This window comes from Streptosporangium sp. NBC_01810, from assembly GCF_035917355.1.
Taxonomy (GTDB): domain Bacteria; phylum Actinomycetota; class Actinomycetes; order Streptosporangiales; family Streptosporangiaceae; genus Streptosporangium.
Genome location: NZ_CP109070.1, coordinates 6,781,688 through 6,839,358 on the forward strand (window position 1 = coordinate 6,781,688; position 57,671 = coordinate 6,839,358).

A 57,671-nucleotide genomic window follows, 5' to 3' on the forward strand; every position below is an offset into this window, starting at 1 on the left:
TTGCTCCCAGCTGTACCGTAAAAGTTCTCTAGAGGAATTCGGAGGATCTCAAGCTGAGAGCATTCACATCGGCCCCTTCCTCCTGGCTTGAGGCGATCATGATCAGGCTTTTGCCTGCCCGGCGACGGCGTCCCGGCCGCCTTCCCTCCCCTCGACCGTCTGCAGAGGTGTACCTGTGAGCACTGCCGTCCGCGTGACCTACGTGTCCGACCCCTCGGCGAAGGAGATGGTCCTGCTCAGCCTGGCCGGCGAGCTCGACTACGCCAATGCCGAGCGGTTCTATCACGACCTTCACCAGGCCATCGGCCAGGACAGGGTCGACCTTGTCGTAGACCTGACCGACCTGACCTTCTGCGACTCCATCGGAATCCAGCAATTCCTGAACACCCGCAAGACCGTCCTGAGCCGCGGAGGCAGCATCGTCCTGGTCAACCCGTACCCCCGCCTGGAACGAATCCTCCATCTGACCGGGCTCACCCATGCCTTCGGCATCCAGCCCACCGTCGCCGACGCCGTCAAGGTGCTGCGACCACGCCAGTCCTCCTAGCGGCTCCGGATATTCACGGCGAATGACCGTCGTAAGTTGGCAACGATCGGGCAGGTGTCTAGCATCGTGTAACTCATCTGCAACGCCCTGATTCTGGAGCAAGTCGGCTCGCCCCCCGGTGACTGCCAGACAAGGCGACGTCAAGGGGGTGTCGTGATCGGCGACCACGGCCGGCACTGGCCGATCGACGAGGATCTCAGTGCGTTGCGAGAACGTCTCCACCAGTACATCGATCAGGCCGGTATCCGGGGCGACCGCCTGAACGACCTCCTCCTCGCCACCAACGAGGCGGTCATCAACGTCCTGGAGCACGGCGGTGGCAAGGGCACGCTGGACATCTGGCAGGACGAGACCCACCTGACCATTGACGTCACCGACGCCTTGGGCCTCCTGGCCGCCGAGCACATCCCGGCGAAACGCCCCACGGGCACCGTGCGAGGTTTCGGCCTGTGGCTGATGACCCAGTTGTGCGACGAGTTCACCATCGAGCAGCTCGCCGGAGGCTCCCGGGTCCGACTGCGGATGGACCTGCGCTCTCCATCGACACGGACCGGGTCACTCGCCTCGGCAGGACCTCGGCAGGACGACCCCGGCCAGGAAGAGGTCCAGGCCTCGCGCTGAACCTCGATCGTCACGGGCCCCGAGTCCCGTCGCCCGCACCCGCCGAGGAATCGGAACTCACGGGTTCCAGAGGTCCTCGCCGAACCGGAGGGGACCACTCGTACGCAATCCTTGACCACCCGCTGACAGAAGGGCGACGTTCCAGCCCCATGTCCGCGATACGCTCGTTTAGCCAGTTCAGCGAGTTATCTAGCGAGATCACCCACTGTTTTCCGTGACCGCTTCCGGGGCGTTCTCCCCGTAACCGGGGCAGCCGCCGACAGCACGTGAGGACGCGCCGCGACGTCGCTCCGGGGCCGGGTTCGCGGTGGGTCCGGCCCGCCGGCAACCGTCCGCCACCGCCCCGGCTCCCCTCACGCCTTATTCGACCGTGCTCGGGCTCGGAAGGGATGGTCATCATGAGGGTTGTCGTCGACCTGGCGCGCTGCCAGGGGTATGCGCAGTGTGCCTTCCTGGCTCCGGACGCGTTCCGGATGCAGGGTGAGGAGGCACTCGCCTTCCACTCCAGCCCCGACGACGCGCAGCGGGACCAGGTCCTGCGTGCGGCCGCCGCCTGCCCGGTCCAGGCGATCCTCGTCGAGACACCGGAACCGTCATGAGCAGCGAGCGGAGCCTGGAGGCGTTCAGGCGCGACGGCCATATCGTGATCGTCGGCGCCTCTCTCGCGGGGCTGAGAGCCGCGGAGGCGCTGCGCGACGAGGGCTTCACCGGGTCACTGACCCTCATCGGAGACGAGGCATGCGAGCCCTACGACCGGCCTCCGCTCTCCAAGCAGGTCCTGACCGGCTGGGTACCCGCGGACGGCACCGCGCTGCCCCGGCGCCGCGAGATCGGCGCGGAGTGGCTGCTCGGCGTGGCCGCCTCGGGGCTGGACCTCGCCTGCAAGCGGGTGCGGCTCGCGGACGGACGGGAGGTTCCCTACGACAGGTTGCTGATCACCACCGGTGTACGTGCCAGGTCCTGGCCCGACGAGGCCGAGGCCGCACTGGACGGTGTGTTCGTGGTCCGCACCCGCGACGACTCCGGTCGCCTGCGGGAGCGGCTGGACGCCGGGCCCGGCCGGGTGCTCGTCATCGGGGCCGGATTCGCCGGTTCCGAGATCGCCTCCGTCTGCCGCGAGCGCGGCATACCGGTGACCGTCGCCGAGGTCGCCGAGGCCCCGCTGGTTGGAGCACTCGGCAGCATGATCGGCTCGATCGCCGCGGACCTTCAGCGTGCTCACGGCGTCGACCTGCGCTGCGGTGTCAGGGTCACCCGGTTGGAGGGCGACGGGCGGGTACGCCGCGCGCACTTCTCCGATGGAGAGACGATCGACGCCGACGTGGTGGTGGTCGCGCTCGGTGGTGTGCGCAACACCGAGTGGCTGGGGGACTCGGGGCTGGCCGCCGGCCGCTGGGGGGTGGCCTGCGACTCGGGGTGCCGGGCGTTCGACATCAACGGCCTGGTCACCGATGACGTCTTCGTCGCCGGGGACGTGGCACGCTGCCCGCACCCGGTCTACGAGTACCGGTTCCTGTCGCTGGAGCACTGGGCCAACGCGGTGGAGCAGGCCCAGGTCGCGGCGCACAACATGGTCAGCCCTCCGACCGACCGCTGGCCGCACCTGTCCATGCCGACGTTCTGGTCCATGCAGTTCGGCGTCAACATCAAGTCCGTCGGTGTTCCGATCATGGCAGACGAGATCACCGTCACCCAGGGGGCGGTGGAGGAGCGCCGGTTTGTCGCGGCCTACGGGTACCGCGGCAGGGTCATCGCGGCCGTCAGCTTCGACAACGCCAAATGGCTCGACCACTACCGGCAGCTGATCGAGACGGCGGCTCCCTTCCCGCCCTCCTGCCCCACCCCCGACCAGCCCGCCGACATGAAGCCGGTCCCCGCACGCTTCCCGGATCCCCTCATCATCACCCACGGAGCCACGGTCATGGTCACCGGCCACGAGCCGAGCGAGCGGCGCGTGGCGTTCGCACGGCCGGGCCGTTGAACCCGGGCAAACCTTAGTTGAACCCGGGCAAACCTTAGGAGAAGCGGTCATGACAGTCGCTCAGGCGCCCAGCACTCTCCAGCGGATCCTCGACTACTCCAGCCGGGCCGACCCGTACCCGCTCTACGCGGAGTTGCGCAGGACTCCGGTGGCCCGGCAGGAGGACGGCGACTACGTCGTCAGCACCTACCGGGAGATCAGCACGTTGCTGCACGACCCGCACCTCAGCTCCGACGCGCACAGCCTCGAAAACCCGGGGCCCGCACTCGCCGAGCGCGGAGACCCACCGGCGTTCATCGGCCTCGACCCGCCACGGCACGACCGGCTGCGCCGCATGGCGATGCGGCACTTCGGCCCCCCGCACTCGCCCACGCTGATAGACGACATGCGGCCCGACCTGACCGCCATCGTCACGGGCCTGATCGAGAACCTGGCGGGCAGGGACCAGATCGACATCGTGGACGACTTCGCCTATCCCTTCCCGGTCACCGTGATCTGCCACCTGCTCGGCGTGCCCCGCGAGGACGAGCCGCGATTCCACCGATGGGTCGAGGCGATCGTCGCGCTGCTCGACTTCAACCCCGCGACGGACCCTCAGGAACGCCTGGGGGAGGGCGTACAGGCCCGCAAGGACCTCAGGCACTATCTCGCCGAACTCCTGGAGAGCCGCCGCGGCCGGCCGCCGGGCGACGACCTGCTGTCGCGGCTGGCGGGCGACGAAGGCCCCGACGGGCGCATGACGGACGAGGAGATCATCAGCACCGCCAACCTGCTGCTCATCGCGGGTCACGAGACGACGGTCAACCTGATCACCAACGGCGTGCTGACCCTGCTGCGCCACCCCGATGTGCTGGAGCGCCTGCGCCGCGAGCCCGAAATGATCGTCCGGACGGTCGAGGAGTTGCTGCGCTACGAACCTCCGGTGCACATCATCCCCTGGCGGGCCGCCTACAGCGATCTCACCGTCGCGGGCGTCACCATTCCGAAGGGCTCGCAGATCACGCTCATGCTCGCCTCCGGCAACCGCGACCCCGCGTACTTCCGCGATCCCGACCGGTTCGACCCCGACCGGCAGGACAACCGGCACCTCGGTTTCGGCAGCGGTATCCACCTGTGCTTCGGCGCCCCCCTGGCCCGGCTGGAGGCGCAGATCGCGCTGAACGGGCTCGTACGCCACCTGAGGAATCCCCGGCTCGTCGCCGACCCGCCCCCGTACCGGCAGAGCGCGGTCCTGCGTGGCCCGCGCCACCTTCTCGTCAGGCAGGGGTGACGCGTGGTCACCGGCTCCACATCCCGATCCTCACCGGCCCCCCTGATGAGGCGTGCAGTACGGGGGCGGCGTCCGGAACGGCGAGATTCCCTGGCCAGGTCGTCGTCGCCCGTCATGTGCTGATCTTCCCTGTCAGGACCCGCGCATGCGGTACGCGACCGAGGCGGGCTCACGGCGGGTGGGTTCCTCCGCCCCGGCATCCGCTCGCCTATCTTGACCATGGCGCCGCACACCTGCCCCACGCCATGCCCGCGGGCGAGGAACACTCGTCTCGATTCTCAACAGGGGACAACTCATGATCTTCATCGCCGTCAAGTTCACAGTCCGCCCCGAGCGGGCCGAGGAGTGGCTCTCGCTCGTCGACGACTTCACCCAGGCCACCCGCAGGGAGCCGGGGAACGTCTTCTTCGAATGGTCCAGGAGTGTCGAGGTGCCCGGCCAGTTCGTCCTGCTGGAGGCCTTCGCCTCGCCCGCCGCGGGTGAGGCGCACGTGAGTTCGGAGCACTTCAGAACCGCCATGGCCTGGATGCCCGGATTGATCACGAAGACACCGGAGATCATCAACGTCGAGGTGCCCGGCGAGGGCTGGTCGCGGATGGCGGAACTGTCACCGGCCTAGAACCGGCCCGCCCGGACTGTCACCGGCCTAGAACCGGCCCGCCCGGTCGGTACGCCTAGTCCGGCAGGCGCCTGCTCCGTCCGCGCCGCCGGGAGAATCGCCACCCGGTGAAGGTGAGGCCGACGCCCGTCACGGCCACCCCCGCGTAGATCCAGATCGGGATCGGCCGGCCGCCACCGCTGCCGGAGGCGTCCGGTGAAGAAGTGGCGACGGCCGTCGGAGTCGGGGCCGCCGGGGGTGGGGTCGCCGTACCGAGAGCGGTGATGAGTTCCGCGGTGAGCGGCTCCCCGCCCGGCAGGCCGTCCCCGGCGCGCAGCGCGGCATCACCTGGGCTGACCAGCAGGTTCCCGGCGCAGAGCGAGGTGTTCAGTGCCACGCCCGGATCGACCGTGAGCAGGCCCGACTTACCCGTGGCGGCGAACACCAGGTACCGCGACCCGGTGACGAAGTTGTATCCGCACGCGGCGCTGTCGGCGTTGGTGGCCACCTCGAACTCGGCGCTTGCCTGTTCACCGACGACCGGCTGGAGAACGTCGAGGCCGCTCGGAAGCCGGGGATGACGGCCGTTCACTTCCGGGGCCCCGACGATCTCCATGAGGCTCTTCCCCGCTGCTCGACGGCGGCCACAGGTCGGTCTCCCCGTCGTAGTCGAGCGCCGGCTATGGCTACGTCAGCGCCTCGGTGGGCGACAGACGGGAGGCGCGGATCGCCGGGTACAGGCCGGCCAGCGCGCCGATGGCCAGCGTGGCGCCCATCCCGCCGAGCACCGCCCACGCCGGGATCACCACGGGCCACGACACCGAGGTGACGTACCCCGCCGTGACCGCCACGCCCAGCAGCGCGCCCGCGATCCCGCCCAGTGCCGACAGCAGCAGTGACTCGGCGAGGAACTGAGTGCGGATCTGCCCCTTGGTCGCCCCCAGGGAACGGCGCAGGCCGATCTCGCCGCGCCGTTCCAGCACCGAGATGACCATGGTGTTGGCCACCCCGACCCCGCCGACCAGCAGCGCCACACCACCCACGCCGAGCAGCAGCCCGGTGAAGGCCGCGTCGGCGGCCTGCTTGGCGGCCAGCGCGTCGGAGGGGCGCGACACGTCGACCTCGTTGGGGGCCTCCGGGTTGGCGGTGGCGCCGAGCACCTGAGCCACCGCCTCCACCTGCGCGTCCCGCGAGCGGGTGTAGACGACGGTCGGGCGGCTGTCGAAGCCCAGCCTGGCCTCGGCCACCGGCCAGCCGACCAGCGCCGCGGTGTCCAGGCTTTCGAACGCGGGGGCACCGGGACCTTCCCGCCCAGGTACAGCTCGGTGTAGGCGCGGTCGAGCAGCCTGCCACCTTGCAACGCGAGTGCGAAGCGAACCAGGTCCGGCGCCGTGGAGAACCCGCCTCCGCCCCCGGAGCCGATGAACGCGCGCCCGAGCAACTGCGGGCCGAGATGCAGCAGTGGGTGGAGGAGACGTCGGCGGTGGCCGAGTGGGTGCGGACCTTCGCCCCCGTGATGCCGAGCACATTCGCCTCCGCCCCGGGATCGTATTCGGCCGAGTTCTCTGGTTACCTGCCGGCGTGAAGGCGGCGGGCGCTCCCATCTCCAGGTCAGGGCACTGCAGAACCTGGGGTGGTTCACCAGACGTGCGGGAGATCTTTAGAGTTACCAGAGTGAGGTCTGCGACGGCGACAAACTTCCCCGCCATTTTATTCCCCTCGAATCCACAAGGAGGACAGCCGGGAATCTTTACCTGATAAATCACCCTTACAGGGCGAGGAATCCGCATTTTTTGCCATTTAATGACTCCTATATCGTCAAGAGCACCTCAAATTCCATGGCAACCTGAGCGGCATGCATAGCAACGGGAAAATCCGCCTTACGGTCGGTGCCGCCCTGTTGGCCATGGCAACAGGATTCGCGGTACCGGCCTATGCCCAGCCGGCGCGCCAGCAGGTAGTCCCCGCCCACACCAACCCCTCCGATGTCGCGCCGGCGGTGCTTGGACGCGCGGCCTACCTGGTCGACGCCTCGACGGGCAAGGTTCACCTCAGCAAACAGGCCGCCCAGCGCATGCCGGTGGCCAGCCTGACCAAGGTGATGACCGCCTACATCGTGCTCAAGAAAGCAAAGCCGACCGACACGGTCGAGATCACATCGGACGACGTGCGCTACGCGCAGGACGGCGGCGGCACCAGCGCGTACCTGCGCGCCGGCGACCGGCTCACCGTCGAGGACCTGCTGTACGGTCTCATGCTTCCCTCGGGCGCGGATGCCGCCCACGCGCTGGCCCGCACCTACGGCCCCGGGATCACCGGGTTCACGGCAGAGATGAACGCGACCGCGCGCGAGCTCGGGATGCGCGACACCATGTACCTCAACGCCGACGGGCTGCCCACGCCGAACGGCGAAGGCTACTCCACCGCGCAGGACCAGGCGCGGCTTGCCAAGGCGGCACTGCGTAACCCGATGTTGAAGACCGTCACCTCCAGTCAGAGCCACGTCGTCGCCGAGACGGCGGACCACGGCGCCTACACCTGGAGCAACACCAACAAGCTGCTCGGCACGCCGGGCGTGCTCGGCATGAAGACCGGTTATACACGCGCCGCGGGCTACTCCCTGACCTTTGCCGCTGACCGCAACGGTCACCAGCTGGTCGGCGTGATCCTCGGCGAAGCCGTCTCCAGCCGGAGGTTCGAGACCGCCGGGAGACTGCTGGACTGGGCAAGCGTGAACACGTAGCAGCCGGCGGCTCCTACGCGGCGTTCCAGCGTTAAATACCAGAACTGTCCTAGCCTACGGCGGAGGCCGGACGCATCCCGCTCACACCCGATCGGAACGCGTCGGGGGACGTACCCCAGCCAGGGTCACCATGACGAGCCGTCGAACTGCGTCCGGTCCGTCCTCGTCCCGCTGGCCCTTACTTCGTTGCTAACGGGGCTTGTCCAGTCCCTTGGCACTACCTGGGGCTTGTTCCGGCACTATTGGGTGCTGGTAAAACTCCTGGTAACCGTTCTCGCCACCGTCGTGTTGTTGCTGTACACGCAGACGCTTGGCCGCCTGGCAGGCGTAGCAGCAGAGACGACATCCTCCACTGCCGATCTCGGCGTACTGCGCACCCCATCCGTCGTGCTCCATGCCGGTGCCGCCCTGCTGCTGTTACTCGTGGCCACAGTGCTGGCGGTGTACAAGCCGCGGGGCATGACCCGGTACGGGCAGCGTAAGTTGCACGAGCGGCGCACGGTATCGCAGCCGTAGACGCAGCGATCCTGCTCGGGCCTCGACCGAGCGAACCCGGTCAGTGGTGAAACTCCCCGCGTGACGGACGAGACCCGTACCCACGGACGTTCAAAGACAGCCGTCCGGCTGCGGTTCTCCCCTGCTACGGCCTGTTGACCGCTGGAAAGACGTCCGGGCTCCGCGTATCGAACATCTTCTCGCGCCGGTTCCCGTTCGCGCGCGGCCCGATCGAGGAGACCGGAGTGGGTCCGGCATCGTTGTGACCGGCGTCAGGGGCGGACGGCGCCGAGGAGGCGGCCCCACCAGTAGTCGTCGAGATCGACCACTTTGATGATGTCGCCGGTCCTCGGGGCGTGCACCATCTTGCCGTTGCCCGCGTACATGCCCATGTGGCCCAGGCCCTTGCTGAAAAGCAGGTCACCGGGCTGCAACTGGTTCAAATCGAGTGGCACTCGCCTGCCGGCCCCCCAGCTCCACTGTTCCCACGTGGTGCGGGGGATGCTGACTCCGGCGTTGCGCCAGGCGGTTTGCGTCAGACCGGAACAGTCGTACGATCCCGGCCCCTCCCCGCCCCACTGGTACGGCTTGCCGATCTGCGCGTAGGCGAACTGCAGAGCGGTCCTCGCGTTTCCGGAGGCCGAGCCGTTGTACGTGACACCGGTGCTGTTGGGGTCGCCGGCCCGGAAGGCGCCGAGCCTGCGCAGCAGTTTCGTCTGCTCGGCGATCAGGCGCTTGGTCTTGGTCTTTTCCTTGGCCAGCGTGTCTCGTGCCTTGTCCGCCTCGGTCAGCGCGTCCTTGGCTTTGCCGTGCTGCAGTTTGAGGGTTTGGGCGGCGGTGTCGAATGCACGGAGCGACTCCGCGTGCCCGGCCGATATCTGGTCGACCGCGGCCATACCACTCAGGAGCGCCCGAGGGTCGGCGCTGGAGATGAGCCCCGCTCCGCCGCTCAGCCCGCCGGCCTGGTAGGTGCTGACGGCCACTGTGACGAGGTTGCGGCGCAGGGCATCAACTGACTCCCGCTGCCGGTCGTAGACCTTGTTCAGCTCGTCGTAGTGCTTCTTGGCCTTCTTCCAGCGCTCGTTGGCCAGGTTGTAGCGGTCGACGACCTTGCCGGCCTGGTCATTGAGCTTCGCGAGTTTCGCCCTGGCCTGGGGGATGGTGGGCCGTGGCTCTGCGACCGCTCCGTCGAGAGGCGACAGCAGGACGGCGATCACGAGTCCCGCCGCCACAGGTATCCGTCCGACTCGCACCGGCATGCCTGCAACGGCCACTGTGTGACGCCTTCCCTTGTCCAGATGTCGGGCGAAATGCTACAGAAGTAGCACAGGCTATTCACCCTTTACTCCGTATTTCCATGCTTAGACAGGGCAGCAGACAGTGGCGCCCAGCCGGGGAGGCGGAACCATCTGTAGCGATCTCCACAGTGAATCGGCCGCTAAGAGCCTGCTCTCGGGCCTCGCGTGAGGCGCGCCCAGCTGCCCGGGTACGCGATACCTTCAGGAGGATGACTATAACTACGAAGAGTAGTAGAAAGGCCTTTTCTGCGGCCCCGTTTTCGTGGAGTCGACGCGAGGGCTCCACGCGCCTTGGCATCTCGGAAGAGAGGACGGACCGCCGGACACCCTGGCGCTGTCCGTGGCGTTCGACGGCCCCGGCACCGGGGCTCACCTGGATGACCCGGTGATCTGCGCGCACCACGCCTTCAGCCAGTCTGTCATTCGGCATGGCGAGCGGATCAGCCCGGTGCAACGCGAAACCGCCGATGTCCCCTCCGATGGCAATGGCCATGCGACTCATGAGGTGGATCCAGTTGGCCTTGGGGTCAGGTGTTGCGACTACCTTTAGCAGCCAAGCCGCCCAAATGTGGCCGTTTCAAGTCGTCATAACCACTGCCGCGAGCTGCTCGCCACGCTGGGCTGAGCGAACACACCGGAAACACGTCGTCTCCGCCAGCTCCTTACGGAGTTCCTTGGCGGTGGGCTTGGGCTCGGTATGGCCTGCCGAGGCCACGCCCACACACATGATCACAACGATGAACATCGAGACCAGAGCTCGAAATACGCTAGGACGCCGAATCCCACGGGACGCAGCCGTCACGCTTCTCCTCATCGGTGCGCGAGCCTTCTGCTTCCGGGCTGCCGTCCCCCCAGGAGAGGCGGTGTCGACCTTGGTCGTGGTCGTTCTTCTCGGCTCGGTAACCCTTTTTGCGGTCGCCTGCCTCCTGAGCCAGGTAGGCGCGGGCCGCAGGGTTGAACGCCGCAGGGTTGGACAGGGCGCCGGCGAAGCCGGTGAGCGCGGAGGCGATGATCAGTGCCGGTAGCGACTCGACCAGGCCGAGCAATGCGAAGAGTGCGAGGATCCGCCGCCGTCCGGGCCCGGACGGCGGCGTCGGCGGTCAGCGGGGTGGGGCCTGTCCGCCACTAATTACTATAGCTAATAGTAAATGCTTGTGCAGTGATTCATCAGCTTTCGATCTGACGGCCGGGCGGCCGTTCTACCCTGCGAGCCTTGACCATGCGATTCCTTCGCAGCACCCCTATCGTTCACGTCCTGGTCAAGATGCCAAGACCACTGCGTCACGTCGGCCGCTCATGCCCATGGCCGGGCAGGATTGCGAGCTCACGTCGCGCGCCTCGTGGCTGTTCGCTCCCACGGGGGCTTCCTGCCCCATGTTCACGCCGACTGTTCTACGATTATAGATCGTAGGAAGATTGGAAGGTCAGACCGCAAGCGTGAGGGGGCGGACGATGGACGGCTCAGCCCGCCGGTCCACGTTGCGGGTGCCGTGCCGCTTTCTTCTGATCGCTCTGATTCTGGGCGTCGCCGGGATGCACACCCTGGGGCACCTAGACCACCGGCGGGAGCATGACGGCACGCCTGCCGCCTTCGGACATACCTTTACCGCTGATCATGGAGTGCCGAAAGCACACACCGTGCTCCGTCCCACCCTGATGCCCCAGGCCGGGCAACTGATCTCAGGGCGTGATGACACTCCTCCGACCCTTGATCCGAGCTCCGTCTGCCTGGCCGTACTCACCTCGTTTCTCCTTCTCCTCATCGGTATGGCGTCCCTGTGGACGCGGCGGATCTCGCAGGCCCGATCGGCCGACGCCTCTCCGACGCTGCTCGTCGCCCGCCCGCCCCCGCGGAGGACGGCCCTACGTCTGGCGCGTCTCTCGGTTCTGCGCGTATAGGCCGATCGCCTCCGCGGACGGCATCAAAGATCCGCCCGCAGACGATCGGCACGCAGATACGACCGACTGGAAAGAGACCATGGAGATGTTCGCCAACCGATCCGCCCTTCGCAGGCTCGCACTGACCGCCACGGCTGGAGCCGGTGCTCTCGCGCTGCTCATCGCCTGCGGAGGCGGTGACGACACGATGACCGGCCACACCGGCATGACCAGCAGTGCCCCCGCTCCCGCCACTACCGCAAGCCAGGAGCCGGAAGCCTCCTTCAACGACATCGACGTCACCTTCGCGCAGATGATGATCCCGCATCACGAGCAGGCCGTGGAGATGGCCAAACTGGCCGAGACGCGGGCCTCCGACCCGGAGGTGAAGGAACTGGCGGCGAAGATCAAGGCCGCGCAGGGGCCGGAGATCGCCACCATGACCGACTGGTTGTCCACCTGGAAGGCTCCCGCCCCGGAGGGGGGCCACGGCGAGCATGTCATGCCCGGCATGATGACCGAGGAGGACATGGTCAAGCTCCAGGCGGCAAAGGGCGCGCAGTTCGACCGGATGTTCGCCGAGCTCATGATCGCCCATCACAAGGGGGCGATCATGATGGCCAAGACCGAACAGACCGACGGGGCCGATCCCAAGGCCAAAGAGCTCGCCAGGACCATCGAGACCGCTCAGCAGGCTGAGATCAAGCAGATGCAGGAGCTTCTCGACCGACTGTAGGCCATGAGTCGGTCGGCGGTGTCCAGATATGATCTACATCTGGACACCGCCGGCTTTCCGCGTTGTGGTTCATTCGCCACGTTTACCAGAAGTAGTGCTCAAAGAGATTCCTTTGCTCGTCCCGCTGTGCTGCGGACGGGCCCGGACAGTTCCCTCCTGGTGGAGACATTGCGCACAGCCGTTGTAGTTTCACCAGCCGTCGATGCCTGCTCAGGTGAGTGCGGGGCAGGTAGCCAGGAAGACGATCAGGGAGGGCAGGACGAGCACAACCGCAGGACCAGCCAGCAGCCCGCCGACGCCGAGAGCGCCGAGTATTTTCTCGCGCCTGCACAGCACCGGTGATGCGGGTGACAGCAGCCGCCTGATACGGATCAGGGCGGTCTCGCCGCCCGCTCCCATGGCTGCGATCGGTGTCGACGCCCCGGCCACGGCGATCAGGACCGCTGCGATGACGGTCCGCGGATGCTCGCGAGCGGCCACATCGTCGGCCAGTAACTCCACATGGCGGGGAACCTCCCTGCTGGCGCGAGCAAAGAGAGGTATCCAGGGGAAGGCGTGAACCAGTGCTTGGGCGCAGGCCAGCAGCAGATGATGGCGACCGGCGAGGTGTGCCCGTTCGTGGGCGAGTACGGCTGCCACGTGCCGGCGCCCCAGCGCCGCCAGAGTACCGCTGGTGATCACAATCAGACCGCCACGACCGGGTACGCAGTAGGCGGCGGGTTCGTCGTGCCTGACGACAAGCACACCCAGCTCGCGATCCTGGCGGCCGACGAGCAGAACAGCACTCCTATGCTGCGCACGGCCGCGCCAGCCGAGAAACAGCACGCTTGCTGTGCAGTACCCGACCCGGACGAAGATCAGACCGGCCGCGAGCAGACCTCCGAGAGCGATCAGGGGCCGTGGTGTCGCCGCTGCGGAATGGCCGGCGAGCAATTCGGAGCATGCTGTCAGTAGATGGCTAATGGGTTGCCAAGAGAAGCCTATGCACGCAGGCGAAACGCCGGTCGATGGAGGCCGTGGCAGCACCCCGCCTTCAATCTACTACTTACCATCGTAGATTATTGGTGGCTAGAACAGTGAGATGCCGTGGCAGTGGTGGGCCAGGAACGAGCGCGCCCCGGGAATCACGGCCACGGTCGCGGGGCCGACGAGGAGGAAGGCGACCGCGGCGAGGCCCGCGACACGTTCCCGGAGCCTGAGCGGGGCCGCCGGGCTGAGCATGCGCCGGACCCGGGTGAGGGCGGTCTCGCCGCCCGCGCCCAGCGCGAACGCGGGTGTCCGTCCCGTGGCGATCCGGACCAGTGCGGCGGCGATGTGGATGCGCGGGTGGCGGCGGGCCGCGATGTCGTCGGCGAGAAGCTCGATCAGCCGCGCGATCTCACTGCGGGCTCGGGCGAACAGCGGCAGACGGGGGAAGGCCCTGCAGAAGGCTTCGGCGGCGGCCAGGGCGAGGTGGTGGCGCCCGCGCAGGTGCGCCTGCTCGTGGGCGAGAACGGCGGCGACCTGTTCGGGAGCCAGGGATCGCAGGGCCGCGGTGGTTATGACGGCCTTGCCGTCGCGCCCGGGCAGGCAGTAGGCGGCGGCCTCGTCGTGGTCGAGCACGACCGCGTCCAGCACGCCGTCATGGTGTCCGAGGATGTTCAGCATCTCGGCGTGCCGCCGTCGTTCCCTTCGTGCTCTGACCAGGATGGCCGCCCCGCAGTAGGTGATCCTGGCCGCGATCAGCCCGGCACCGAGCAGGGCGACGCGAGCGCCCGGGGAGGTGAGGGACGCGCCGTCGGAGAGCATGTCCGCGCATGCCTCGAAGAACTCGGCCAGGCCATGGCCGATCACGCCGGCCGGGATCGCGGCGGCCGACGCCGAGAAGATCGCGGAGGCGACCGCGGAGGCACAGGCGGCCAGCCAGACGGAGATCGCCAGGCGGGGTGCGCGATCAGCCCATTCACCCCGGCCCAGCAGGTAGGGCAGCGCGACCACCGCGACCACGGCGTACAGAGCCAGGACGGCGGCGGCCATCATGCGCGGCGCCCCGGCGGATACACCTTCAGCGCGGCCTCCAGCGCGGTCGACTCCTCGGGGGTCAGCCGCTCCAGGAAGTGCACCAGCGTGGCCGCCTGGTTGCCACTGGAGGCGAGACTGCTGCGCATCAGCTCGGCGGTGTAGGCCTCCTTGCTGGCCACCGTCTCATAGACATACGCCCGGCCGACCGGCTTCCTGCGGAGCAGGCCCTTCTTGTGCAGCTTGTCCATCACCGTCATGACGGTCGTGTAGGCGATGTCCCGGTCACGACGGAGATCTTCGAGCACCTCCCTGACCGACGCCGGCCGGTGATACGACCAAAGGCGCTCCATGATCGTGGACTCCAGCTCTCCCAGACCACGCATCAGGTGCGACTCCCGTCTACCGGCGAATCATTCAATGCTACCGGCCGTCGTAGATGCCTTGCCATGCGTCACTTCTGCCGTCGGCCCGCGAATCGCCGGGCTCGCGATCCGGGCGGGCCCGATGCCCGGAACCTCCTGGCGAAAAAGGCGTTGTCCATATACCCCCACCCGTATACTGACAAGTCGCGCGACCGCCGGGAGGCCGCGCCGCCGCCCGCCTCCTCGGCCTCAGCCGCAACACCGCCTACCGCCTGGTCAAGCGCGGGGAACCCCCCTGCCGAGTCATCCAAGCCGACTCCACAGCACTCGGGGCACATCAAAGTCTCCACCGAAACCGGGGCGATTCAGCCGCTACCACGTGGCGTTTCTTGGGGTGGATGTCCAGCCGCACGGCGATGGGTTCAAGGTTCGGCTCGGCGCCAGGCGGGGCGACGACCAGATCATAGGCGGGGTGAGACTGAAGATGAACCAGGAGGAGTTCGCACGGTTTCGTGATTTTATCGCCTTGGCCATCGCGGCACGCGACCGGTGAGCCCTCTGAACGAGTCCACCTCGCCCTGAACCATAGCGGCTTCGATTCACCCCGAGTTCGTAAGGGCTGCCCCCGCTCATGGTGCCGGAGGTGATTCCGTCCTGCCAGGGCCTTGAAGAAGGAGAGCGGGTGACGGGAATCGACCCCACGCTGTCAGCCTGGGAATCGGCTACTGATCTTGCCGTGCTGAAACGGCGAGAGCCGCCAGGACGCCCTCAGACGAGTGAACGGCCTGTTCGAGTGAGGCCGTTGCAGTACCCGTTGCAGCAAAACGCCCCGGAGCATGATCGCTACGGGGCGTTTTCGCTGGTGGGGCTACCAGGACTTGAACCTGGGACCTCTTCCTTATCAGGGAAGCGCTCTAACCGTCTGAGCTATAGCCCCTCAGCACATACAAACGGCCTCGCACCCGCTTCGCGGAGGCGAACCCGTCCGTTCGAACTGGGAAAAGCTTACCCTGCTTCGGCACCTACTTGCGCCATGTCCCCGACCGTGGAAGAGCGAGGACATGGCTCAAGATCGGCTATTCGGCCTCACTGAAAGTGACCTCCACACCGCCGACCAGGTCGGAGGCGACGTTGTAGATCACCGCGCCAAGGGTGGAGAGTGCGGTGATCAGCACGACGTTCACCGCGCCGATCAGGGCGGTGTAGCCCAGGATGCGGACCGGCTCGAACCAGGAGGCGACGTCGACGCCGCTGGTGGCCTTGCCGTCGGCGGTCGTCAGCTGGTTGACCGTCTGGATGATGTTGTCGAACACTCCCAGCCCTGACAGCACCATGTAGAGCACCGCGACCGCGATGAACAGCACCACGAAGCAGACCAGTGACACCACGAAGCTGAACTTCATGGCCGACCACGGCTCGACCCTGCGCAACACCAGGTGTGCCTTGCGGGGCGACCTGGGAGCGGGGATGTCCGAGGGCTTCCTGCCAGACGTGTCCAGCGGTGTCTGGGGCGACGACAGGCTGCCGGGCGACCACGGCTGCTGTCCCGCCGGTGGACGGTTCTGCTGTCCCGCCGGCGGAGGCGGTGGGGATGACTGTAACGGTGGCGTGGACGGAGGTGGGGATCCCGGACGGATCCGCACCGTGGTCTCGGCCTGCTTGCCATCCTCTGTGGTCGTCACTTTTTTCCTGCCCTTGGGGTCGTCGGCTACCGATTCATCGGTTTCCGGCGCGGGCGCGCTACCGTTAACCGGTGACGAGGCCGCCTCGACGTCTTTCGTTTCAGCGGTCTTGTCTATTTTCTCCGTCACCTGGTCACGCATCGACGAGGAGGCGGGGCGCGAGCCTGGCTCGCCCTGAGAACTCACGGGTTATTCCCTTCCCCGTTCCCCTCGGTCTCCACCGGCACCTCGGTGTTTTCCTCGGTCTCCAACGCCTCCGCGTTGCGGGCCAGAGCCACGACGCTGTCCCCCTCTGCGAGATTCATCAGTCGAACCCCCATCGTCTGGCGGCCGGACTGCTTGATCTCCCCGGCGCTCGTCCGGATAACCCCTCCGGCGGACGTGATCGCGAAAACCTCGTCCTCGGGCCTGACCATGACCGCGCCAACCAGCTTGCCACGGGCGCTGACGATCTTGGCGGTCAGGACGCCCTTGCCGCCCCTTCCCTGGATCGGGTACTGATCCACGGGGGTGCGCTTGGCGTATCCGCCCTCGGTCGCGATGAGCACGTTGTCGCCGTCGGCGATCCGGTTCATCGCCAGGAGCTCGTCGCCCTCCAGGAAGCGCATGCCGATCACACCGCTGGTCGCCCTGCCCATCGGGCGCATGGCCTCGTCGGAGGCCGTGAAGCGGATGGACTGGGCGCCGCGTGAGACGAGAAGGAGGTCGTCCTCCTCCGACACGAGCCTGGCAGCGATCACCTCGTCATCTTCGCGCAGGTTGATGGCAATGAGGCCACCCGTGCGCGGCGAGTCGTACTCGGACAGGCGCGTCTTCTTCACCAGGCCGCTGCGGGTGGCCAGCACGAGGTACGGGGCGACCTCGTAGTCACGCAGGTCCAGCACCTCCATGACGACCTCGTCAGGCTGCATGGCCAGCAGGTTCGCCAGGTGCTGCCCGCGAGCGTCGCGGCCGGAGTCGGGGAGCTCGTACGCCTTGACCCGGTAGACGCGGCCCTTGTTCGTGAAGAACAGCAGCCAGTGGTGCGTCGTGGTGACAAAGAAGTGATCGACGATGTCGTCCTGGCGCAGCTGCGCACCCCGCACACCCTTGCCACCGCGCTTCTGCGCCCGGTAAAGATCTGTGTTGGTTCGCTTGGCGTAGCCGCCGCGGGTGATCGTGACGACCATGTCCTCCTCGGCGAGGAGGTCCTCGATGGACATGTCGCCCTCGTAGGCGATGATCTCGGTCCTGCGCTCGTCGCCGTACCGCGCCGTGAGCTCGGAGAGCTCGTCCTGGACGATCGTGCGCTGCCGCTCGGGCGAGGCGAGGATCGCCTGGTACTCGGTGATCTGCACCATCAGCGCGTCGTGCTCGTCGGTGATCTGCTGGCGCTCCAGAGCGGCCAGCTTGCGCAGCTGCATGTCGAGGATGGCCTGCGCCTGGATCTCGTCGATCTCCAGGAGCGCCATCAGACCGCCCTGGGCCGCGGACGCCGAGGGCGACCGCCGGATCAGGGCGATGACCTCGTCCATCCGGTCGAGTGCCTTGAGCAGCGCGCGCAGGATGTGCGCCCGCTCCTCGGCCTTGCGCAGCAGGTAACGGGTCCGGCGGACCACGACCTCGATCTGGTGGGCCACGTAGTGGCGGACGAACTGGTCGAGCCTGAGCGTGCGCGGCACGCCGTCGACCAGGGCCAGCATGTTGGCGCCGAAGGTGGTCTGCAGCTGGGTGTGCTTGTAGAGGTTGTTCAGCACGACCTTGGCGACCGCGTCGCGCTTGAGCACGATCACCAGGCGCTGGCCGACGCGCGAGGAACTCTCGTCTCGGACGTCGGCGATGCCGGTGATCCGGCCGTCCTTCACCGACTCGGCGATGGTCAGCGCGAGGTTGTCCGGGTTGACCTGGTAGGGCAGCTCGGTGACGACCAGGCACTGGCGCCCCTTGGCGTCCTCCTCGACCTCGACGATCGCCCGCATGGTGATCGAACCGCGGCCGGTCCGGTACGCGTCGTCGATGCCGCGACGGCCGACGATCAGCGCGCCGGTGGGGAAGTCGGGCCCCTTGACCCGGGCGATCAGCGCTTCGAGGAGTTCCTCGTCCGTCGCCTCGGGGTTCTGCAGGGACCAGACGATGCCCGAGGCCACCTCCCGCAGGTTGTGCGGCGGGATGTTGGTGGCCATGCCGACCGCGATGCCCGCCGCCCCGTTGACCAGCAGGTTGGGGAAGCGCGAGGGCAGGACCGTCGGCTCCTGGGAGCGCCCGTCGTAGTTGGGGATGAGATCGACGGTGTCCTTGTCGATGTCGCGCAGCATCTCCATCGCGATGGGCGCGAGCTTGCACTCGGTGTAGCGCATCGCCGCGGGCGGGTCGTTGCCCGGCGAGCCGAAGTTGCCCTGCCCGTCGACCAGCGTGTAGCGCAGCGCCCAGTGCTGGGCCATCCGCACGACGGTGGCATAGATCGACGAGTCGCCGTGCGGGTGGTAGGAGCCCATGACGTCGCCGACGACGCGGGAGCACTTGAAGTAGCCGCGGTCGGGGCGGTAGCCGCCGTCGTACATGGCGTAAAGCACCCGGCGATGCACCGGCTTCATGCCGTCGCGGACGTCCGGCAGCGCGCGCGAGACGATGACCGACATCGCGTAGTCCATGTAGCTGCGCTGCATCTCGGACTGGATGTCGACCGGTTCGACGCGGTCTACCGGAGGGCCGGGCGGAGTGTTGACTTCCGTCACAGGTCAAGATCCTTTTCTGGTACGGCTACCGCTACACGTCGAGGAAACGGACGTCCCGGGCGTTCCTGATGATGAAGGAGCGGCGCGCCTCGACGTCCTCACCCATGAGCACGCTGAACAGCTCGTCGGCCTGGGCCGCGTCGTCGAGGGTGACCTGCAGGAGCAGGCGGGTGTCGGGGTTCATGGTCGTATCCCAGAGCTGGGCGGCGTTCATCTCGCCCAGCCCCTTGAATCGCTGCACGTTGTCACGGGGCCGGGGGTCCGGCTTGCCCGCGGCGATACCGGCCTTGATGACCTCGTCGCGCTCGCGGTCGGAGTAGGCGTAGGAGGCGTCGTCGCCCCTCCTGTCCCATTTGATCTTGTAGAGCGGTGGCTGGGAGAGGTAGACGTGCCCCGCTTCGATCAGCGGCCGCATGAAGCGGAACAGCAGGGTCAGCAGCAGGGTCGTGATGTGCTGGCCGTCCACGTCGGCGTCCGCCATCAGGATGAGCTTGTGGTAGCGGAGCTTGGTGATGTCGAACTCGTCGTGCACGCCCGTGCCCATGGCGGTGATCAGCGCCTGGACCTCGGCGTTCTGCAGGACCTTGTCGATCCGGGCCTTCTCCACGTTGAGGATCTTGCCGCGGAGCGGGAGGATCGCCTGGAACTTGGAGTCGCGGCCGCCCTTGGCCGAGCCGCCCGCCGAGTCACCCTCGACGATGTACAACTCGCACTTCTCCGGATCGCTCCACTGGCAGTCGGCCAGCTTGCCCGGCAGTCCGGAGCCCGACTCCAGCAGCGACTTGCGCCGGGTCAGGTCACGGGCCTGGCGGGCCGCGAGGCGGGCGCGTGAGGCCTGCAGGGACTTCGTGATGATGTCCTTGGCCTCACCGGGGTTGCGCTCGAACCAGTCGCGCAGGTGGTCGTTGCAGGCCTTCTGGACGAACGACTTGGCCTCGGTGTTGCCCAGCTTGGTCTTGGTCTGACCCTCGAACTGCGGGTCGGCCAGCTTCACCGAGATGATCGCGGTGAGACCCTCGCGGATGTCCTCACCGGCGAGGTTGTCGTCCTTGCCCTCCTTGAGGAACTTCTGCTCGCGCGCGTAGCGGTTGACGATGGACGTCAGCGCCGCGCGGAAGCCCTCCTCGTGGGTGCCGCCCTCCGCGGTGTTGATCGTGTTGGCGAAGGTGTAGACCGACTCGCTGTACGAGTTGTTCCACTGCATCGCGATCTCGACCGCGATGCCCTCTCCGTGCTCCTCGAAGTCGATCACCGAGATGTGGGCGGGTTCCTTCTTGGAGTTGAGGTGCTTGACGAAGTCGGACAGACCACCCTCGTAGTGGTAGGTGACCTCTTTGGGGTCGTCGTCGATGAACTCGGGGCGCTCGTCCCTGATGGAGATCGTCAGGCCCTTGTTGAGGAAGGCCATCTCCTGGAAGCGGCGCGCGAGAGTCTCGAAGTGCCAGGTCGTGGTCTCGAAGATGGTCTCGTCGGCCCAGAAGGTGATCGAGGTGCCGGTCTCGTCGGTCTCCTCGCCCTTGACCAGAGGAGCGGTGGGCCGGGTGCCGACGTAGGTCTGCCGCCAGTGGTGACCGTCGCGGCGGATCTCCACCTCGAGCCTGCTGGACAGCGCGTTGACGACGGAGACGCCCACCCCGTGCAGTCCTCCGGAGACCGCGTACGACTTGTCGTCGAACTTGCCGCCCGCATGCAGCACGGTCAGCACGACCTCGACCGCGGGACGGTTCTCGCCGGGAACGTTGCCGACCGGGATGCCACGGCCGTTGTCGACGACCCGCACGCCGTTGTCGGCGAGCAGGGTGACCTCGATCCGGTCGGCGTGCCCGGCCAAGGCCTCGTCGACGGAGTTGTCGACGACCTCGTAGACGAGGTGATGGAGACCGCGCTCGCCGGTGGAGCCGATGTACATACCGGGGCGCTTACGGACCGCCTCAAGTCCTTCGAGAACGGTGATTGAGCTAGCGTCGTAGGACAAGTGCGAAATCCTCCTGCCGCGGACACGCGGCAGGGAGACAAACGTGTAGCCCCGCCGTGCCCGTCACCGTCGTGAATGCCCCGATGCGTCCACCCAGGGGAGCCGGCACACACGCCGGGGGTGACACGCAAACGGACGTGTCCGGAATTCGATTTCATTCTAGCGGCTCAGAGCACATCGTGTGGCATTGACGGCCCCTGAAATGGCCTGTCGCGTGACGATCATCGTCTTGAACATCCCCCTACGGGGGCGGGGTTCATCGCGCCAGAAAGGCTGCTGATCCGTTTTTGATCGTCGGATCAGCCGTATGTGTCGCCCGGACCGCGGCTTCCGGTGACTCGTAGGCCGCCGCTGGATCGAGGGCCGTTCTGCGGTCCGCGAACCTTGACCCGTTGCACCGTTCCGTCCCCGAGCTCCTCATTCAACCTTCTTACGAGGGTCCTTGCCAGCAGACGCACCTGGGTGGCCCAGGCGGTGGAGTCCGCGATGACCACGACCTCGCCCTCCGCGAAGGTCTCCGGCCTGGTGTGGGCCGCCATGTCCGGGCCGACGATCTCGTGCCAGCGGCCGAAGACCCCGCCGATCGCGGCGGGCTGCTCCCAGCCCCGGTCGGCGAGCAGGTCGGCGATGGCCCTGCCGAAGAGCTGGGGATCACCCGCGTCCCTGCGCGGCCCGGACGCCCTGCGGCGCGGCTCCCTGCGGGGAAGCTGCCCTCGCCTGGCGGCGTCCGACTTGGCCTGGGCCAGCTTCTCCCTGGCCATCGCCGCCCCCTTGGCGGCCGCACTCCTCGCCGCTCTGGGGGCCGCGGCGTCCGCCCCGGCACCACCGGATCCCGGCTCTGCGTCATCGGGCACGGGCCACACCTCCCTCCGTCACGTCGAAACGGCCTCCGGCCAACTCCTTCGGCACGTCGTCGGGGACCGCGGCGGTGATCAGCACCTGCTCGGCGGGGGCGACCATCTCGGCCAGGCGGCGTCGGCGCCTGCTGTCCAGCTCGGCGAAGACGTCGTCCAGGATCAGGACCGGGTCGCCGCCGTCGGCCCTGAGCAGGTCGTAGGCGGCCAGCCTGAGCGCCAGCGCGTACGACCACGACTCACCGTGGCTGGCGTAGCCGCGCGCAGGCAGCTCTCCCAGACCGAGGAACAGGTCGTCGCGGTGCGGGCCGACGAGGGTGACGCCGCGTTCGAGCTCGGCGGCGCGAACCTCCAGCAGACCGGCCCGCAGCCGCTCCGCGAGCTCGACGCGATCGACGCGATCGACGCGATCGACGCGATCGACGCGATCGACGTGGCCGGTGCCGGCGTCCGCGGACAGGGTGCCGCGGTATTCCAGCCTCGCGGGGGCGGAGTCGGGCGCGAGAGCGGCGTACGAGGCGGCGACCAGGGGGCGCAGTGTCTCGACCAGCTCCAGCCTGGCCGCGAGCAGCTCGGCACCGTGTGTGGCCAGGTGGGCGTCCCAGACATCAAGGGTGCTCAGCGGGTCTCCCGCCCCGGCCTCGGCGAACGCCGTGTCGCTCTCGGCCCGCCGGGCGCTCCGGCCGCGCCCCCGCCGGGCCTGCGCGGCCGTGCGCAGCAGCGCGCCACGCTGTTTGAGCACCCGGTCGTAGTCTGCGCGCACCCCCGCGAACCTGGGCGTCCTGGCCACCAGGAGATCGTCGAGGAACCGGCGCCGCTCGGAGGGATCGCCCTTGACCATGGAGAGGTCTTCCGGAGCGAACAGAACGGTGCGCAGCAGGCCGACGACGTCACGCGTGCGGGAGACGGGCGAGCGGTTCAGCCTGGCCCTGTTGGCCCTGCCCGGGTTGATCTCCAGCTCGATCAGCGCCCGCCGGTCGTCGCGCACCACCACCGAGCGTACGATCGCCCGCGCCGCGCCCTGCCGGACCAGCGGCCCGTCGTTGGCGACCCGGTGGCTGGCCTGCGTCGCCACGTAACCCAGCGCCTCGACCAGGTTGGTCTTTCCCGTGCCGTTGTGCCCGACGAAGGCCGTGACCCCCGGCTCCATGCCGAGATCGACGGTTTCGTAGGACCGGAAGTCGGTCAGGGAGAGATGGGCGACATGCACCCCAGGAAGATTAGTCGGCCCCGTCCGTCACCGTGGCCTCCGGCGCCCGCACGGCTCGCGCCCTGTGGAAAAGGTATGACGCGAGCCGTGCGCCGCGGGAACCGGCACTTCGTTCCGCAACGGAGGTCGCGAACGTGCGGCCGAGGCTGCCGGGGCGGCCTTCACGATGCCCGGAGCCCGGGTGGATCCGCGCTTCCGATGAGGAACGCCGTACTAGCCGGCCGCCTCGACCGGGGGGGTGACGTCGGCGCCCGGGGAGTCGGCGCCCTTGGTCGCCGAACCCGCCCTGGAGGTGACCGCGTGGCCGCCGAACTGGTTGCGCAGGGCCGCGACGACCTTCATGGCCGGCGAGTCGTCCTGGCGGGAGGCGAACCTGGCGTACAGGGCGGCGGTGATGACAGGCAGCGGGACCGCGAGGTCGACGGCCGCCTGGACCGTCCAGCGGCCCTCGCCCGAGTCCTGCGCGTAGCCCTCGAGCTGCTCCAGGGCGGGGTCCTCCTCAAGTGCGCGGACCATCAGGTCGAGCAGCCAGGAGCGGATGACCGTGCCCTGCCGCCAGCTCTTGAAGGCGCCGGGCACGTTGGTCACGATGTCGGAGGCCTCCAGCAACTCCCAGCCCTCGGCGAAGGCCTGCATCATGCCGTACTCGATGCCGTTGTGGACCATCTTGGCGAAGTGACCGGCACCGATCCTGCCGGCGTGGACGAAGCCGTCCTCGCCCTCGGGCTTGAGGGTCTCGAAGATCGGCATCATCCGCTCGACGTCGGCGCCGTCGCCGCCGACCATGAGCGCGTAACCGTTCTCCAGCCCCCAGACGCCGCCGCTCACGCCGCAGTCGACGAACCCGATGCCCTTGGTGGCCAGAGCGGCGCCGTGCTTCTGGTCGTCGACGTAGTGCGAGTTGCCTCCGTCGACGAGAAGGTCGCCGGGGGACAGCACGTCACCGAGCGCCTCGATCGTCGCCCGGGTCGGGTCGCCGGAGGGCACCATGACCCACACCGCGCGCGACGGCCGGAGCCGCTCCGCGAGCTCCTCCAGGCTGGAGACGTCGCTGACCGCGGGATCGCGGTCGTAGCCGACGACCTCGTGGCCGCCGCGGCGCAGGCGCTCGGCCATCCTGCCGCCCATCTTGCCCAGCCCGACCATGCCGATCTGCATACGAGAACCCCCTTCAGGGTTTCAATCATCCACCTACGTCAGCCGTGCCCGCGCAAGCCCTACCAGCACGGGGTTCCCGCCTACCGGATCACCCGTGGGGCCGTGGAGGACGTCCTCCAGGCCGATGCGCGTGACCGGCCCCGGCCGCCCCGTCTCGACCAGCAGAATCCAGGTCGGCTCCTCCTCCCCCCGGCCCGGCCGCGGACGGCCGCGCGCCGCGCGTCCACATCCCCGCCGGTTATCCACAGCCCCGTGCTCACCCCCACGGGGAGCCCGGGGCACGCCGCGCGCACCGCGCGCACCGCCGCCCCGATGTGGACGGCGCTGAGCGACTCGCTGCCCGCCTCGTCGCGCGGATGCATGTGAACAGCGCCCGCACCCGCCTCACGGGCCTCACGGGCCGCCTCAGCGAGCTGTGGAGGGGTCACGGGGAGGGCCGGCTGGTCTCCTGGCCTCCTGGCGCCGTTCAGGCACGCCTTGAGCCACGGCCCCTCTTCACCTGCCTCGGGCCGCGGTGCGTCCGACCGTGGCACCCCCACCATCAGCTGGAGAGCCGGATGGGCATGATCAGGTAGCGGTAGTCGGGAACTCCTCCGTCGTCCACAGGCTTGCCGCCGGTGAGGATGGCGGGCTTGGTGGACGTGGTCATCTGCAGTCGGGCCACGTCGGAGTCGATCGCGCCGAGGCCCTCCAGCAGGAACTGGTGGTTGAAGGCGATGTTGATGTCCTCGCCCTCGAACTCGACGGGAAGCACCTCGACGGCCTGCGCCTCGTCGCCGCTGCCCGCCTCCAGGACGACCTCGTCGCCGCGGAAGGCGAGCCGTACCGGCGTGTTGCGCTCGGCGACCAGGGCCACCCGCTTGACGGCCTCGACGAAGGCGGCCGTCGGCAGCTGCGCGCAGGCGGAGAACTCGGTGGGCAGCAGCGAGCGGTACTTGGGGAACTCGGGGTCGAGCAGCCGGGTGGTGGTGCGGCGTCCCGCGCTGGAGAAGCCGATCATGCCTTCACCGGTGCCCCCCGCGGAGCTCATCGCGATCTCGACCTCGGCACCGGTGCCCCCCAGGGCCTTGGCGGTGTCCGCGAGGGTCCGGCCGGGGATCATCGCGATCGCCGAGAAGTCGGGCTGGTCCGGCTGCCAGTTCAGCTCCCTTACGGCGAGGCGGTAGCGGTCGGTCGCCGCGAGGGTGACCGTGGCGCCCTCGATCTCCACGCGCACGCCGGTGAGCATCGGCAGGGTGTCGTCCTTGCCCGCGGCCACGGCGACCTGGCCGACTGCGGAGGCGAACACGTCGCTGCCCACCCTCCCCGCGGCCGGTGGCATGGTCGGCAGGGAGGGATAGTCCTCCACAGGCATGGTCAGGAGTGTGAACCGGGCGCTGCCACAGGTGACGACCGCCTTGGCTCCCTCCACGACGAAATCCACGGGCTGCGCGGGGAGCGCCCTGGTGATCTCGGCGAGGAGCCTGCCTGAGACGAGCACCACGCCCGCCTCACCCGTCTGCAGTTCGAGGGTCACCTCGGCGGAGACCTCGTAGTCGAAGGCCGAGAGTTTGAGCTGCCCGTTCTCAGTGACCTCAAGACGCATGCCGGCCAGCACCGGCACGGAGGGACGCGCCGGCAGGCTGCGCGCCGTCCATGCGACCGCCTCAGCGAGCACGTCTCGGTCGACCCGGAACATCACGTGGATCTGCCTCCTGTGTATCGAGCGCCGTCTGCTCGGTGCTTGGGGTTCAAGTGTTCACTGTCTTGCACCTGCGCTCCCCCGGAACCCCTCTTATGGCTCTTGGGGTTTCTAGTAGAGATACAAGTGGCCATCGTATTAGGGGGTGTGGATACTGTGGAAAGCCATTGTTTCCGCAGGTCAAGTGCGGTTTTTTCATCCACTGGGGCTGTGGGCGACCACTGTGGACAACTCTTGAGGCTGGGGAGAACCGCAGAGTACCCACAGGCCGTCCCCAGATTCGGTGCCCTCTGTCCACCGGTTATCCACGAGGTTTCCCCAGGTTATCCACCGGGTATGAGGTCGTTTTGTCCTTGTGGAAAACTCTCTACACAGGGCGTCCCCAGGTTGTCCACAGGTTGTCCCCAGGTTGTCCACAACTTCTCCCCAGAGTTGTCCACAGTCTCCGAACAGCGTTCGGACCGGCTTGTTTGCAGATGATCATGGGTGGACGCCTCGGAGCCTTCCTCGTCCCCGCGAGTCGTTGATCCACAAGGTTTTCCACAGCCTGTGCATCATGGGGTGAAAAACCTCACCCATTGCGCGACTGCTGCTTGATCCTGGTGGTGAGTTCGTTGACCTGGTTGTAGATCGAGCGGCGCTCGGCCATCAGGGAGCGGATCTTCCGGTCGGCGTGCATGACCGTGGTGTGGTCGCGGCCGCCGAACTGCTGGCCGATCTTCGGCAGCGACATGTCGGTCAGCTCCCGGCACAGGTACATGGCGATTTGGCGGGCGGTGACCAGGACCCGCGAGCGCGACCCGCCGCACAGGTCGTCGATCGACAGGCCGAAGTAGGCGGCGGTGGAGGCCATGATCGTGGCGACCGTTATCTCCGACCCGGCGTCCTCGGTGATCAGGTCCTTGAGCACGACCTCGGTGAGCTGCAGATCGACCGACTGCCGGTTGAGGCTGGCGAACGCGGTCACCCTTATCAGGGCGCCCTCCAGCTCGCGAATGTTGGTGGAGATGCGGCTGGCGATGTACTCCAGCACCTCGGGCGGCGCGGCCAGGCCCTCCTGGATCGCCTTCTTGCGCAGGATCGCGATCCGGGTCTCCAGCTCGGGCGGCTGGACGTCGGTGATCAGGCCCCACTCGAACCGGTTGCGCAGCCGGTCCTCCAGCGTGACCAGCTGTTTCGGCGCCCGGTCGCTGGAGATGACGATCTGCTTGTTGGAGTTGTGCAGGGTGTTGAAGGTGTGGAAGAACTCCTCCTGCGTCTGCTCCTTGCCCTCCAGGAACTGGATGTCGTCCACCAGCAGGATGTCCACGGCCCGATAGCGACCCCGGAAGTTGTCGGCCTTGTGGTCGCGGATGGAGTTGATGAAGTCGTTGGTGAACTCCTCGGAGCTCACGTACCGCACCCGCGCGCCGTCGTACAGGCTCTGGGCGTAGTGGCCGATCGCGTGCAGCAGGTGGGTCTTGCCCAGACCCGAGTCGCCGTAGATGAACAGCGGGTTGTACGCCTTGGCAGGCGCCTCGGCCACCGCGACCGCGGCCGCGTGGGCGAAACGGTTGCTGGAGCCGATGACGAAGGTCTCGAAGGTGTACTTCGGGTTCAGCCGGGCCGGCTCGCCCTGTGTCCGGCTCCCGCGGCTGTCCCACCTGTTCTGCACACCGCCCGCGCCGGGCACCGCGGGCGCGCCGCGGTCGAAGGAGTCGGGCTCGGGACGCGGCGAGGGCGCGGTGTAGCCGCCGCGGGTGTATCCGGGGCTCTGGTCCCCCGATGAGGGAGCCTGGGACGGCTCTGTGAGGCGGTACGGCTGGGGGGATTCCTCGGCCTGCTGGTACGGGTAGGAGAACGGCTGAGCCTGTGGATATTCGGTGGACGGCTGGGCGGCCGGGTTACCTCCCTGGTAGGGAGGATGAGGCCCGGAACCCCCGTGGTGCTGGGGGTTTGCCGGTTGCGTATAACCCTGCTGGGCCCCGCCGGCCTGTGTATAACCCTGCGGCTGTGCCTGGGGATAAGGGTCCTGGCGAGAGGCGAGTCCGGGCTCGGGACCCGCCGCGCTGGGATCGACCATGACCGCCACCCGCATCGGGCGGCCGAATTCCTGGGAGAGCGCGTGACTGATAAGCGGACGAAGCTTGTTCTCCAGGACGTCTCTGGCGAAATCCGTGGGTGCGGCGAGCACCACCGTGTCGTTCATGAGGCCGAAGGGCCGGGTCATGCTGAGCCAGACCCGCTGCTGAGACGGGACGTTCTCGTTCAGGGAGTTCTCCAGCGCCCTCGCCCAGACCGCGCTGAGGTCCGTTCCGTCCATGGGTCGGCTCCGCTCCTCCCGACGCGGCCCCCGCTGGCCTACCGCGATCTGTTTATCCACATCGATGGCCGCCGGAAGCACCGGATCTCGCCGTTGTCCACAGGCCGGGCGTCCGGTGGCACCTTCGTGGGCACCGTTCGATATCCACACCGAATCCACAGGCTGTGCACAGTCTGTTACCCGCGGTCCGACGCGTCCTCGCAGTGGAGAGAGGGTTCGGAGGAGCCGACGGTAGTCCTGTCCACAGCTGTGCACAAGACGTTGTCCACAGCCTAGTGGCAGTACGGGGGGGACAGAGTGCACATCCTGTGGACGGCGGGGCGCCGGTGGAAAACGTGCCTGTGGAAAGGTGGATAACCTGTACTCGCGCGCTCTGGGACGTTCTCCGGTTTGACCTGGGGCGCGCCTGCCCCGTAACGTACGACGGTCGGCTTGCCACGCGGCGGCTATTTCGCATGCCCCGCATCTGGCAGGCCAGCCACTGTCGAGCGTCCCCATGTGCTGGGGATGCGTCTTGAGCCTGGAGCCCACTCGTGAGCAAGCGTACTTTCCAGCCGAACAACCGCCGTCGTGCGAAGACCCACGGCTTCCGGCTCCGCATGCGCACCCGCGCCGGCCGCGCCATTCTCGCCGCTCGTCGTCGTAAGGGCCGCGCCGAGCTCTCCGCCTGACGCATCCGTTGAGCCCGGTTCGCCGGGCCAAGGCAGCAGAGCCCGTCGCCCGTCGGCAGCGATGCCGACGGGCGACGGGCGTACCTGCCCAGGGTCACCAAGGTCTCTTGTGTTGCCGTCCGGGTCCCGCATGCGCCGGGGCGACGATTTCGCCGACGCGATCAAAAGGGGAAGCCGAGCAGGCCGCCCCACCCTGGTCGCGCATTTCGGCATGCGCGTCGACAGCGACGACCCTCCCCTGGTCGGATTCGTGGTGAGCCGCGCCGTGGGAGGCGCGGTGATCAGAAACCGGGTCAAACGTCAGCTGAGACACCTCATGCGAGACCGTCTCGACCGGCTTCCACGAGGTAGCCTGCTTGTTGTACGCGCCAATCCACCGGCCGCGTCCGCGCGAAGCGAGCGCATTGCCGCCGAACTCGACGTCGCGCTGAATCGTTTACTCAGGCGGCTGGAGCCCCCCGGGGCTCGCATGGATGGGCGATGATGACGGCGCAGCAGACCGCCGGGATTTCTCCGGCTGCCAGGATCCTGATGGCTCCGATCCGGTTCTACCGGGCCTTCGTGAGCCCTCTGCTGGGTCCCCGTTGCCGTTTCCACCCCTCGTGCAGTGCCTACGGTCTCGAAGCCGTGGCCGTTCACGGCGCGCTGCGCGGTACATGGTTGACGATCCGGAGAATCGGGCGTTGCCACCCATTCCATCCCGGAGGCTTTGACCCGGTGCCCCCGCGCCCGGGCCGGTCCGACGAAACGCAAGGGAGCTAGCTCGGTGGAGCTGTCCTGGCTGAACTGGCTTTACACGGCCGTGGCCCAAGTGATCACCTGGATCCACGAGGGCTACAGCACCTTCATTCCGAGGAACAGCGGGCTCAACTGGGCGCTGACCATCATCACGCTCACCGTGCTGATGCGGCTGTTGATCTTCCCGCTCTTCCTCAAGCAGATGCGCTCGTCGAAGAAGATGCAGGAACTGGCGCCCAAGGTCCAGGAGATCCGCAAGCGCTACAAGAACGACAAGCAGCGGATGAACCAGGAGGTCATGGCGCTGTACCAGGGGCAGGGGGCCAACCCGCTGGGTGGTTGCCTGCCGATCGTGGCACAGTTCCCGATCTTCATCTCGATGTTCACCGTGCTCCAGGCCATGGCCAACAGCCCGGTGCCCAAGTTCGGCATGACCCAGCAGATGATGGACAGCGCCAGGGCGGCCCACATCTTCGGCGCGCCGGTCCCGGCGACCTTCTTCACCAGTTCGAGCGACATCATCAAGCTGGGCGCCGACCCGATCATAACCAAGGTCGTGCTCGCCATCTTCGTGGCGATCAGCTCGCTGACCACCTTCCTCACCGTCCGGCAGAGCGTGACCCGCTCGATGGCCCAGATGCCGGACAACCCGATGGCACAGCAGCAGAAGATCCTGATGTACGTCTCGCCGCTGTTCGCCATCTTCTCGCTGAACTTCCCCCTCGGCCTGATCCTCTACTGGGTCACCACGAACCTCTGGACCCTCGGCCAGCAGCACTGGTTCTACAGCCGAAACCCCTCTCCGGTGGTCGACGCGAAGGGCAACGTCACGACCCCCGAGCCCAAGCCGAGCCTGCTGAGCAAGGTCAAGAAGACCGCGCCCGAGCCTGAGGTGCCGTCTGTGCCGGAGCCCAAGGTGGTCCGCCAGCAGCCCACCCGCCAGCCCCGCAGCAAGCGGGCCGGTAGCAAGAAGTCCTGACGTCTCATCCCGACAGCACGAAGGAGTGGCCGGACGTGACCGAGGCCGAGGCCGAGAGGGAGCCCGTGAAGGCGGCTCCCGATCTCGCCGCCCTGGAGCAGGAAGGCGAGATCGCGGCGGACTACGTCGAGGGTCTGCTCGACATCGCCGACATCGACGGTGACATCGACATGGATGTCGAAGGTGATCGCGCGGTGGTGTCGGTGGTCGATATCAAGGGCGGCGATCTGGTCGGCCCCAACGGTGAGGTGCTGGAGGCCATCCAGGAGCTGACCCGCCTCGCGGTCCACCGCCAGACAGGTGAGCGGTCGCGCCTGATGCTCGACATCGGCGGCTACCGTGACCGCCGCCGGAGCGAGCTGCGCGAGCTTGGCACCAAGGTCGCGGCGGACGTCAAGCGGATCGGCGCGCCCAAGTCGCTGCAGCCGATGACCCCGTTCGAGCGGAAGATCGTGCATGACGCCGTCGCGGCGGCGGGCCTGCGGAGCGAGTCCGAGGGCGAGGAGCCCCGCCGTTTCGTGGTGGTCCTCCCCGTCTGACGACGGCGCGGACAAGCAGAGGCCGCCGCTCCTGGTTCTCCAGGGGCGGCGGCCTTTTTCGTGGCCTGTTCCATACGATGTCGGCGGCGGCGTACGAGTTCGGGGCCCGCGCCGTACGGTGCCGTCGAGGCGGGCCGTTAGCCTTAAGACCGGCCTGACCCCGACATTTCCGAGGGAAGAGTGAGCGTCGAGTGAGTGACCAGATCCCTGAGCCGCCCGAGGTCGCGCGCGAGGTGTTCGCCGGTGACGCCTGGGCCAGGGCGGAGGCGTTCGCGGAACTGCTGGCCGGCCCCGGGGTGGTGCGCGGGCTGCTCGGCCCGCGGGAGGTGCCGCGCATCTGGGACCGCCACCTGCTCAATTGCGCGGTGATCGCCGAGGCCGTGCCCGCCGACGCGCGCCTGGTCGACATCGGCTCCGGCGCCGGACTGCCGGGACTGGTCCTGGCGATCGTACGGCCCGACATCACCGTCACCCTCCTGGAGCCGCTTCTTCGCAGGACGGTCTTTCTGGAGGAGTGTGTGGAGTCGCTGAAGCTCGGCAACGTCGAGGTGCTGCGCGGCCGTGCGGAGGAGTTCGCGGGCAGGCGGGAGTTCGACGTCGCCTCCGCCCGTGCGGTGGCGCCGCTCGACCGCCTGCTGAAGTGGGCGCTCCCCCTCTTGCGCGAGGGTGGCGAGCTGCTGGCCATGAAGGGCGAGCGTGCCGCGGAGGAATTGGCGGACGCCGAGCGGCAATTGCGGTCGAGTGGGGTTCAAACCGCTGAGCTCACATCGGTTGGGCACGGTAAGGTCGAGCCGCCCGCAACTCTCATCCGGGTGGTCGCCGGTCGAGCTCCCGAAGGAGCGCGGAAGGCCGCTCGCCGGAAGGATCGCGCCTCGCGAGGCAGGTAACGCGAGGCCAGTAGATAAACCGAGCAAAGCGAGTACGAGGCCAGTGAACGACCGTACAGGTGCGATTGCCAGCGCGACGAGCGGTCTGGGCTGGCCCGAGGATTCGGCCGCTTTGCCACAAGGAAGCCTTTCCGGTCTGGGCTGGCCGGCACCGGCTCCCGGTGCCGCAGTCAGGCCGGTTGAAAGGACGACGACCGTGACCCAGACCCCCCTTAATCCCGGCGACTCGCCGCTGGTACGAGAGGCACTCAGCTCAGTGGTTTCACGTGAAACATCGACCCGGAAGACCAGCGCCGCTCCCAGAGGTTCCACCGGGGTCCGAGATGGAGATTGGCCCCGCCCTCCCAAAACCCGGATCTTCACCGTCGCCAACCAGAAGGGCGGCGTCGGGAAGACGACCACGTCGGTCAACCTGGCGGCGGCGCTGTCCATGCACGGCCAGCGGGTGCTCGTGGTCGACCTCGACCCCCAGGGCAACGCCTCGACGGCCCTGGCCGTCGAGCACCGCGGCGACGTACCGGACATGTACAAGGTGCTCGTGGAGGATATGCCGCTCGCGGAGGTGGTGAAGGAGGTCCCGGACATGCCGGGTCTCTACTGCGCTCCCGCCACGATCGACCTGGCCGGTGCCGAGATCGAGTTGGTCTCCATGGTCGCCCGTGAGGCTCGCCTGCAGCGCGCGCTGACCGCTTACGACGCCGTTGAGTTCGACTACATCCTCATTGACTGCCCTCCCTCGCTCGGCCTGCTGACCGTCAACGCGCTGATGGCCGCGAACGAGTTGCTGATCCCCATCCAGTGCGAGTACTACGCGCTGGAGGGTCTCGGGCAGCTGCTGAGGAACGTGGATCTGGTCCGTGCCCATCTGAACCCCACGCTTGACCTTTCCACCATCCTCATGACGATGTACGACGGACGCACCCGCCTGGCCTCCCAGGTCGCCGACGAGGTCCGCTCCCACTTCGGCGCGACGGTGTTGAGCACGTTGATCCCCCGAAGCGTGCGCGTCTCCGAGGCCCCGAGCTACGGTCAGTCGGTCATGACGTACGACCCGGGCTCCAGCGGCGCGATGGCCTACATGGACGCCGCTCGTGAGATCGCTTATCGAGGTGTGGCCGTATGAGCACCGCGAACCCCGTGGCCGTGGCCGCGGACATGCCAGTGAGGGCGACACCTTGAGCCTCGGGAGGGGCAGTGAGTAAGCAGCCGAGAGGGCTGGGCAGGGGACTGGGGGCCCTCATCCCGACGGGCCCGGCCGTCGTCGCCGAGACACCCGCGTCGATGACCGTGACGATGGTCGCCCCGGAGCCGGTGGTACCGGAGCAGCCGGGCCCCAAGCCCGTCGCGGGGGCCTACTTCCTGGAGATCCCGGTCGAGGACATCGCGCCCAACCCGCGCCAGCCTCGCGACGTCTTCGACGAGGAGACCCTGAGGGAGCTGGCCACCTCGATCGGTGAGGTCGGCCTGCTCCAGCCGGTCGTGGTGCGCGCGACGGGCGATGGAGGCTACGAGCTGGTCATGGGCGAGCGTCGTTGGCGCGCTTCCAAGCTCGCCGGGCTCTCCAAGATCCCCGCGATCGTGCGGAGCACCCAGGAGGACAAGCTCCTGCTCGACGCGCTCATCGAGAATCTCCAGCGCGAGCAGCTCAACGCCCTGGAGGAGGCGGCGGCCTACCGGCAACTGCTCGACGACTTCGGCGCGACCCACGAGCAGCTGGCCACCCGCGTCGGCCGTTCCCGTTCACACGTGACCAACACGCTGCGCCTGCTGAACCTGCCGGCCGGAGTACAGCTCAAGGTCGCGGCGGGAACGATCAGCGCGGGCCACGCGCGGGCTCTGCTCGGCCTGAACGACCCCGCCGCCCAGGAGCATCTCGCCCACCGGATCACGGCCGAGCTGCTGTCGGTCCGCGCGGTCGAGGAGATCGTGGCCGTGGGCGACGCCAAGGCCGCCCCGGCTCCGACTCCGAGAGCTCCCCGGGCCAAGCCCGCCGAGGAGCCCGCCCTCCGGCACCTGGCAGACCGTCTCTCCGACCGCTTCGAGACCCGGGTGAAGGTCGACTTCGGCCGACGTAAGGGACGCATCGTGGTGGAGTTCGCGACCATCGACGACCTGGAGCGCATCATCGACACGATGGCTCCGGGATCGCTGAAGGTGGCGGAAGGATGATTTCTCGCCGACCTGGGAGGGCTCGTGCACGCGGGCCCATGGCGCACCCGTTGTGAGCCGGTGAATCCCCGGATGGCTCTTCGCTCGAACGGCCTCCCTGTTTCACGTGAAACAGGGAGGCCGTTCTCGTACTCCCGGACACTCCCCCCGTTCCCCGCCCGACGCCCCCTTGGCCGTCGTACGCCACCTCGATGACCGAGTGAAGCCCCCCGAGTCGGCGCGCTTCACCGTGCACGCACGTGAAGCCTCAGGGCCGTGTGGCCGCCAAGCGCTCCGGCCTCGACATCGGCGCACCGAGGTCGGCCGGGGGCGATGCGGCCGTGACCCTCGCTGTCGCCCCGACGGAGACGCTGCCGTTTCACGTGAAACATCGAGCGCCGATCGGCGCGGGCGGGTCGTCCGCCGTACGGAAACGCCGAGGTTCACATTCGGAGGATGACGGACCCGCGCGGCGGCGGGCCGTGTTTACAGACCCGCGCGGCGGCGGGCCGTGTTTCACGTGAAACGGCCGCCACTCAGGAGCCGGCCGCTCCCTGGACGGCGAGACGGATGTCGGCGAGGAAGGCGTCGACCTGCTCGGGGGTGGTGTCAAAGGAGGTCACCCAGCGGACCACGCTCTCGGCCGCGTCCCAGACATGGAAGAGATAGCGCTGCTGCAGCTCCGCGACGACCTTCTCCGGGAGGGCGGGGAAGACGGCGTTGGACTGCACCGGGTAGCGCAGGGAGACGCCGGGTAGGTCGGCGACGCCCGCTGCCAGGCGGTGGGCCATGGCGTTCGCGTGCGCGGCGTTCTCGCGCCAGAGGTCATCGGTGAGGAGTGCGGTCAGCTGGGCGGAGACGAAGCGCATCTTGGAAGCGAGCTGCATTCCCTGCTTGCGCAGGAACGGTGTCGGGGCGTCCAGTTCCGGGCGGAGGACCACGAGCGCCTCGGCGCCCATGGCGCCGTTCTTGGTGCCGCCGAAGCTGAGCAGGTCCACCCCCGCGTCCGTGCTGAGAGAGCGGAGCGAGCAGCCAAGTTCGGCCGCCGCGTTGGCCAGCCGGGCGCCGTCCATGTGCAGGAAGAGGCCGTGCGCGTGCGCGAACTCCGCGAGCTCGGTGATCTCGTCGGCGGTGTAGCAGGTGCCGCACTCGGTCACCTGGGAGATGGAGACGACCCTGGGCTGGGAGTGGTGCGCATCCCCCAGCACGGGCAGCAGGCCCCGGACGTCGTCCACGGAGATCTTGCCGTCATCGGTGGGGACGGTGACCAGCTTGACGCCGAGCACGCGTTCGGCCGCGCCGCACTCATTGGTGTTGATGTGGGCGGTGACCGGGCAGATCACCGCGTCGTACGGCCGTAGCGCGAGCCCCAGTCCCACAACGTTGGCTCCGGTGCCGTTGAACATCGGGTAGGTGGTCGCCTGGGTGCCGAACTCGGCGCGGAAGGCGTCCTCCATCGCGGTGGTCCAGACGTCCTCGCCGTAAGCGGGGGCATCTCCGGTGTTCGCTTCGATGACGGCGGTGAGGACCGCAGGATGCACGCCCGCGTGGTTGTCGCTGGCGAAGCTCTTGGGGAATGAGGTGGAGGTCAGCACACGGCCAGCGTAGGGGGCGGCCCGCTCGTCGGTACGGCCCCCGTCCGAACCGTCGCGGACCGCCGGCTGGTTTCCCGCCGGCCTTGGGGCCGGCCCTCCAGCGGGCCGTCGCGGACCTCTGGTCGGCTTCCCGCCGACCTGGGTCCAGCCCTTCGGCGGGCCGTTGCGGACCGCCGACCGGCTTCTCATCGGGTCTTGGGGCCCCGGCCCTCCAGCGGGCCGCCGACCGGCTTCCCGCCCTCGGCCTTCGTGCCCTCACCGGCCCTCGATCGGCTGATGATCGGGCCGGTTCTCCTGGCCGGACGGTCCCGTCAGGGCCGCTCCCGTCAGGGCCGCTCCAGGCCCCGCCCGGACCCTGTCGCGCTTCGGACTCCCGGGGAGCGAGCAGAGGTCAGGCGCCGCGGGCGGCGGCCTGTTCGAGGAGGATCCGGCAGAGGGTGCCGAGGTCGTCGCCGGCGGCCTCCGCGGCCATGGGGAGGAGGGACGTCTCGGTCATGCCGGGGGCGACGTTGACTTCGAGGAAGTGGGGCAGACCGTCCGCGTCGACGATCAGGTCGGTGCGGGAGATGTCCCGGAGACCGAGGGCGGTGTGCGCGGTCACGGCCATCTCGGCGCAGGCCGCGGAGACCTCGGGTGAGAGGCGGGCAGGGGCGAAGAACTCGGTGTGCCCGGCGGTGTAGCGGGCCGCGTAGTCGTACACGCCCTCGTTCGGGACGATCTCCACGGGAGGCAGGGCCACCGGCCCGTTCCCGAGGTCGACCACGGAGACGGCGACCTCGACACCGTCGACGCAGCGTTCGATCAGCGCGGTGTCGCCGTAGGCGAAGCACCCGACCATGGCGGCGGGAAGTTCCTCCGCACTGCGGACTATCGACGCGCCGAGCGCGGAGCCGCCGCGGGACGGCTTGACGAACAGGGGCAGGCCGAGGCGCTCCACGATGCGGGCCAGCACCGCGGAGGCGCCGAGGTCGTGAAAGGTCTCCTTGGGCAGCGTCACCGATTCGGGGGTGCGCAGGCCGAAGGAGCGGACGACTGTCTTGGCGGTTGGCTTGTCGTAGGCGACCCGGCAGGCGTCGGGGCCGGCGCCGACGTAGGGGACGGAGAGGAGTTCGAGCACCGTACGGATGGCGCCGTCCTCGCCCGCGCCGCCGTGAAGGGTGACGAAGACCGCGTCCGGCGGGTCCGCGAGCACGGAGGGAACCAGTGACGCGTCGGTGTCGCGGGTCTCCACGGAGATGCCCGCTCCGCGCAGCACCTCGCTCACCCGCCGGCCGGAACGCAGCGAGACCTCCCGCTCGTAGGAGAGTCCGCCCGCCAGGACGAGCACATGGCCCAGGTCACTCATCCGATATACCTCTCATCAAGGCCCGCTCCGGGCCTGTCCTGTCGCTCTCGTCGCGCGCGGCCCGGGACCGGCTGGATCACCGCGCACCGGCACAGGAAGTCACCGTACGGCACCGGTAGGGGAGAACTCATCCCGGCGGGTGTCCCGTTTCGCGGGACACCCGCCGGGTGGTGGGTTACGCGAGGTCCGGGCCCGGAGTGTCGACTCCGATGCGGTCCGGGGACGAGCCGGTTCCGAACGTGTCGCGGACGCGGAGCTCCTGCTCGATCACCCCGGCCAGGCGGCGGACGCCCTCGCGGATGCGGTCGGGCTCCGGATAGCAGTAGGAGAGCCGCATGTTCCGCGCTCCGCCGCCGTCGGCGAAGAAACCTGTGCCCGGCACGAAGGCCACCCGCTCGGCGACCGCGCGGGGCAGGAGCGCCTTGGAGTCGAGCCCCTCGGGGAGGGTGGCCCAGACGAAGAACCCGCCGGCGGGGCGGGTCCAGGTGACGCCGGGGGGCATCAGGGCCTCCAGCGAGGTGAGCATGGTGTCGCGGCGCTCGCGGTAGAGCTCTATGAACGACTTGATCTGCTCACGCCAGGGCTGGGTGGCGAGATACTGGCCGACGGCCAGCTGGGTGAAGGAGGAGTGCGACAGAACCGCGGACTCCATCGCCAGCACCAGCTTCTCGCGGACGGCGTGCGGGGCGAGCGCCCAGCCGACCCGGAAACCGGGGGCCAGGGTCTTGGAGAAGGAGCCGAGGTAGACCACGCCGTCGGCGTTGTCGGCGCGCAGCGTCCGCATGGGCTCGCCGTCGAAGCCGAGCATGCCGTACGGGTTGTCCTCGACGATCAGCACGTCGGCCCGCTGACAGATCTCCAGGACCTGCTGTCTGCGCGCGGCGTTGAGCGTCACCCCGGCGGGGTTCTGGAACGTGGGGATCGTGTAGAGGAACTTGATCCGGTTGCCCGCGCTCTGCAGGGCGTAGATGGTCTGGGCCAGCGATTCGGGGACGATTCCCTCGCTGTCCATCGCGATGTGGATGACGTTGGCCTGGTATGCGGAGAACGTGCCCAGGGCTCCGACGTAGGAGGGGCCCTCGGCGAGCACGACGTCACCCGGGTCGATGAAGATCCGGGTGATCAGGTCGAGGGCCTGCTGGGAGCCGACCGTCACGACGACGTCGTCGGCGTTGGCCTCGATCCCCTCCATCCGCATGACGTCGCAGATCTGCTCGCGCAGGTGCGGGTCGCCCTGGCCGGAGCCGTACTGGAGCGCGACGGGACCGCGCTTGGCGACCAGGTCGGCGACCAGCTCCCCCACCACGTCCAGGGGCAGGGCGGTGACGTACGGCATCCCGCCGGCGAGCGAGACCACCTCGGGCCTCGACGCGACGGAGAAAAGAGCTCGAACCTCGGAGGCGACCATCCCGGTTGCTCGTGCCGCGTACCGGTCGACATAGGCGTCGATGCGCGATCCCTGGGTCGGAGCGATGGCCTGACCGTGATCTTTATCCTGGGGCACGGTCCACCTCCTAGCTTGTGTGGAGCACAATGCGCTCATATTAGAGAAACCAGGTTACGTCAGAGGCTGCAGTCGTCTGAGTGTGGGGACGGGACCTCCTGAAACCAGGACCCGCACTGGGCTACGATGCCAGCTGGAGACGCCGTTTTCGCGCGTTTTTCGCCATGGCTTGCACTCGTCTCGCCAGGATTGGGGCCAACAGGTGTCGCGTCGGCTGGCAAACGTCACCCTCGACAATCTCGACGACCTGCCGCGCCGCTGCCGCCGGTGCGTCTTCTGGGAGCTCGATCCCGTCAACGCGGATCGGGCGGTGAAGGCCGGTGATCCGGGGCTGGAGAAGGAGGCGTGGATCTCCTCCACGCTGCTGGAGTGGGGAAGCTGCGGCAAGATCGTCTATGTGGACGGGGTGGCGGCCGGTTTCGTGCTCTACGCGCCGCCGCACTACGTGCCGCGCTCGGTGGCCTTCCCGACCTCGCCGGTCAGTGCGGACGCGGTGCTGCTGATGACCGCGCACATCATCCCGGAGTTCTCCGGGGGCGGCCTGGGCCGGATGCTGGTCCAGGGGGTGGCCAAGGATCTGACCCGGCGCGGGGTGCGGGCGATCGAGGCGTTCGGCGACCTGAAGTGGGAGCAGCCGGGCGCGTGCCTGATGCCCGCCGACTACCTGCTCTCGGTGGGTTTCAAGACGGTCCGTCCGCACCTGCGTTTCCCCCGCCTCCGCCTGGAGCTCAAGAACGCCGTCTCGTGGCGTGAGGACGTCGAGGTGGCACTGGAGAGGCTCCTTGGGTCCATGAGTCCGGAGAGGGCCCTGCGGCCTGTCTGAGACCCTCTGGAGCCCCGTACGGCACCATCTGGAGCCTGCACGGCACCCCCTGGAGTCCGCGCGCTCCCCCCATGACCGCGACCTGGAGAGCCGAGGTCCGGCACGTCCGGCGCATGTGAAAGCCCCCCGCGGTGAGACGGGGGGCTTTCTGTGGGTGGGTGTGCCGCTCGGAAGCGGGTGATACGGCGGGCGCCGTGGGGGGCGGCCGGCCGCAGGGGGCCTAGATGATGCCCTCGAGCTCGCGAAGCAGCATGGCCTTCGGCTTGGCGCCGATGATCTGCTTCACAACCTCTCCGTTCTTATAGACGTTCAGGGTGGGAATCTGGAGTACGCCGTAATTCGTGGCCGTTGCCGGATTCTCGTCGATGTTCAGCTTGACGATGGTCAGCCTCTCGGCCTGCTCACCGGCGATCTCCTCCAGGATCGGCGCCACCTGCCGGCACGGGCCGCACCACTCGGCCCAGAAGTCGACGATCACAGGCTTGTCGCTCTTGAGGACGTCGGCCTCGAAGCTGGCGTCGGTCACGTTCTTGATGGTGCCCAATGTCCTGCTCTCCCTCTGTACCTGATGCGTAACCTGATGCCTGATGTCTGTCTCGCGGACCGGCGTCACTCGCCGTCGTGATCGGCCAGCCAGCGCTCGGAGTCGAGTGAGGCGGCGCAGCCGGTGCCCGCGGCGGTGATCGCCTGCCGGTAGGTGTGGTCGACGGCGTCGCCCGCGGCGAAGACGCCGTCGAGGTTGGTGCGGGTCGAGGGGGCGTCGACCTTGATGTAGCCCTCGTCGTCGAGCTCCACCTGGCCCTTGATGAGCTCGGTGCGGGGGTCGTGCCCGATCGCGATGAACAGGCCGGTGGCCGCCAGCTCGGACTCCTCGCCGGTCTTGAGGTTGCGCAGGCGAACCCCGCTCACCTTGTTCTCGCCCAGCACGTCGACGACCTCGCTGTCCCAGACGAAGCGGATCTTCTCGTTGGCGAACGCGCGGTCCTGCATGATCTTGCTGGCGCGCAGCTCGTCACGGCGGTGCACGACGGTCACCGAGGAGGCGAACCGGGTGAGGAAGGTGGCCTCCTCCATGGCGGTGTCGCCGCCGCCGACGACCACGATGTCCTGGCCACGGAAGAAGAAGCCGTCACAGGTGGCGCACCAGGACACGCCGTGGCCGGACAGACGCTTCTCGTTGGGCACGCCCAGCTCGCGGTAGCCGGAGCCGGTGGCCAGGATGACGGACCTGGCGTAGAAGGTGTCGGTGACGGTCTTGACGACCTTGGGGCTGGCGGTCAGGTCGACCTCCACTACATCGTCGGCGATCAGCTCGGCACCGAACCGCTCGGCCTGCTTGCGCAGCCCGTCCATCAGGTCGGGGCCCATGATGCCGTCGGGGAAGCCCGGGAAGTTCTCAACCTCGGTGGTGTTCATCAGGGCGCCACCGGCGGTGACGGATCCCTCGAAGACCAGCGGGTTGAGGTCGGCACGCGCGGAGTACACAGCGGATGTGTAACCGGCGGGACCCGATCCAATGATGATTACATTCCGGACGTCCATCAGTGCTCGTGCCTCTCCTCTGTCGATGCCACCGGCGTCAACAGATCCTAGGCGCAGGTGATTCCCGCCCGGTGCGCCGAGGGATCCACCGGTGGAAAGGGAAGGCCCGGCATGGACGAATCCATGCCGGGCCTTCCCACGGAGGGCGAGGGCTCAGGCCGCGGATCACCCGCCGCCGATCACCCCCGGGCGCCCTCCCCGATCACTGCCAGCGTGCGAGTCCGGGCTTGCGCACGTCGTCGCACTGCGGGCCCACGACGTGGACACGCACGGTGTTCTTGGCCTGGTTCTGCCAGAAGAGCAGGATGTTGGCCTCCTGCCCGTTGTAGAACCCCTGGTCCACAGCGAAAGGCGACTTGCCGATCTCCGCCGAGACCTGCCGGACACACTTGTCGATCCCGGACTTGTCGGCCGTGCCGACGATGGTCGCGGGGCCGATGTAGTTGAGCAGCGAGCCGCGGAGCTCGGCGTCGGTGTAGTTCCAGTTGCTGTCGGTCAGCGCGTACTGGACCGTGTCCCTCGGCGCGGGCTGGGCGATGGGAGGCCCTGGATCCGGGCCGGACGCGGTGAGCGTCCCGGTCGCCAGCGCGGTCGCGCCGATCACCGCGGCCGCCACGCCCGCCGCCGCGGCGGCGGGCATCGCCCACCGGCGCCGCCGGGTCGCACCGCGACGTCTGGCCGGGCCTGCCGGGCTCGCCGGGCTCGCCGGGATCACAGTGCCGTCGTCGCCGACGATCCCCAGCCGCACGGCCGGCTCAGGTTCCTGCTCGGGGAGAGGAGAACTCTCCCAGGGCGCCGGTTCGGAAGGAGACCTCGTCTCCCACGGCGCGTCACGCATTATGTCGTCCCAGGCCGGTGCTTCCACCAGCCCCACTCCACCTCCACGGAAGCTCTCGGCCTCGGCGGCCAGCGCACGGTCGATCCTCAGCGCGACTCCCATCGGCATGGCCGGTGTGGGCGTCACCGCGAGCATCTCACGGACCGCTGCGAGGTCGGCGAGACTTTCACCACAGGGATCGCAGATCGCGAGATGCTCGCGTACCTGCATGGCCGTGGCGGCGTCGAGGAGCCCCTCGGCCAGTTCGGCCAAGATCTCCAGGTCGTAGTGCGTATCACCCGTCACGAAGTTGTGCTCCCTTCGCGGATGAGACGCGAGACAGGTCTGATCGGTTCCGTAAATGGGAAAGAATCGGGGCGAGTTTCGCCCGGCCACGCGCGCAGCGGCTCTTCACCGTGCCGCTGGGCACCTCCAGTACCTGGGCCGCGTCCTCGATCGAGTAGCCCATCATGTCCACGAGCACCAGCGCGGCGCGCTGGTCGGAGGGCAGCAGCTTCAGAGCCGCGGAGACCTCCATGGACACCTCGCGCTCGGCCGTCTGGTCGAGCACCGGGGTGTCACGCTCCGCGGCCTCGACGAGCTCGTCGTCGGCCACCGGGCGTACCGATTTCCTGCGCATGCGGTCGAGGCAGGCGTTGACCACGATGCGGTGGAGCCACGTGGTCACCGCCGCCTCGCCGCGGAAGCTCCCGGCCTTGCGGTAGGCCGAGACGAAGGCGTCCTGAACGGCGTCGGCCGCCTCGTCGGGGTCGCCCAGCGTGCGCAGGGCGACCGCCCACATGCGGTCTCGATGTCGCTTGACTATCTCACTGAAGGCGTGCGGATCCCCGGCGATGTGCCGGGTGAGCAGGTCGGCGTCGGACACGGGGGCCTTCGCCGTCTGCTGGTCCGCCGCTGGCGGGGTCTCGGGTGGGGAATTCACAAGGAGAGTCCTGCTATACCGGTCCGGGGAGAACACCACTACGGGATAGATGGTGCCACGGATTCTCCGATGATCTGCAATAAGCCACGTAAAACAGATCAAATCGCACTGGTGTCACTTGGTCGTGAGGACCTTTATCTCCTGCACCTGGCCGCGGAACCTCCCCTGGTAGGTGGGCATCTTGGTGAACCAGACGAGCACGTAGCGGCCCTTCTTCGGGTCCTCCGCGGTGTACGTCTTCTTGCCGGAGAGCCCGCTGAACTTCTCGACCACGGCCAGGGCGTCGAGGTCGGCCGAGTCACCGACCCTGAGCTCCGCGGCGCCGCCCGAGGTGCCACCGAAATCGATCGAGACCTGCCTGACCGGGATGCCCTCGCCCATGTCCAGCAGCAGGCCGACACCGTTCTTGAGCCGCCCGAAGTCGGCGGAGTCGTACGTCTCGGAGTGCCAGTCGGTGGACTCCTTGCCGTCGACCGCGCCCGAGGCCCACCTGCTGCCCTCCTCCTTGTCACCCAGCGGGTCGAAGCCGATGACCGATGAGGGTTTCACCTCGCGGGTGGCGGTGGCCACGGTCGGCGTGGGAGTGCTGCCCTGCTCGCCGGTGACCGGGGTGCCGGCGTTGCCGATGCTGCGGCCGAGCGTCCAGGCGCCCAGGCCGACGGCCGCCATCACCAGCAGCACGACGACGGTCATGGCGACCTTGTTGAGCATCCCGCCACCCGCCTGGCGGGGCATCGGACGGGGCTGGTGATGGTGATGGTGCTGGGGAGGGGGCGTGTGGCGCTGGGGCGCCGCGGTGTCGATGCCCTCGGAGCGGGAGGAGGCCACCGGCAGCGCCGTCATGGGCATCGGCGTCGGCATCGGCAGGGGGCTGGGCCGCGACACCGAGGCCAGGGCCTCGGCGAGCTCGGCGGGTGTGGTCAGCGGGGCGGCCCCGCGCCTGGTCTCCGGCAGTATCGTCCGGCAGACGATGGTGTCGAGATAGCCGGGAACCCCCGCGGTGACCTGGCGCGGCGTGCAGAAGTGCCCGTCGTTCATGGGTGCGACGGGCAGGCCGCCGCTGTCGTGCTCCTCACCCGGCCAGTGGCCGGTCAGCCCGGCGTACAGCAGGCGACCGAGACCCTCGGCATCCTCGCGGGCCCCGTCGTCGCAGGTCACGTCGTCCAGGACGGCGTCGACCCCCAGGCCGAGCAGCTTGACCGTGCTGCCTGCGGTCCACACCAGGTGCTCGGGGGTCAGGCGGAGATGGGCGAGGTTCGCCTCGTGCGCGTGTGCCAGCGCCTCGGCGGCCTCGGCGACCATCGCGGCGGCCCGCTCGGGGTCGAGCGGGCCACCCGCGATCATGTCGCCGAAGGTCTCACCGCTCACCCACTCGCTGACCACGTAGGAGTGGCCGTCGTCCTCGGTCGCGTCGAAGACCTGGGTGAGACGGGGATCGGTCAACCGGCTGGCCACCCGGGCCGCCGTGACGACCTCGTTCAGGCGTGGGAAGCCGGGGTCGAAGGTGTGGACGGCGACGGGCCGGGCGAGCACCTCGTCGATGGCCTTCCACAGCGTGGCACCCCCAGACTCGTGAACGCGGTCTTCGAGCCGGAAGCGCTCGGCCAGCTTGGTGCCGGGCTCGACGGTGGGAGAACTCATGAGGACTCCGAAACTGAGAACACGACAGCACCACGCCAGGTCGGCACATCAAGACACATCACATGATGCCGGGTGGATCCGCCCACGCCCTCCTGCTTCCATTAGCCGCATGTCACCACACGTGTCGCACCATGGTAGTCCCGCGCCGGTTCCGCCCGTGTTCGCCTTGTCAGACGTTTGAGACAAGTCTTTGGGTTACCGGCCTACCCGTCCTGCCACCATTCCAACGATCGAACTCACTTCGGGGATGCGCATCCGGTGGGCGATCGCCAAGTAAAGAACCATACCGAGTCCGCCGCCCGCCGCCAGCATGATGGCGGCGCTCAGCGCGTCCAGCCCGGTGAGTTCCTGCGTGACCCAGAGCACGCCGAGCGCCAGCGCCGCCGCGGGAAGCGCGGCCAGGTACATCCGGGACAGCCCGGCGGCCACCCTGCGCCCTCCCAGGCCCTGCACCCGGCGCGAGGCCAGGGTCCAGGCGACCGCGACGCCGACCATGTAGGAGACGGTGAACGCGGCGGCCAGGCCCATCAGGATGTACCGCGCGGGCAGGGCGAAGTAGGCGACGACGCTGAGCGTGGCGTTCACCGTCACGTTGCAGAGGGCGAGGAAGGCCGGGGTGCGGGTGTCGCCGAAGGAGTAGAAGACCCGCAACAGCAGCTGGAAGATCGAGAACGGGACCAGCGCCAGCCCGAAGATCTGCAGCACGTTGCCGATGTAGACCGCCGAGTCGACGGTCATGTTGCCCCATGAGAAGATCAGCACGGTCACCGCGGGACCGAGCACCATCAGCAGCAGCCCGGCGGGCACCAGCAGCATCGAAACCAGCCGCACTCCCGAGGAGAACTCCTCCCTGACCGTGTCCAGATTCCCGTCGGCCACGCCCCTGCTCATCCTGGGCAGCATGGCGGTGATCACCGAGACCGCGATGATCCCGTACGGGAGCTGGAAGAACTGGTAGGCGTAGGAGTAGGCGGCGTTTCCCGCGCCGGGCGCACGCTCGCCCGCGCCGGTCGCCAGCTTGGTGGTGACCAGGAAGCCCAGCTGGCTGATCCCCACGTAGGCGAAGGTCCAGACCGCGGTCCTGCCCATCTCGCCGAGCCCGGCGTTGCGCAGGTCGAACCTGGGCCGGAAGCGGAAGCCGACCCGGTGCAGCGAGATGACCAGCACCGTGCACTGGGCCACGATGCCCGCGGTGGTGCCGAGCCCGAGCAGCGCCAGGTCGGAGTCGGTGACCGTGTTGACGTCGGTGCCCGCCTTGCCCAGCTTCACGTAGTAGACGATCGCGACGCCGATCATTACGACGTTGTTCAGCACCGGCGCCCACATCGGCGCGGCGAACCTGTCACGGGTGTTGAGGATCGCACCGGCGATCGCGCCGATCCCGAAGAAGGCGATCTGCGGCAGGATGAACTGGGCCAGCCTGACTGCCACCTCGGTCTGCCTGGGGCCCCAGTCGGTGCTGTAGAGGCTGATCAGTGGTCCGGCCAGTGCCACCGCGACCAGCGCCAGCAGAGTCAGCGTGACGACCCCGAGCGTCATCAGCCGCTGCTCGTAGGCCTGGCCGCCGTCGGGGTCGGACTTCTGCCGCCGGATGATCATCGGGACCACGACGCTGCTCAGGATCCCGCCGATGAGCAGGTCGAACAGGATGAGCGGGATCGTGTAGGCCACGCTGTAGGCGTCGCCCAGGGCGAAGGTCCCGATGGCCGCGGCGAGCACCGCCGTCCGGACGAACCCGGTGACGCGGGAGACCATCGTTCCCGCCGCCATGATCGCGCTCGCACGCAGAACCCTGCTCATGCGCCATTCCTCCGCTGGGTGTCAGGACTCGGTGCCGGCCGGCTCGCGATCGCGCTTCGGCGGGGGAGCGGCCGCGGGGCGGCGGCCTCCCCGCCGGCGCAGCACGCGCATGACGACGGCGGCCAGCATCACCACGAGGGCCGCCCCCACGATCACCAGGGCGACCCCGGTGTATCCGGTGGTCCGCACGGTCAGCTCGACCGGCTTGCCGTACTTGCGGCCGTCTTCGGTGGTGAGCTGGACCGTCACGGTGGTCTGACCACTGGCGGTCGAGGTCATCGGGATCCGGATGGTCTGGTTCTGGCCGCCGAGGATCATCAGCTGGTCCACGTACGGTTCGATCTTCAGTAGTTTGGGCTGGTCGGAGGTGACCTTGAGGCGGACCGCGACCCGGCTGGCCTCGCCGCTCAGCTCGTTGCGCACGCTGATCGGCACGTCGCCGTTGCTACCGGCCAGGGTGCGCAGGCGCGACTGCTCGCTGCCGGTGATGGAGACCATGGCGATCCGGCTGTCGATCGCCTCCGCGACCTGCTGGACGTACGGCGCCGCGGCGGCGGTCCTGCCGCGCCAGGCCGAAGAGGTCAGGCGGAGCAGCGCCAGGTCGAAGACGTCGAGATCCTGGGCGGTGGTGATCGCGGCGGTCAGGTCGGCGCGGGCGCCGACCTTCTTGACGCCCGTCAGGTACTGCTTGCTGAGCTCCATCCGCCGGTTCTGGTCGGTGTAGGTCAGGTCGGCCCGCGGTGTCGGGGCACCCTTGCCGTGCTTGACCGCGTCGAGCCCGACGGGCAGCAACCAGGGCAGGGTGGCGGCCGTCTCGATCAGGTTGGTCACGTACCCGGGGTCGGGGTCCCAGCGGCGGTGTGGGAGGGCGATCACGGTCCTGGCCGCGGTGACGGGCTCCGAGCTGATCATCGCCGTCTCCGCGATGAACCGCTGGCGGTTCATCAGCGCCGAGCCGGGGGCGGAGGTGTCCGCGCCAACGGTCTCGCTCAGTCTCGCGTCGGCGACCAGGGCGGTGACCGGGCCGTTCACGCTCTCCAGGGCCGCCGAGGCGTCGGGGGTGGTGACCGGGGGCGTCACCGGCGGCAGGTTCAGCACGTTCAGCAACACGGTGTCGACGCCGCCGGTGGCCAGCAGGTCCAGCCCGTCGTAGTCGATCAGACCGCCCAGCGGCCAGTTCACATTGGTGATCACATCGCGGCCGAGGGTCTCCTTGCCGACGATCCTGGCCGCGTTGATGCCGGTCGCGGCGGCGTTGTCGACGCCGTTGTGGGCGAGGGCCGCCACGTCGGGGTCGCCGTAGGGGGTGGCCACCACGGGGTGGTCCGCCACGGCCTCGCGGAAGTCGCTCAGCCACTGGGCGGTCGCGGGGGTCGCGGGACGCTGCTGGGTGCGGTTCTTGGATCTGACCGCGTGCGGCCTGCCCATGGCCCGCGCGTCGTCGAGCAGCGCGGGATCGACCACCCAGGTGAGGCCCTTGGCCGAGGAGGTGTCCTGGGCGATCTTGAGCAGGTCGCCGAGGCGCTTGCCGGGGGCCATGGCCGCGGGCAGCGCCTCGTCCGCGAAGACGCCGTCACCGCTCCGGCGCGGCTGGTCGACGATGGGCAGCACCGTGGCGAGCCGGGTGCGGACCACCCCGGTCTCCTGGGGCATGTAGGTCACCAGGGTCCGCAGGGTGGCGACCTGCTGCCCGTAGGCGTCGCGCACCTCGATCATGATCGGGTAGACGCCGAAGCGGGAGAACTTCAGACCCCCCGGAGTGAAGGCGAACTGCCACGGGAGCTTTCCCGCCGGCGCGATCGGCGCCTGGACGAAACTCTCGCAGCACCATGAACTCAGCTGGGGGATCTGCCCGGCCAGGTAGGCGTCCATCTCGCCACGCTGGGCGAACGGCTGCGGCGAGAACTGCATCCGGATGCGCAGCCCGCTCATGGCCTCGGTGCCCGAGTTGACCAGCGATCCGGAGATCTTGATCTCGGTGGTCGGTTCACGGGGGGCGTCGGGGCCGATGGCCTCCATCACGATCTGGAGACTCAGCCGGCTCGCCGCGGTCGTCTGCGCGGTCGTCTGCGCGTTCGCCGTACCGGAAACGACCACGGCCGCGGGCAGGAGCAGCGTGGTGGCTAGCAGGGCGAGCAGCGTGACCTTGCGGATCACGTGCCGGCCAGGGGTCGAGTACGGCGCACGCCCGCAATGTTATGGCCTAACCGGCGAGGGGAAAGGTCGCGGCTTCCCGCTGGGAACCCTGGCGGGTCAGATCGACGATCCTGCCCGAGACCAGTGTGAGCAGGTGGTCGGCACGGATCAGGAGTGCCGTGTGACGCTCCCCGGTGGGAACGTATACGGGTGTGGCGATGCCGGTGAGCCGCTCGTCCACCAGCACGGTCAGCGTGGCGGGCAGCAGCAGCGGGCAGACCAGGCCCGAGGCGTAGTCGGTGGCGGAGTTGACGGTGAAGGCCGAGGCCGGCCGGACCCGCCGCGCGCCCAGGATGCCGCCGATCAGGCCGGGGCGCGGAGGGGAACCGACGGAGGTGACGATCGCCACGGGCTCGCGGGCCATTCGCGTCGTGACCTCGTAGATCGTGACCGCCACGCAGATCTCGGGGCTCGCGGAAAGCATCTCGGGCAGTTCGTCCGAGCATGTCATCGCGCGCGGAAGGCGTACGATCTCATGATGGACCTGGTGTGCGAGGAGCCGGCGGTGGATCGCGAGCGCATCCTTCATGTGTGTGCTCCTTGCCTCGACGCACGGCCCCCGAGGTTCTCCTGACTGACCGTAACCTGGTGATCGCTTCAGGTGTATTCCCGCAGGGGAACATGTTCCGTAACCGAAGGACCTACCCGGCTTGTCCCTTTCAAATCTGACCCAGAGCCAGCGCCACGGCATGAGCGAGCTGTTCCGGAAGATCGCTCCTGTGGCGGACGAGCTTGGTGAGCTGTTCGCCGCCAAGGGTTACCAGATCGCCCTCGTCGGCGGCTCCGTACGCGATGTCTTCCTGGGCAGGATCGGCAACGACCTCGATCTGACCACGGACGCGAGGCCCGAGACGGTCCTGGAGCTCGTCCGCGACTGGGCCGACTCCATCTGGACGATCGGCATCGACTTCGGCACCGTCGGCGTCCGCAGGGACGGGTGGCTGCTGGAGATCACCACCTACCGCAGCGAGTCGTACGATCCCAAGTCGCGCAAGCCCGACGTCGCCTACGGTGAAACGCTGGAGGGCGACCTGGCCCGGCGTGACTTCGCGATCAACGCGATGGCGCTGCGCCTGCCGTCCCGCGAGTTCGTCGACCCGCACGGCGGCCTCGACGACCTGCACGCCAGGCTGCTGCGCACTCCCGGCCCCCCCGAGCGCTCCTTCGGCGACGACCCGCTGCGGATGCTGCGCGCCGCCAGGTTCGCCAGCCAGCTCGGTTTCGCCGTCGACGAGGCGGCGCTCGCCGCGATGGGCGCGATGGCCGACCGGATCGACATCGTCTCCGCCGAGCGCATCCGCGACGAGCTGGACAAGCTCGTCGGCGGCGATCACCCCCGCGAGGGGCTGAGGATCCTCGTCGAGTCGGGGCTCGCCGGCCACGTGCTGCCCGAGGTGCCCAGACTTCGCCTGGAGATCGACGAGCACCATCGGCACAAGGACGTCTACGAGCACTCGCTGATCGTGCTGGAGCAGGCGATCGACCTTGAGGAGAGCGGCCCCGACCGGGTCCTGCGCTGGGCCGCGCTGCTGCACGACGTGGGCAAGCCGAAGACCCGCCGCCACGAGTCCGGCGGCCGGGTCTCCTTCCACCACCACGAGGTGGTCGGCGCACAGCTCGCCAGGAAGCGGATGACGGAGCTGAAGTTCCCCAAGGACGTGGTGGCCGACGTCTCCCGCCTGGTGGAGCTGCATCTGCGCTTTCACGGGTACGGCACGGGCGAGTGGACCGACTCGGCCGTGCGCCGCTACGTCCGCGACGCCGGGCACCTGCTTGAGCGCCTGCACAAGCTGACCCGCGCCGACTGCACCACCCGCAACCGGCGCAAGGCCCAGGTCCTGTCGCGGACCTACGACCAGCTGGAGGAGCGCATCGCCCGGCTGGCCGAGGAGGAGGAGCTCGGCAAGATCCGCCCCGAGCTCGACGGCAACGAGATCCAGCAGATCCTCGGCGTCCCACCGGGACCGGTCGTGGGCCGCGCCTACAAATTCCTACTGGAGATGCGCCTGGACCAGGGGGTGCTCGGCAAGGAGGCCGCCGCGGACGCCCTCCGCGAGTGGGCGCGGGCCAACGTGCCGGACGCCGGGGTGAACCCCTGAGCGGGACCCCTGACCGGGCCGCGTCCACCGGCCCGGATGGCGTGATCCCGCACGGCCGCGTCGCCGCACTCGACCGCGAGCACGTGTGGCACCCCTACGCGGCCTTGCCCCAGCCGGTGGCGCCGCACGTGGTCTCCCGCGCGGACGGGGTGCGGCTGACGCTCGCCGACGGGCGCGAGCTCATCGATGGCATGTCGTCGTGGTGGGCGGCCATCCACGGCTACAACCACCCCGGGCTCAACCGGGCGCTGAGAGAGCAGCTGGATGACATGGCGCACGTCATGTTCGGCGGGCTCACCCACGAGCCCGCCGTGCGGCTGGCCCGCAGGCTCGCCGCCATGACCGGTCTGCCGAAGGTGTTCCTCGCCGACTCGGGGTCGGTCGCCGTCGAGGTCGCGATCAAGATGGCGTTCCAGCTCACCGGCAGGGGGCGGCTGCTCACGGTCAGGGGCGGCTACCACGGCGACACCTTCGGGGCGATGTCGGTCTGCGACCCGGTCAACGGCATGCACCACCTGTTCTCCGGCGTGCTGCCCGAGCACGTGTTCGCCGACCGGCCGCCGCGCGAGTACGACGAGGTCTACGCGGCCCGGCTGGCGGACCTTATCGCCAGGCATGCCCACGAGCTGGCCGCGATCATCGTGGAGCCGGTGGTCCAGGGGGCGGGCGGCATGCACTTCTACCACCCGGCCTACCTGCGCCTGCTCCGTGAGCTGGCCGACGAGCACGGCGTCCTGCTGATCGCCGACGAGATCGCCACCGGATTCGGCAGGACCGGAGAGCTGTTCGGCTGCGACCACGCCGGGATCAGGCCCGACATCATGTGCCTGGGCAAGGCGTTGACCGGCGGTTACCTGTCGCTGGCCGCGACGCTGTGCACCGAGCGGGTGGCCCGGGGGGTCGGGGTGCTGATGCACGGGCCGACCTTCATGGGCAACCCGCTGGCCGCGGCGGTCGCGAACGCCTCCCTGGAGCTCCTGGAGGAACGCCCGTGGCGCGAGGAGGTCCGCCGGATCGAGGCCGGTCTTCTCACGGGCCTGGCGGGTGCCGCGGAGGCGCCGGGTGTGCGGGAGGTGCGGGTCCTCGGCGCGATCGGGGTGATCGAGACCCGCGAGCCCGTCGACGTCCCCGTCGTCCAGGACGTCGTCATGCGGCACGGCGTCTGGCTCCGCCCGTTCGGCCGCCTGCTCTACGCGATGCCGCCCTACGCGATCGGCGACGACGACCTGGAGACGGTCACGACGGCGATGACGGCAGCGGCTCGATCACTCGGGCAGGCGTGACGACCCGGTATGCCACCGCGCCCGCGAGATATCCGGCGGCGATGACCACCAGCACGAGCGTCGATCTGCCGTTCGGCGGGAGCAGCGCCGCCGCCAGGGCGGCGGCCAGCACGTAGCCGCCGTTGAAGAGCATGTCGTAGATGGAGAAGGCCCGGCCCAGGTAGGCGTCCTCGACGTCCCGCTGGACCGCGGTGTCGGCGCAGATCTTGATGCTCTGCCCGGCGATGCCGAGCACGAGGCCCGCGGCCGCGAACCCCCACTGCTGGAACGGCGCGCAGAGTGCGAACGTCAGCACTCCGGCGGTGACCAGCATGGCCGGGACCCACCGCTCGATGCCGAAGCGCTCGGTGGCCCAGGGCGTGACCAGGATGGCCAGGAAGTAGCCGAGCCCGGAGGTGGCGACCACGACGGAGACCGCGTTCAGCGCGTCCTCGGCGTTCTCGGCGAAGTAGTAGCGCGACAGCATCACGAGCATCGCCGTGCACATGCCGTACACGAAACGGTGGGTGGTCATCGCGCCCATCGCCGCGGCGGCGGCCCGGTGGCGGACGAGGTGCCGCGCGCCGTCGATCAGGCCGCTCAGCACGTGGCGCACCGCCTTGCGGGCCTGTGGCCGGTCGGGGTCGTAGGCGGGGCCGAGCAGCCGTCTGTCCATGGTCCTGGCGATGAGCGCGCTGAGCCCGAAGATGAGGCCGGAGACGACCAGCAGCACCGCTGTGCCCCGGTGGTCGGAGCCGAAGATCGCCCGGAGGAGGTAGCCGGCGCCCACGCCCACGAAGGTGAGCACGGTTCCCGAGGTCGGGGTGACCGCGTTGGCCACCATCAGCCGGTCGGCCGGTACGACGTGCGGCAGCGAGGCCCCCAGAGCGGCCAGGAAGAACCGGTTCACCCCGAGCACGCCGAGTGCGGCGGCGTAGAAGATCGCGTCAGGGGCGTCCGCGGCGACGAGCGCCGCGGTCGCGAGCAGCAGCAGCCCGCGGACCAGCGGCGCGATGACCAGGATCTGCCGCCGTGACCAGCGGTCGATGAACACCCCGGCGAAGGGGCCCAGGATCGAGTACGGCAGCAGCAGCACGGCCAGGCCGGCGGCGATCTCCACCGCGCTCGTGCTCTTCTCCGGGCTGAAGAACGCGAATCCGGCCACGGCGAACTGGAAGATCCCGTCGGAGAACTGCGAGACGAGACGAGTCCCGTACAGCCTCCGGAAGTCTCGACCTTCCAGGACCACGCGTAGGTCGGATATGAAAGACACCCGCTCACCCTATGTGGGACCACCCCCGGCGGGCATCGGGAACATCCCTGAATGTACAGGTGGGCATTACCGACCTTTACCTACGTATCGTCGAGTGGGGCGCGGTGAACCAACATGATCACGTACCCTCGGTCGAGTGACACCTGATGAACACGTTGTGCTCGTCGACACCGAGGGAAACGCGATCGGCACGGCGGCCAAGGCCACGGTGCACGGTCTCGACACTCCCCTCCACCTGGCCTTCTCCAGTTACGTGTTCGATGAGCAGGGGCAGGTGCTCCTGTCCCGACGCGCACTACACAAGATCACTTGGCCGGGGGTGTGGACCAACAGCTGTTGCGGCCACCCCCTGCCGGGCGAGCCGCTCGCCGAGGCGGTGACCCGCAGGCTCTCCCACGAGCTGGGTCTCGCGGCCGGCCAGGTCGACCTGCTTCTGCCACGTTTCTCCTACCGCGCGGTCATGGACGACGGCATCGTCGAGCGGGAGTTGTGCCCGGTCTATCGGGTGATCGCCGCCTCCGAGGTCGCCCCCAACCCCGACGAGGTCGAGGACGTGCGCTGGATGCCATGGAAGGAGTTCACCGACGGAGTGCTCAGCGACCGCCTGGCGATCTCCCCGTGGTGCCGTGAGCAGGTCCCCCAGCTGATCGAACTCGGCGTGGACCCGCTCGCCTGGCGGACCGCCGACCCCGCCGATCTCCCATCCGCCGCCCGCTGACTCAGGAGCCCCACGCAGACCCGCCGGCGATCCTCATACGGCGAGAGCCCCCGACCCGTCACCCGGGTCGGGGGCTCTCGCCGTATGCGGGCCGATCGGTCAGCGCTCGACCTCGCCGCGGATGAACCTCTCCACGTAGTCGCGCGCCTCGTCGTCGGAGTACTGCTCCGGCGGGGACTTCATGAAGTACGAGGAGGCCGACAGGATCGGCCCCGAGATACCCCGGTCAAGGGCGATCTTGGCGGCGCGGACCGCGTCGATGATGATGCCGGCGGAGTTGGGGGAGTCCCAGACCTCGAGTTTGTACTCCAGGTTGAGGGGGGTGTCGCCGAAGGACCTGCCCTCCAGGCGCACGTACGCCCACTTGCGGTCGTCAAGCCACGGCACGTGGTCGGAAGGACCGATGTGCACGTCTGCCTTCTGCATCTCGTGCGGGATCTGCGAGGTGACCGACTGGGTCTTGGAGATCTTCTTGGACTGCAGGCGCTTGCGCTCCAGCATGTTCATGAAGTCCATGTTGCCGCCGAAGTTCAGCTGGTACGTGCGGAGCAGCTCGACGCCGCGGTCCTCGAACAGCTTGGCCATCACGCGGTGCGTGATCGTCGCCCCGACCTGTGACTTGATGTCGTCACCGACGATCGGGACCCCGGCGTCGACGAACTTCTGGGCCCAGGTGGGGTCGGAGGCGATGAACACCGGCAGCGCGTTGACGAACGCGACCTTCGCGTCGAGGGCGCACTGGGCGTAGAAGCGGTCGGCCTCCTCCGAGCCCACCGGCAGGTAGGAGACGAGCACGTCGACCCTGCTGTCCTTGAGGATCTGGACGACGTCGACCGGTGCCTCGTCCGACTCCTCGACCATCTCCCGGTAGTACTCGCCCAGACCGTCGAAGGTGGGGCCGCGCTGCACCGTGACGCCCAGCGGCGGCACGTCGCAGATCTTGATCGTGTTGTTCTCCGAGGCCACGATCGCCTCGGACAGGTCGCGGCCGACCTTCTTGGCGTCGACGTCGAACGCCGCGACGAACTCGACGTCGCCGACGTGGTAGTCGCCGAACTTGACGTGCATCAGGCCCGGCACCCGGGCACCGGGGTCGGCGTCCCGGTAGTAGTGCACGCCCTGTACGAGCGACGTGGCGCAGTTGCCTACACCGACAATGGCTACGCGCACCGAACCCATGGCACTCGCTCCCCTTTGTTCTTTGTGGTCAGTTGTCTTCCGGGGTGGCAGGCCGCCCCGTCGTGCCCGTCCCGGGCTCGGGCGCCCGGGACGTCTCCTCCCGCGCAGGTCGCTGCTCCTCGTCCGGCGGCGACGCTCGCCGTTCGGTGGCGATCAGCTCATTCAACCAGCGCACTTCGCGTTCGACCGACTCCAGGCCGTGACGCTGGAGCTCAAGGGTGTAGCTGTCCAGGCGCTCGCGCGTGCGGGCCAGTGCCGTGCGCACGCCGTCCAGGCGTTCCTCAAGCCGGCTGCGCCGGCCCTCAAGGATGCGCAGGCGCACCTCCGCCTCGGTGTGCCTGAAGAAGGCGAAGTGCACACCGAAACTCTCGTCCTCCCAGGCCGAAGGGCCGGCCTGGGTGAGCAACTCGTGCAGGCGCTCCTTGCCCTCTGCGGTCAGCCTGTAGACGATCTTCGAGCGGCGGCCGGGGAGCGCGATGGGGCTGTCGGCGTTGGCCGCGGCGGCGTCGCCGTCTTCGATGATCAGTCCGTCGGTGAGCAACTGGCGGAGGCACGGATAGAGCGAGCCGTAGGAGAAAGCCCGGAACATGCCGAGCAGGGCGTTGAGCCGTTTGCGCAGCTCGTAGCCGTGGAGCGGGGTCTCGTGCAACGACCCGAGCACGGCCAGCTCCAGCACCCCGCCACGTCCGCCGGCCACCGGAAACCACCACCTCTCGCGTCGATGTATCGAACCGATACATCCACAGGATACGTCCATTCAACATAACCCTGCAATCGGCGACTTTCCCAAGAGGTTGGGAGCAAACAACAAAAAGCCGTAGTCTGACGCCTATGTGGTCACAACAGGCGGAGGTGGGGCACGACCCCCGCACGGCGTGGACCGCTTTTCAATACGGGGAATCCCACGTCAACGTGGGAGAGGTCTGCCAAGGTTGTTGTCGAAACCAGCTGACGATCTCGTTTGTCCTCGGGAACGGAGATCCACCCGAATGGGCCGGCTACCAGTGAGCCAAGACGGCGAGATCTCCGGCGATCAGGAGGTAGTCTCGCCCGCCTGCACGCCGTCGTAGACCCCGATGACCGAACGAGGACGCGTGAGTTACAGCCACAGCAATGACCCGGAGCCGAACGGGCGCCAGGAGGGCGCCGACGGGTCGGCTCGTCAGGGGCGGCGCCGTCGCTCAGGCCCAGGAGCCGCTCCCCGTGCAGTTCCCCCTTCACAAAACTCCCAAACCGGCGGCGCGGGCTGGGATCAACAGCAGGGTCGGCAGCCGCAGGGCACGGGGGCCGACAACCGGACCACGATGATGCCCCAGCCCGGTGGGATGCCTGGTGGGATGTCCGGTGGGATGCCCTACGCCGGTGGCGCGCCCCAGCACCCGGGGGCCCAACCCCGGCGCGGCGCGGGCGCTCCGGGCGAGATGCCCGCGCGCGAGCCCGGCCCGCAGGCAGGAGCGCCTCGGCGCGCCCCCGGGCCGCCCGACGGGATGCCTCCGCGAGAGCCCGAACACAGGGGCGGCGAGCTCCGTCGCCGTGACACCGACCCGACAGGCCGCCGGGCCGAGGCCGCGTTCGAGGACACCCAGGCGATGCTCGCCGCCCAGGCGGGAGCCGGTTCGAGATCCGGTGAGGGCGGCGCGCGCAGGCGCCGCGCCGGGCGCGGCGCGGGCGGTCCCGGAGGCAAGGAGGTCCCCCCGGGCCCGGGCGGGCCCGGAGGCCCCGGTGGGCCCGGTGGACGCGGTCCCGGTGATGGCGAGGACGAGCCCGAGACCAGGCGGTGGACGCGCTTCCTGCCCAACTGGAAGATCGTGATGGCCAGCTTCGTGGTCCTCAGCGCCGGTGTCTTCGGCATGATCGCGGTGGCCTACGCCAACACGCCCATTCCCGAGACCGCGCAGGCCGACGTGAACGACCAGGGCAGCGTGGTCTACTACCGGGACAAGAAGACCCCGATCGCGCGGCTCGGCGTCAAGCGCACCCCGGTGAAGATCAGCCAGATTCCCAAGCACGTCCAGGACGCGGTGATCGCCCTGGAGAACAAGAGCTTCCGCACCGACAGCGGCATCGACTTCGCCGGCATGGCCCGCTCGGTATGGAGCACGGTCAGCGGTGCCCAGCTCCAGGGCGCCTCGACCATCACCCAGCAGATGGCCCGCAACTACTACGACGGCCTCAGCCAGGAGGTCTCGGTACAGCGCAAGATCAAGGAAATCTTCGTCGCCGTCAAGATCAGCAAGACGCTGGAGAAGGACGAGATCCTTGAGCGCTACCTCAACCTCATCTACTTCGGCCGCAGCGCGTACGGCATCCAGGCCGCCTCGAAGGCGTTCTTCAACAAGAACGTCGGCCAGCTGACCCCGCAGGAGGGCGCCTACCTGGCCGGTCGGATCCAGAACCCCGACGCCTTCGACATCCAGGAGAAGGCCGGCAAATACGCCGCGACCAAGGAGCGCTTCACCGCCGCGCTCGGGAACATGGCGGAGATCGACCCCACCGCGTACGGCAAGTACGCGGGAAGCTCCTTCGAGGACCTGAAGTTCGCCAAGGTCAAGGTCTCGCAGACCTTCAAGGGGATCAAGGGCTACATGCTCAACATCGTCTTCCGGGAGCTCAAGGGGCGGGGCATCACCCAGGAGAAGCTGGAGACCGAGGGCTTCAAGGTCTACACCACCTTCGACAAGAAGATGATGGAGGAGGCGCAGAAGGCGGTGAAGGCCCGCACCGCCGGCCTGGAGTCGACCATTCACGCCAGTGTCGCCTCGGTGGATCCGAAGAACGGCCGGGTGCTCGCCTTCTACAGCGGCGACGACTTCGTCAACGACTTCAACAACCGCGCCTTCGACTCCACCAAGCAGGCGGCCTCGGC

53 protein-coding genes and 1 tRNA gene (1 of these 54 cut by a window edge) are annotated in these 57,671 nt (G+C 68.5%); 23 read left to right on the plus strand and 31 right to left on the minus strand.

Going from position 1 to position 57,671, the window contains the following annotated elements:
* The first annotated feature begins 175 nt into the window (after positions 1 to 175).
* From OIE13_RS30615 to OIE13_RS30640, 6 genes are all read left to right on the plus strand, one after another.
* Positions 176 to 547 carry an STAS domain-containing protein gene (locus OIE13_RS30615; protein ID WP_326646250.1) on the plus strand — a complete coding sequence of 124 codons (372 nt, stop codon included), beginning with the start codon at positions 176 to 178 and terminating at the stop codon, positions 545 to 547.
* A 153-nt stretch (positions 548 to 700) separates the two neighbouring features.
* Positions 701 to 1,168, plus strand: coding sequence for an ATP-binding protein (locus tag OIE13_RS30620; RefSeq protein WP_326646249.1), 468 nt, complete (start codon positions 701 to 703; stop codon positions 1,166 to 1,168).
* Between the two features lie 398 nt (positions 1,169 to 1,566).
* Entirely contained in the window at positions 1,567 to 1,767 is a 201-nt protein-coding gene (locus OIE13_RS30625) for a ferredoxin (RefSeq protein WP_326829075.1), read from the plus strand.
* Positions 1,764 to 3,149: an NAD(P)/FAD-dependent oxidoreductase gene (locus OIE13_RS30630; protein ID WP_326829076.1), complete on the plus strand. Its 1,386-nt coding sequence runs from the start codon at positions 1,764 to 1,766 to the stop codon at positions 3,147 to 3,149. Before OIE13_RS30625 ends, OIE13_RS30630 begins: the two co-directional genes overlap by 4 nt.
* Positions 3,150 to 3,198: 49 nt before the next feature.
* A complete protein-coding gene (locus OIE13_RS30635) occupies positions 3,199 to 4,419 on the plus strand; it encodes a cytochrome P450 (RefSeq protein ID WP_326646246.1) in 1,221 nt (406 codons plus the stop codon).
* A gap of 295 nt (positions 4,420 to 4,714) precedes the next feature.
* Complete coding sequence (locus OIE13_RS30640) at positions 4,715 to 5,038, plus strand: putative quinol monooxygenase (protein WP_326646245.1); 324 nt, start codon at positions 4,715 to 4,717, stop codon at positions 5,036 to 5,038.
* Positions 5,039 to 5,093: 55 nt separating this feature from the next.
* On the opposite strand, the gene OIE13_RS30645 is transcribed toward OIE13_RS30640, so the two are convergent.
* A complete protein-coding gene (locus OIE13_RS30645; RefSeq protein ID WP_326646244.1) occupies positions 5,094 to 5,633 on the minus strand; it encodes a hypothetical protein in 540 nt (179 codons plus the stop codon).
* A 70-nt stretch (positions 5,634 to 5,703) separates the two neighbouring features.
* Positions 5,704 to 6,264 (minus strand): ABC transporter permease, encoded by a 561-nt coding sequence (locus OIE13_RS30650; protein ID WP_326646243.1) that lies wholly within the window; start codon positions 6,262 to 6,264, stop codon positions 5,704 to 5,706.
* A 107-nt stretch (positions 6,265 to 6,371) separates the two neighbouring features.
* On the opposite strand from OIE13_RS30650, the gene OIE13_RS30655 reads away from it, so the two are divergent.
* The 3 genes from OIE13_RS30655 (at position 6,372) to OIE13_RS30665 (ending at position 8,276) form a co-directional block, all read left to right on the plus strand.
* Positions 6,372 to 6,602 (plus strand): hypothetical protein, encoded by a 231-nt coding sequence (locus tag OIE13_RS30655; RefSeq protein WP_326646242.1) that lies wholly within the window; start codon positions 6,372 to 6,374, stop codon positions 6,600 to 6,602.
* A 321-nt stretch (positions 6,603 to 6,923) separates the two neighbouring features.
* Complete coding sequence (locus OIE13_RS30660; RefSeq protein WP_326829077.1) at positions 6,924 to 7,760, plus strand: D-alanyl-D-alanine carboxypeptidase family protein; 837 nt, start codon at positions 6,924 to 6,926, stop codon at positions 7,758 to 7,760.
* Between the two features lie 228 nt (positions 7,761 to 7,988).
* Positions 7,989 to 8,276, plus strand: a complete 288-nt coding sequence (locus OIE13_RS30665; protein ID WP_326646240.1) for a hypothetical protein — start codon at positions 7,989 to 7,991, stop codon at positions 8,274 to 8,276.
* 251 nt (positions 8,277 to 8,527) lie between these two features.
* On the opposite strand, the gene OIE13_RS30670 is transcribed toward OIE13_RS30665, so the two are convergent.
* Together OIE13_RS30670 and OIE13_RS30675 are read right to left on the minus strand one after the other, a co-directional pair.
* Positions 8,528 to 9,514, minus strand: a complete 987-nt coding sequence (locus OIE13_RS30670; protein WP_326829078.1) for a C40 family peptidase — start codon at positions 9,512 to 9,514, stop codon at positions 8,528 to 8,530.
* Positions 9,515 to 10,320: 806 nt separating this feature from the next.
* Positions 10,321 to 10,599, minus strand: a complete 279-nt coding sequence (locus tag OIE13_RS30675) for a hypothetical protein (protein WP_326646238.1) — start codon at positions 10,597 to 10,599, stop codon at positions 10,321 to 10,323.
* A gap of 938 nt (positions 10,600 to 11,537) precedes the next feature.
* Here OIE13_RS30675 and OIE13_RS30680 point away from each other — a divergent pair.
* Positions 11,538 to 12,167 carry a DUF305 domain-containing protein gene (locus OIE13_RS30680; protein WP_326646237.1) on the plus strand — a complete coding sequence of 210 codons (630 nt, stop codon included), beginning with the start codon at positions 11,538 to 11,540 and terminating at the stop codon, positions 12,165 to 12,167.
* A 210-nt stretch (positions 12,168 to 12,377) separates the two neighbouring features.
* Here the strand turns inward: OIE13_RS30680 and OIE13_RS30685 are convergent, their stop codons facing one another.
* The 13 genes from OIE13_RS30685 to dnaA form a co-directional block, all read right to left on the minus strand.
* Positions 12,378 to 13,100 carry a M56 family metallopeptidase gene (locus tag OIE13_RS30685; RefSeq protein ID WP_326646236.1) on the minus strand — a complete coding sequence of 241 codons (723 nt, stop codon included), beginning with the start codon at positions 13,098 to 13,100 and terminating at the stop codon, positions 12,378 to 12,380.
* A 135-nt stretch (positions 13,101 to 13,235) separates the two neighbouring features.
* On the minus strand, positions 13,236 to 14,186 hold the full coding sequence (locus tag OIE13_RS30690) for a M56 family metallopeptidase (protein ID WP_326646235.1): 951 nt from the start codon (positions 14,184 to 14,186) through the stop codon (positions 13,236 to 13,238).
* A complete protein-coding gene (locus tag OIE13_RS30695) occupies positions 14,183 to 14,551 on the minus strand; it encodes a BlaI/MecI/CopY family transcriptional regulator (RefSeq protein WP_326646234.1) in 369 nt (122 codons plus the stop codon). The genes OIE13_RS30690 and OIE13_RS30695 overlap by 4 nt, the downstream gene beginning before the upstream one ends.
* Before the next feature lie 839 nt (positions 14,552 to 15,390).
* A tRNA-Ile gene (locus OIE13_RS30700) sits at positions 15,391 to 15,467 on the minus strand.
* Between the two features lie 139 nt (positions 15,468 to 15,606).
* Complete coding sequence (locus tag OIE13_RS30705; protein WP_326646233.1) at positions 15,607 to 16,212, minus strand: DUF3566 domain-containing protein; 606 nt, start codon at positions 16,210 to 16,212, stop codon at positions 15,607 to 15,609.
* Between the two features lie 182 nt (positions 16,213 to 16,394).
* Positions 16,395 to 18,926 carry a DNA gyrase subunit A gene (gene gyrA, locus OIE13_RS30710; protein WP_326646232.1) on the minus strand — a complete coding sequence of 844 codons (2,532 nt, stop codon included), beginning with the start codon at positions 18,924 to 18,926 and terminating at the stop codon, positions 16,395 to 16,397.
* Positions 18,927 to 18,957: 31 nt separating this feature from the next.
* A complete protein-coding gene (gene gyrB, locus OIE13_RS30715; RefSeq protein ID WP_442811728.1) occupies positions 18,958 to 20,880 on the minus strand; it encodes a DNA topoisomerase (ATP-hydrolyzing) subunit B in 1,923 nt (640 codons plus the stop codon).
* A gap of 320 nt (positions 20,881 to 21,200) precedes the next feature.
* Positions 21,201 to 21,755, minus strand: a complete 555-nt coding sequence (locus tag OIE13_RS30720) for a DUF721 domain-containing protein (RefSeq protein ID WP_326646230.1) — start codon at positions 21,753 to 21,755, stop codon at positions 21,201 to 21,203.
* Positions 21,745 to 22,965 carry a DNA replication/repair protein RecF gene (recF, locus tag OIE13_RS30725; protein ID WP_326646229.1) on the minus strand — a complete coding sequence of 407 codons (1,221 nt, stop codon included), beginning with the start codon at positions 22,963 to 22,965 and terminating at the stop codon, positions 21,745 to 21,747. Before recF ends, OIE13_RS30720 begins: the two co-directional genes overlap by 11 nt.
* A gap of 213 nt (positions 22,966 to 23,178) precedes the next feature.
* Positions 23,179 to 24,123, minus strand: a complete 945-nt coding sequence (gene gnd, locus OIE13_RS30730) for a phosphogluconate dehydrogenase (NAD(+)-dependent, decarboxylating) (protein WP_326829079.1) — start codon at positions 24,121 to 24,123, stop codon at positions 23,179 to 23,181.
* An 80-nt stretch (positions 24,124 to 24,203) separates the two neighbouring features.
* Positions 24,204 to 24,665, minus strand: coding sequence for a 3-keto-5-aminohexanoate cleavage protein (locus OIE13_RS36860; protein WP_442816024.1), 462 nt, complete (start codon positions 24,663 to 24,665; stop codon positions 24,204 to 24,206).
* Positions 24,665 to 25,804, minus strand: coding sequence for a DNA polymerase III subunit beta (gene dnaN / locus OIE13_RS30735; RefSeq protein WP_326646227.1), 1,140 nt, complete (start codon positions 25,802 to 25,804; stop codon positions 24,665 to 24,667). The genes OIE13_RS36860 and dnaN overlap by 1 nt, the downstream gene beginning before the upstream one ends.
* Before the next feature lie 571 nt (positions 25,805 to 26,375).
* Complete coding sequence (dnaA, locus tag OIE13_RS30740; RefSeq protein WP_326646226.1) at positions 26,376 to 28,106, minus strand: chromosomal replication initiator protein DnaA; 1,731 nt, start codon at positions 28,104 to 28,106, stop codon at positions 26,376 to 26,378.
* 533 nt (positions 28,107 to 28,639) lie between these two features.
* Here dnaA and rpmH point away from each other — a divergent pair.
* The 8 genes from rpmH (at position 28,640) to OIE13_RS30780 (ending at position 34,089) form a co-directional block, all read left to right on the plus strand.
* A complete protein-coding gene (rpmH, locus tag OIE13_RS30745; RefSeq protein ID WP_010849920.1) occupies positions 28,640 to 28,777 on the plus strand; it encodes a 50S ribosomal protein L34 in 138 nt (45 codons plus the stop codon).
* Between the two features lie 61 nt (positions 28,778 to 28,838).
* Positions 28,839 to 29,261, plus strand: coding sequence for a ribonuclease P protein component (gene rnpA, locus OIE13_RS30750; protein WP_326646225.1), 423 nt, complete (start codon positions 28,839 to 28,841; stop codon positions 29,259 to 29,261).
* The gene (yidD, locus tag OIE13_RS30755) at positions 29,258 to 29,539 is read left to right on the plus strand and encodes a membrane protein insertion efficiency factor YidD (protein WP_425583256.1); all 282 of its coding nucleotides are present in this window, start codon (positions 29,258 to 29,260) and stop codon (positions 29,537 to 29,539) included. The genes rnpA and yidD overlap by 4 nt, the downstream gene beginning before the upstream one ends.
* 4 nt (positions 29,540 to 29,543) lie before the next feature.
* A complete protein-coding gene (gene yidC / locus OIE13_RS30760; protein ID WP_326646224.1) occupies positions 29,544 to 30,494 on the plus strand; it encodes a membrane protein insertase YidC in 951 nt (316 codons plus the stop codon).
* Positions 30,495 to 30,529: 35 nt separating this feature from the next.
* Entirely contained in the window at positions 30,530 to 31,033 is a 504-nt protein-coding gene (locus OIE13_RS30765; RefSeq protein ID WP_326646223.1) for a Jag family protein, read from the plus strand.
* 191 nt (positions 31,034 to 31,224) lie between these two features.
* Complete coding sequence (gene rsmG / locus OIE13_RS30770) at positions 31,225 to 31,920, plus strand: 16S rRNA (guanine(527)-N(7))-methyltransferase RsmG (protein WP_326646222.1); 696 nt, start codon at positions 31,225 to 31,227, stop codon at positions 31,918 to 31,920.
* Positions 31,921 to 32,116: 196 nt separating this feature from the next.
* Entirely contained in the window at positions 32,117 to 33,043 is a 927-nt protein-coding gene (locus tag OIE13_RS30775; protein ID WP_326646221.1) for a ParA family protein, read from the plus strand.
* Between the two features lie 71 nt (positions 33,044 to 33,114).
* A complete protein-coding gene (locus OIE13_RS30780; protein WP_326646220.1) occupies positions 33,115 to 34,089 on the plus strand; it encodes a ParB/RepB/Spo0J family partition protein in 975 nt (324 codons plus the stop codon).
* A gap of 515 nt (positions 34,090 to 34,604) precedes the next feature.
* On the opposite strand, the gene OIE13_RS30785 is transcribed toward OIE13_RS30780, so the two are convergent.
* From OIE13_RS30785 to OIE13_RS30795, 3 genes are all read right to left on the minus strand, one after another.
* A complete protein-coding gene (locus OIE13_RS30785; protein ID WP_326829081.1) occupies positions 34,605 to 35,663 on the minus strand; it encodes a threonine aldolase family protein in 1,059 nt (352 codons plus the stop codon).
* A gap of 391 nt (positions 35,664 to 36,054) precedes the next feature.
* Positions 36,055 to 37,008, minus strand: coding sequence for a D-alanine--D-alanine ligase family protein (locus OIE13_RS30790; protein ID WP_326646218.1), 954 nt, complete (start codon positions 37,006 to 37,008; stop codon positions 36,055 to 36,057).
* A gap of 175 nt (positions 37,009 to 37,183) precedes the next feature.
* On the minus strand, positions 37,184 to 38,416 hold the full coding sequence (locus tag OIE13_RS30795; RefSeq protein ID WP_326646937.1) for an aminotransferase-like domain-containing protein: 1,233 nt from the start codon (positions 38,414 to 38,416) through the stop codon (positions 37,184 to 37,186).
* 298 nt (positions 38,417 to 38,714) lie between these two features.
* Here OIE13_RS30795 and OIE13_RS30800 point away from each other — a divergent pair, with 298 nt between their 5' ends.
* Complete coding sequence (locus tag OIE13_RS30800; protein WP_326646217.1) at positions 38,715 to 39,335, plus strand: GNAT family N-acetyltransferase; 621 nt, start codon at positions 38,715 to 38,717, stop codon at positions 39,333 to 39,335.
* A 220-nt stretch (positions 39,336 to 39,555) separates the two neighbouring features.
* Here the strand turns inward: OIE13_RS30800 and trxA are convergent, their stop codons facing one another.
* From trxA to OIE13_RS30840, 8 genes are all read right to left on the minus strand, one after another.
* A complete protein-coding gene (gene trxA / locus OIE13_RS30805; RefSeq protein WP_326646216.1) occupies positions 39,556 to 39,879 on the minus strand; it encodes a thioredoxin in 324 nt (107 codons plus the stop codon).
* A 65-nt stretch (positions 39,880 to 39,944) separates the two neighbouring features.
* Positions 39,945 to 40,880, minus strand: a complete 936-nt coding sequence (trxB, locus tag OIE13_RS30810) for a thioredoxin-disulfide reductase (protein ID WP_326830323.1) — start codon at positions 40,878 to 40,880, stop codon at positions 39,945 to 39,947.
* Between the two features lie 199 nt (positions 40,881 to 41,079).
* On the minus strand, positions 41,080 to 42,000 hold the full coding sequence (locus tag OIE13_RS30815) for a zf-HC2 domain-containing protein (RefSeq protein WP_326646215.1): 921 nt from the start codon (positions 41,998 to 42,000) through the stop codon (positions 41,080 to 41,082).
* Positions 41,990 to 42,637 (minus strand): RNA polymerase sigma factor SigM, encoded by a 648-nt coding sequence (sigM, locus tag OIE13_RS30820; RefSeq protein WP_326646214.1) that lies wholly within the window; start codon positions 42,635 to 42,637, stop codon positions 41,990 to 41,992. The genes OIE13_RS30815 and sigM overlap by 11 nt, the downstream gene beginning before the upstream one ends.
* Before the next feature lie 114 nt (positions 42,638 to 42,751).
* Positions 42,752 to 44,278, minus strand: a complete 1,527-nt coding sequence (locus OIE13_RS30825) for a protein kinase family protein (RefSeq protein WP_326646213.1) — start codon at positions 44,276 to 44,278, stop codon at positions 42,752 to 42,754.
* Between the two features lie 195 nt (positions 44,279 to 44,473).
* Positions 44,474 to 46,078, minus strand: coding sequence for a murein biosynthesis integral membrane protein MurJ (murJ, locus tag OIE13_RS30830; protein ID WP_326646212.1), 1,605 nt, complete (start codon positions 46,076 to 46,078; stop codon positions 44,474 to 44,476).
* Between the two features lie 21 nt (positions 46,079 to 46,099).
* Positions 46,100 to 48,235, minus strand: a complete 2,136-nt coding sequence (locus OIE13_RS30835; protein ID WP_326646211.1) for a DUF6049 family protein — start codon at positions 48,233 to 48,235, stop codon at positions 46,100 to 46,102.
* A 46-nt stretch (positions 48,236 to 48,281) separates the two neighbouring features.
* The gene (locus OIE13_RS30840; protein WP_326646210.1) at positions 48,282 to 48,803 is read right to left on the minus strand and encodes an aminoacyl-tRNA deacylase; all 522 of its coding nucleotides are present in this window, start codon (positions 48,801 to 48,803) and stop codon (positions 48,282 to 48,284) included.
* 160 nt (positions 48,804 to 48,963) lie between these two features.
* Here OIE13_RS30840 and OIE13_RS30845 point away from each other — a divergent pair, with 160 nt between their 5' ends.
* Entirely contained in the window at positions 48,964 to 50,373 is a 1,410-nt protein-coding gene (locus OIE13_RS30845) for a CCA tRNA nucleotidyltransferase (protein WP_326646209.1), read from the plus strand.
* Between the two features lie 41 nt (positions 50,374 to 50,414).
* The gene (locus tag OIE13_RS30850; protein ID WP_326646208.1) at positions 50,415 to 51,656 is read left to right on the plus strand and encodes an adenosylmethionine--8-amino-7-oxononanoate transaminase; all 1,242 of its coding nucleotides are present in this window, start codon (positions 50,415 to 50,417) and stop codon (positions 51,654 to 51,656) included.
* On the opposite strand, the gene OIE13_RS30855 is transcribed toward OIE13_RS30850, so the two are convergent.
* Entirely contained in the window at positions 51,610 to 52,908 is a 1,299-nt protein-coding gene (locus tag OIE13_RS30855) for an MFS transporter (protein ID WP_326829082.1), read from the minus strand. The genes OIE13_RS30850 and OIE13_RS30855 overlap by 47 nt on opposite strands.
* Positions 52,909 to 53,044: 136 nt before the next feature.
* Between OIE13_RS30855 and idi the strand changes: the two genes are divergently transcribed.
* Entirely contained in the window at positions 53,045 to 53,626 is a 582-nt protein-coding gene (gene idi / locus OIE13_RS30860; protein ID WP_326646206.1) for an isopentenyl-diphosphate Delta-isomerase, read from the plus strand.
* Positions 53,627 to 53,725: 99 nt separating this feature from the next.
* Here idi and OIE13_RS30865 read toward each other — a convergent pair whose 3' ends face one another.
* Both OIE13_RS30865 and OIE13_RS30870 read right to left on the minus strand, forming a co-directional pair.
* On the minus strand, positions 53,726 to 54,805 hold the full coding sequence (locus OIE13_RS30865) for an inositol-3-phosphate synthase (RefSeq protein ID WP_326646205.1): 1,080 nt from the start codon (positions 54,803 to 54,805) through the stop codon (positions 53,726 to 53,728).
* A 28-nt stretch (positions 54,806 to 54,833) separates the two neighbouring features.
* Complete coding sequence (locus OIE13_RS30870; RefSeq protein ID WP_326646204.1) at positions 54,834 to 55,502, minus strand: PadR family transcriptional regulator; 669 nt, start codon at positions 55,500 to 55,502, stop codon at positions 54,834 to 54,836.
* 640 nt (positions 55,503 to 56,142) lie between these two features.
* Between OIE13_RS30870 and OIE13_RS30875 the strand changes: the two genes are divergently transcribed.
* Positions 56,143 to 57,671 carry the 5' portion of a transglycosylase domain-containing protein gene (locus OIE13_RS30875; protein WP_326829083.1) on the plus strand. The gene runs 1,198 nt beyond the window's last position, so only the first 1,529 of its 2,727 coding nucleotides appear in the window; it begins with the start codon at positions 56,143 to 56,145; its stop codon lies off the right edge, out of view.

Coding starts and splice junctions, on each gene's coding strand:
- OIE13_RS30625 (WP_326829075.1), top strand. CDS start 1,567: ATGAGGGTTGTCGTCGACCTGGCGCGCTGCCAGGGGTATGCGCAGTGT.
- OIE13_RS30630 (WP_326829076.1), top strand. CDS start 1,764: ATGAGCAGCGAGCGGAGCCTGGAGGCGTTCAGGCGCGACGGCCATATC.
- OIE13_RS30635 (WP_326646246.1), top strand. CDS start 3,199: ATGACAGTCGCTCAGGCGCCCAGCACTCTCCAGCGGATCCTCGACTAC.
- OIE13_RS30640 (WP_326646245.1), top strand. CDS start 4,715: ATGATCTTCATCGCCGTCAAGTTCACAGTCCGCCCCGAGCGGGCCGAG.
- OIE13_RS30645 (WP_326646244.1), bottom strand. CDS start 5,633: ATGGAGATCGTCGGGGCCCCGGAAGTGAACGGCCGTCATCCCCGGCTT.
- OIE13_RS30660 (WP_326829077.1), top strand. CDS start 6,924: ATGGCAACAGGATTCGCGGTACCGGCCTATGCCCAGCCGGCGCGCCAG.
- OIE13_RS30670 (WP_326829078.1), bottom strand. CDS start 9,514: ATGCCGGTGCGAGTCGGACGGATACCTGTGGCGGCGGGACTCGTGATC.
- OIE13_RS30680 (WP_326646237.1), top strand. CDS start 11,538: ATGTTCGCCAACCGATCCGCCCTTCGCAGGCTCGCACTGACCGCCACG.
- OIE13_RS30690 (WP_326646235.1), bottom strand. CDS start 14,186: ATGATGGCCGCCGCCGTCCTGGCTCTGTACGCCGTGGTCGCGGTGGTC.
- OIE13_RS30695 (WP_326646234.1), bottom strand. CDS start 14,551: ATGCGTGGTCTGGGAGAGCTGGAGTCCACGATCATGGAGCGCCTTTGG.
- gnd (WP_326829079.1), bottom strand. CDS start 24,123: ATGCAGATCGGCATGGTCGGGCTGGGCAAGATGGGCGGCAGGATGGCC.
- OIE13_RS36860 (WP_442816024.1), bottom strand. CDS start 24,665: ATGGTGGGGGTGCCACGGTCGGACGCACCGCGGCCCGAGGCAGGTGAA.
- dnaA (WP_326646226.1), bottom strand. CDS start 28,106: ATGGACGGAACGGACCTCAGCGCGGTCTGGGCGAGGGCGCTGGAGAAC.
- rnpA (WP_326646225.1), top strand. CDS start 28,839: ATGCCGACGGGCGACGGGCGTACCTGCCCAGGGTCACCAAGGTCTCTT.
- yidD (WP_425583256.1), top strand. CDS start 29,258: ATGATGACGGCGCAGCAGACCGCCGGGATTTCTCCGGCTGCCAGGATC.
- OIE13_RS30790 (WP_326646218.1), bottom strand. CDS start 37,008: ATGAGTGACCTGGGCCATGTGCTCGTCCTGGCGGGCGGACTCTCCTAC.
- OIE13_RS30795 (WP_326646937.1), bottom strand. CDS start 38,416: ATGGTCGCCTCCGAGGTTCGAGCTCTTTTCTCCGTCGCGTCGAGGCCC.
- OIE13_RS30825 (WP_326646213.1), bottom strand. CDS start 44,278: ATGAGTTCTCCCACCGTCGAGCCCGGCACCAAGCTGGCCGAGCGCTTC.
- murJ (WP_326646212.1), bottom strand. CDS start 46,078: ATGAGCAGGGTTCTGCGTGCGAGCGCGATCATGGCGGCGGGAACGATG.
- OIE13_RS30840 (WP_326646210.1), bottom strand. CDS start 48,803: ATGAAGGATGCGCTCGCGATCCACCGCCGGCTCCTCGCACACCAGGTC.
- OIE13_RS30845 (WP_326646209.1), top strand. CDS start 48,964: ATGAGCGAGCTGTTCCGGAAGATCGCTCCTGTGGCGGACGAGCTTGGT.
- OIE13_RS30865 (WP_326646205.1), bottom strand. CDS start 54,805: ATGGGTTCGGTGCGCGTAGCCATTGTCGGTGTAGGCAACTGCGCCACG.